The following is a 57671-nucleotide window of genomic DNA, read 5'->3' on the forward strand; positions in this document are numbered from 1 at the left end:
CTTGACAGGATACGGATGTATAAGATATATTTAATGTGCAGTTTTGAAGGAGCAATCCTTTAAATAATGAGTTAAGGAACTCAGGTGTAATCCTCGATAGCTCAATGGTAGAGCACTCGGCTGTTAACCGAGTTGTTGTAGGTTCGAGCCCTACTCGGGGAGCTGTAAGAATGAATTCGTGATAGCTCACACTCATTCTTATTTTTTTTAATAGATATTTCGGCTCCATGGTCAAGCGGTTAAGACACCACCCTTTCACGGTGGTATCAGGGGTTCAAATCCCCTTGGAGTCATTTTTTGTTCTTACTATGAATATAATATGTTATGGCGACATAGCCAAGTGGTAAGGCGTGGGTCTGCAACACCCTGATCACCAGTTCGAATCTGGTTGTCGCCTCTTTAACCATCTCACAATTATGTGAGATGGTTTTTTTGTGTAATAGAAAATTCAGATAGAATTCCCTATTATACTGATGTACGCTCGTGCAAAGATGTAGTTAGTCACTGGTGACCGCACTCTGTGCTAGGATGTGCGTTGCACATTCTTTTTGCAATGTGATGTATTATTTATTTTGAAAGATATTTGAGAAAGATATTTGAGATATATTATTTTACAAAGATTTTTGATATGTTATAATATATTAAATAGGTTTTATAAATAAGTCAGAGGTAATGGTGAATAATGAATACAACTAACATTTTTAAGCAGTTCATTAAGAATACTGTGGGTAAGTTTACAAGAATTAAATTCACAAAGAACGGTACTATAAGAAAGATTACAGGAATTGCCGCTATTATATCAATAATGGCAGGGACGACAGCCTGTGGTAACAGAACAGAAGCAGTTATAACAGATAATAATGAAGATATAACAAGTTATAAGGAATATGCTACAGTGGAAGAAAGCAAGGCTTCCAAGTTCCAATATACAGATTTAACAATTAATTCGCTTAAATATATGATGACAGAAGCGGCAGTTAAGAATATATATGGCACACCGGTATCAGAATATGAGTCTACAGAAAAAGACTCTAATGCCAATGCGGAATATTCGGAAAAGGTATGCTCTTATAATGATTTGACTCTTATATTTGTAAAGTTCACAGATGACGGCAGGACAGCTGGAAAGAATGAAAATGGTACATACAAGCTGACAGCGGCGGCATCAGTAAGCGATAAAGATGTATTTTCAAGAGGACTTAAGGTCGGTATGTCGGTTGACTCAATATTAAGCGTATATTACAGGGATCAAGACTATAAGAATAATTATTATACATCAGATGACAGCACAGCAGTGCTGGGTAAATATCTATATGGAAGCTTTACACTAGATGAGCTTGACAAGGTTAATACTAAAGATGCAATTGCTTATGGATTAATTAATTTTAATGGTTATGACAGTGATGAAACAGCAGATAATTATATAATAGAATTTACATATTTTGCACCTGACTATAAAAATGGAACTGCATCAGTAGATGATGATTTTGCACAGATAGCATTTGATATAGATAACAATGGCGTAATAACAGCTATAAGATGGTACTATTATCCACAGCAGTAGTGGAAATTAAGATAATATGTTAAGAAGGAGAAGGACATGAAGAGATTTTCAAGGTGTGTGCTAATATTAATATTAGTAGCAATTCTTAGTGGAGTAAGCGGATATATGTACGAGAACAAGATGATATATCCAATGTATGAATCGACAACACAGTTATATGTTGTGCCTGGAGAAGAAAATGAGGCTTCAATAAGAGCCAATAATGGTGGGTTGAAGGAAGATTTTACTATTATTTTCAAGAGCAGTGTGGTAATATCTGCGGCACAGAGAGTGGCAGGAACATCAGAGGATATAGCACAGTATTTAACAGTTTCATCTCCTGCTAACAGTAATATAGTAGAGATTAAATGCGTCAATCCAGACCAGAATACAGCAAAGAAATATGTTGATGCGGTAGCTACAACAGCAGTTAAGACAACATCTATAATACCGGTTAAGTCAATTCAGATATTATCAGAGGGTACATCTACAGGTGTAGCATTTAAGCCGGATTTATACAGAAATACAATTATAATTACAGCCATTGCAAGTGCAGTATGTCTTTTTATAGAGATAATTGTATGCCTTTGCATAAGTGCATTTAAGTCAAAGGATGAAGATTTTAACCACGAATTTGAATACGAGAGAAGATTTGGTAATGTGGAGTATATTGACCACAAGCCAGACTTAATTGAAACATCTAAAGATAAGAAAGAAAAGGTTTTGAAACATTCTAATAAGAAGAATAAAGATGAAGATATCCTTATTAATATAGAGGATGAAAAGCAAGTCTATGAAGCTGATGATGAAGAAGATTTGGATGAGGATATTCTTCGCGAGGCTGCTCAGGACGAAGATATATTAAAAGATACAGATACAATAGAAGAAGCAGAGGACGAAGCCGATTATGAGGCACAGGCGGAAGTGGCAGCTACTATAAGTGAGGATAATGCAGGCACACAGCTGGATAATGCCAACAAGAACGTAAAGCCAGCATCAGCCAGTACAGTACAGTCTGCTAGCGTAGAAGCACCAGTCAGCACAGCACAGTCTGCTAGCGTAGAAGCACCGGACAGCACAGTACAGTCTGCTAGTGTAGAAGCACCAGTCAGCACAGTACAGTCTGTTAGTGTAGAAGCACCAGTCGATGCAGAACAATCCTCTAGTGCAGAAGTACCAGCCAGAACGGAGACCTTAGCTAGTGCTGTAGAAGTTGAAAAGCCAGTACAGGAAGTTAAAGCTGCAGAGCCAGTCAATGAGGCAGACCAGTCAGCACAAGAGTCTGATGCAGCCAGCCAGAAAGCTAATGTTGTAAGTGAACCAGTGGTTTCAGCCGTTGGAGCAGAAGTTGACAAGGCTCAGCTTAATAATGCAGGCAATAATACAGATTTGAACAATAATACAGATATAAATGATAGCGAAGAGGTTAATTCTGAAAGCAGAAAGTTCAGAATTTTAGGTACAATAAGAAAGTAGTTAAAAGGGTGAAGTCGTATGTATAGTGTAAATGTTGACAAATTAGTTAAAACATCAGAAACACAAGCAGAAAGTCTTTTAGAAATAACAGATAATATTATAGAGGGACTTGGAAATCACAAAGCATTTGCAGTGCTTGGCGGTAAGGTGGATACATTTAAAATAGCCTATAATATTATGGAAAAAGGCAATAAAGTGCTTTTTGTGGACGGAGATATAAGGACAGATGTATTTCTTGGAAAGTATAAGCTTGGCAAGAGTGCGAAGGGTGTGCTTGATTATATTAAAAGACCTGAGAAGAATGAAGAAATAGTCTGTGTAACTAATCACAAGAATTTGAGCCTTATATTTACAGGTATCAATGAAGATGGTGTTGTGACAGATGATGAGATAATGATATTTAAGTCACTTATAGATAAGTATTCTAAAGAATATGATTATATTGTGGTGGACTCAGATGAGGATGGAACACTTGCTGCATTTTGTGGATATGCGGCAATAATAGCTGAAAAGGAAACTTACGATGAGGACGAGCTTAATAACAGAGTTATACAGTTAGAAGATAAGGAGTGTAATGTATTAGGAGTTATTATAAGAGAATAGGTCTATGATTAAATTAGAATGTGGCGATATTATTAAAATGAAGAAGAAACACCCTTGTGGCAGTGACGAGTGGGAAGTTATTAAAGTGGGTGCGGATATTAAGTTAAAATGCTGTGGTTGTATGCATGAGATAATTTTAAAGCGTTCGCTTGTTGAAAAAAATACAAAAAAAATACAAAAATCAGTCAATAATGACTTGTAAGAATTATAATTATGTGCTATAATCAATCCTCGTGATATTATTAATCCTTGTTCTTTTTATATTTTAATAAAAGGGACCTAAAGACCAGAAGGAGGTGCGACGTAGAATGAATAAGTATGAATTAGCATTAGTTGTTAGCGCAAACGTCGAGGATGAAGTAAGAAACGCTACAGTAGAGCAGGTTAAGGAATTAATCACTCGTTTTGGCGGTACAATTACTGATCCAGGTACTTGCGAGAAGAAGAAGCTTGCATACGAAATCCAGCATATGAGCGAAGGATACTACAACTTCATTAAGTTTGAAGCTGATGCAGCTACACCAGCAGAAGTTGAGTCAAGAATTCGTATTATGGAGAACGTTATTAGATTCTTAATCGTTAAAGATGGAGAATAATTGATTGACGTTTAGGCTTACAACTCTTTATAGAAGAGGAGAATAAGTATGAACAAAGTTATATTAATGGGTAGACTGACAAGAGAACCAGATGTACGCTATTCACAGAATGCAGATGGCTCTATGGCAGTAGCAAGATATACATTAGCAGTAGACAGAAGACGTGCAAGAAACAATAATGATGAGCAGTCAGCTGATTTTATCAGTTGTGTTGCTTTTGGTAGATCTGGAGAATTTGCTGAAAAGTATCTTCATCAGGGAACTAAGATTGTTGTTACAGGACGTATCCAGACAGGTAGTTATACTAATAAGGATGGACAGAGAGTCTACACTACTGATGTTGTTGTTGAAGAACAGGAATTTGCTGAAAGTAAATCCGCTGCGTCAGGTGAGACAGCAGCATATACACCATCAAGACCAGAACCAAGCGCTGCTGCTGGGGATGGATTTATGAATATTCCTGATGGCGTTGAAGACGAGGGTTTACCTTTCAATTAAGATAGGAGGTAACTTGATATGCCAGATAAGAAGGCTGAAAGACCAGAGGGTCAGATGAGAAGAAGACCAATGCGCAGAAGAAAGAAAGTATGTGCATTTTGTGCTGATGCAAACAAGGCATTAGATTATAAGGATGTTGCTTTATTAAAGAAGTATGTATCTGAAAGAGGTAAGATTCTTCCTAGAAGAATTACTGGTAACTGTGCTAAGCACCAGAGAGCACTTACAGTTGCAGTTAAGAGAGCTAGACATGTAGCACTTTTACCTTACACAGTAGAATAATTATAATTGTAGGTTAGTATAATCTGCGGTTTAAAGAGCTTTCACAGACGTATATGTTTGTGAAAGCTTTTTTAATTTTATTATACAGATATGTTTAAATATATTTTGGTTATTAACTTTGCCTGTAGGTAAGGCTTAGAATATGTATCTTAATGAAGATAAGGATAATTGTGTAATTGAGCTTTGGGATAGATAATTATTTAATATAGCTTTTAAGACAGATGAAGTTGTGTTATAATTTGCATATGCGTTTGGGCATAGTAGTGTGCTGTATATAAGCAAGCAGGAATTGAGGAATTAATATGAATAATAAGCAAACAAAGTCATTCAAACCATCTGGCAGGCTTAATTCTATATTTTTATGGCCTGTAGGTCTTGGTATATTACTTGTATTACTTGATATATTATTATGTTTTGTGAGTAGTGTGGCAGCGTCAATTGTTGCAGTATTTATAGTTATATATGCCTTTGTCTGTGCGATGATGATATGCTATTTTCGTCCAAGAATAATAAAGGAGATAGTGGAATTTTCTTCCAATTATTCTCAGGTACAAAGACAGCTGCTGTATGAGTTAAGCATACCTTATTGCCTTTTGGATAATAAAGGTAATATTTTATGGATGAATGCTTCTATGCAGGCAAGTATTAACAGAAAGAATGATCTTAATAAAAATATTTCTACAATCATACCTGAGTTATCAGCCAATGTATTCAGGAATTTTGAGGATTTCAAAGAAATCAGGGTCGCATTTAATGACAGGGACTACCGTGTTGAAATGAAGAGAATAAGTGCTGATATAATCACACAAGGTGTTAATATTCTTGCCAAAGATTATAATTCTTCGCTTGTAGCTATGTATATGTTTGATGAAACGGATATTAACCAGTACATACAGAAGATAAGAGATGAAAGGTTTGTAGTCGGGCTTGTATATATAGATAATTATGAAGATGCACTTGAAAGTGTAGATGATGTGCGTCGTTCTTTATTTGTCGGACTTGTAGATAAGAGAGTTAATAAATATTTCTCAGCTGGTGCGGCTATTATAAGAAAACTGGAGAAAGATAAATATCTTGTTGTATTCAGATATAAGTTCCTTGAGAAGCTTCTCGCAGATAAATTCAGTCTTGTGGAAGATATAAAGAGCGTAAAAGTCGGTAATGAAAAGACACTTACATTAAGTATTGCCATAGGAACTGGTGCGGCTGATTATGCCAGAAATTATGATATTGCCAAGGCGGCTATGGATCTGGCACTTGGACGTGGCGGTGACCAGGCAGTTATCAAAGATGGTGAGAAGATATACTATTATGGTGGAAAGAGTCAGCAGATGGAGAAGAATACACGAGTAAAGGTACGTGTAAAAGCCCACGCTTTAAGACAGATATTAGAGGCTAATGACAATGTGCTTATTATGGGACATAATCTGCCAGATATAGATTCATTTGGTTCTGCACTTGGTATATATATTATTGCCAAGAAGTTCGGCAAGGAAGCTCATATTGTATTTGGCGAGATTTCAAGCAGTGTCAGACCATTTATGAACCGTTTTATAGATAAAGAAGAATATCCAGATGATATGTTTATTAAAAAAGAGGAAGCAGAGAATTATCTTACAGCATCAACGGTAGTTATAGTTGTAGATGTGAACAGACCACAGAGAACAGAGTGTCCGCAGCTTCTTGATAAATGTAAGACTATAATTGTATTTGACCACCACAGACGTTCAAGCGATACAATTACTGGTGCGGTGCTTTCTTATGTAGACCCATATGCTTCATCAGCCTGTGAAATGGTCACAGAGATGATACAGTATGTTGATGATGGAATTAAGCTTAAAGCATTTGAGGCAGATGCACTATATGCGGGAATATCAATAGATACAGATGGATTTAACAGCAAGTCAGGTCCACGTACATTTGAGGCCGCGGCATTCTTAAGACGACACGGTGCAGATGTTACAAGAGTAAGGAAAATGCTTAGGAATGATATGAATGAATATAAGGCGATAGCTTCGGCAGTAAGCAAATCAGAGGTATACAAGTCTGCATTTGCTATTACTGTATTTGACGGAGAAGGTCTTGAAAGCCCGACTATAGGTGGTGCAAAGGCTGCGAACCAGCTTCTTGATATATCAGGAATAAAGGCTTCATTTGTTATTACACAATATGAAGATAAATTATATATAAGTGCAAGATCCATAGACGAGGTAAATGTACAGCTCGTTATGGAAAAGCTTGGCGGTGGCGGACATATGAGTATTGCCGGTGCTCAGCTTACGAATTGTACAATACAGCAGGCAGTTAATACAATTAAACTTACTCTCGACAATATGCTTGCTGAGGGCGAGATATAGTATAAGCTTAAGCACAGATAAAGTGCAGAAAAGAGGTTAATTATGGAAGTTATTTTATTAGAAGATGTAAGAACATTAGGTAAAAAGGGACAGATTGTTAAGATAAATGATGGATATGCCAGAAATTATGTTATATCTAAGAAGCTTGGTATAGAAGCTACACCTAAAAATCTTAATGACCTTAAGCTTCAGAAGAAGAGAGAAGAAAAAGAGGCAGCAGAAGAGCTTGCGATGGCTAAAGAGCTTGCTGCAACTATCGAAGATAAATCCGTTACAGTATATATGAAGACAGGTGAGGGTGGAAGAACATTTGGAACAATATCAACTAAGGAAGTAGCCGCAGCTGTTAAGGAACAGCTTGGACTTGAAGTTGATAAGAAGAAGATGAAGCTTGATGAGCCTATTAAGACTTTAGGTACACATATAATTGCACTTAAGCTTCATAAAGATGTAACAGCTAAATTGACTGTTAAAGTAGTGGAGAAATAATACATTTGTATAAGTGAGGAACTATGGAAGAATTAAATATTACCAGAACTATGCCTAATAGTCTTGAAGCTGAGCAATCGGTAATAGGTTCTATGATATGGGACAGGCAGGCTATTATTACTGCGGGCGAAATGCTTATGCAGGATGATTTCTATTATAAGCAGTACGGGATTATGTTTCAGGCTATGGTGGAGATGAATAATGAAGGCAAGCCTGTAGATGTTGTTACTTTACAGGAGAAGCTTAAAGAAAAAGATGTGCCTCCAGAGGTGTATAGTCTTGAATTTGTCAGGGAATTGCTTTCATCAGTGCCAACCTCTGCTAATATAAGACAGTATGCAACGATAGTTAAAGACAAGTCCATTTTAAGAAATATTATAAAAGTTAATGAAAAGATAGCTAATGACTGTTATGCAGGTAAAGACAGCACAGAGGATATACTTGCAGAGACAGAGAAGCGTATATTCGAGCTTGTAAGAAATAAAGGTGCAAGTGATTATACTCCTATTGATAAGGTTGTTCTTGAAGCACTTGATAAGATATCGACAGCGGCTAAGAACAGAGGTGTCGTAACTGGTGTTCCTACAGGCTTTAAGGATCTGGACAGCTATTTATCCGGATTACAGCCATCAGATTTTGTGCTTGTTGCCGCAAGACCATCTATGGGTAAGACTGCGTTTGTCCTTAATGTGGCGGAAAATGTTGCTATTAAACAGGGCATAACAACAGCCGTATTCAGTCTGGAAATGTCAAATGTACAGCTTGTAAACCGTATGCTTTCGCTTGAGTCATCAGTAGATGCCGACAAGCTTAGAAAAGGCCGTCTTGACTCTAATGACTGGGGCAAGCTTATTGAAGGTGCAGATGGAATAGCAAAGTCCAAGCTTATTATTGATGATACACCGGGTATCACGATATCGGAGTTAAGGTCTAAGTGCAGAAAGTACAAAATGGAAAATAATCTTGGCTTAATAATAATCGATTACCTCCAGTTGATGAGTGGTAATGGAAGGACGGAGTCAAGACAGCAGGAAATATCAGATATATCCCGTTCATTAAAGGCACTTGCCAGAGAGCTTGATGTACCTGTAGTTACACTGTCACAGCTTTCAAGAGCGGTAGAACAAAGACCAGACCACAGACCTATGTTATCGGACCTGCGAGAGTCAGGTGCGATAGAGCAGGATGCCGATGTAGTTATGTTTCTTTATAGAGATGATTATTATAATAAGGACACAGAACTTAAAGGTATTGCAGAGATTATCATAGCTAAGCAAAGAAATGGTCCTATAGGAACTGTTAAGATGGCTTGGATACCAGAACAGACAAGATTTGCAGACCTTGCAAAGAATATGGGTTCATAGAATTGATAATGATAAAGTGTATCAATTAGGAAAAACGCGGTTAATATAACTGTTTAGGAATTAATGATTAAAAGTTAATGGTTAAAATAAAACAGCAGGTGTGATAATTCACACCTGCTGTTGTTAGTTATGTATCTTCAAACTACTGTGGGTTTGGAGCACCAACTGGACATACACCAGCACAAGCACCGCAATCTACACATACATCTGCGTTGATTTCATAATGAGCAGCACCTTCGCTGATAGCTTCAACTGGACATCCAGCAGCACAAGCACCACAACTGATACAATCATCACTAATTACATATGCCATAATAATATTCCTCCTTGGATTTATTGTATCCATATTATACGATAGAGTAAGAAAAAATTCAAGACAAAAAAATTAACACAAATCAGGTATTCTTGACATTTTTATTGGGTAATATTATAGTAGTTGTATGTGTCGGAAATATAGACCACACAACCTGATTATAACAGGAATTAATATATATGGAGGAAACAGGTATGGCAAGAGTTACCAAGGACACAACAATTGGTGAAGTTATACAGATTGATGCAGGAGTAATTCCAATTCTTATGGGTGCAGGTATGCACTGTGTTGGATGTCCTTCATCAGCAGGAGAGACATTAGAAGAAGCTGCTATGGTACACGGTATTGACAGCGATATGCTCGTAGAAGAAATCCAGAGCTACCTTCAGTCATTAGGCTAATATTAAAAAAGCTAAAGGCTGCTTAATATTAAAAAGATATCCCATTGTAGTAACATCTGCAATCAGTTTATAACTGGAGACTGGTGTTACTACAATGGGGTATTTTTTATTTTGGTATATATTGGTATAATTATCCGGATTATAAAGCTGTATGCAGATAATCAAAAATGTGCATATGGTAATGTTAACTCCACCAGCGGTTGTATTAGAGGTTAGCTGCAACATTTATCGCGTGCTTGGCTATAATGCAGTCACCGTGCTCTTTAAAGAAGGCAAATAAAGCTTCGTTTGAAGTTTCTTTAAGGGCATATTCTGATAATATGTTACATACCTTATTAAAATCTACAGATGAGCAGCAGCATCTCTGCATAATAAGGTAATATCTGTCACTGCCTGACTTCTTGTAAAGATAGCTTGGATCATTATAAATATGATTAATGACCTTGGAAGCATCAATAAAATCGTCCATAGATTCAAAAGAATATATTCTTGTCTTAGGAACAGGTGCAGCGGGAGCTTTGTGTTCAGTATTATTATCAGAACTGCTTCTGTCGCTGTTGGCAAATTCCTCAGGGATAGCAGTGGTGTCAGGAGCAGTATGCCTGCTTCCAGTGCTGACTGTATTCTCTTTGGAATTGTTGAGGTAATCTCTTACCTTGCTGAATAAATTCATAAGGTCATCACCGATAATCCCACCCTCTGATGTGGTCTTTGTATCCGCATCAAGCTCATCACCTGCGGTAGGCGGAACAGAAGTATCATTATAGGAATTATCATCAATAGTTTCTATATCTGAATAATCATCGTCATAATCATACTCACCATCATCCAAAGGGGAGAACTTAGAGAAGCGTGTATCTAATTCTTCAGGGTTCTCGACCTTTGTTATAATAAGAACAATACAATCAGATGAAATAGGAATTGCTTCAATCATAAGCGGAATATCGTCAGCCTCAAAACCAACCTCATAGGAAGCCTGCTGCATCATATCCCTGAAAAGTTCTTTTGCTTTTTCACTGCCATACGCAAGTTCGCTTATCTTTAATTGTCTAGAAGCAAGATCAGCCTGATTGAGTGTACAACGTATCTGATTCTCATTAACTCTTTCAATCTTCATAACAATCTCCTTTCTTGCGAAGTGCATAGTTAATTATATCTATGAAAATATAATACTCATTTTTCATAGATATGTAAAGGAGTCTGGATGTTTCATAAAATAAAAAATCTCTAAATTTTAAAAATTTCGACAAGAAGTTGTAAAATTGTATTGATAATATATTAAAAGTATGATATAAACTAATCAGAGTAATTTAATTCTATAAGTCAACGGAGGTGAATAACAGGAATTTAGCGATAAGTATGAGATAATAAAGCAATTGGCCAAGACCAATCATTCTAATGTATATTTAGTAAGGCATACCGCACTTGATACATTGCGAGTTGCCAAGGTTATCAGAAAGGCTGATATGGATAGTGACACTATCTTAAGAGAAGCCCGTCTAATTAAGAATCTTAAACATTCCCACATTCCAGTAATTTACGATATTGAAGAAGATGATATAAGTATCTGCATTATTGAAGAATATATATCTGGTAAATCTTTAAGGTCATATATTAATGATACAGACAATATAAAGACAAGTGAGATTTGTGATATAGCAGTTAAATTATGTGACATATTGGAGTATCTGCATAACTGCGATAATGAAATAATTCATCTTGATATTAAACCTGATAATATCATAATTGATGAGCATAATAATGTTAAACTTATAGATTTTGGGAGTTCGATTCACAAAGCTGGATTAACGCAGGCTGGTATGATAAGTCCAGGTTATGCTGCACCTGAGCAGTACAGCGGAAAGGAGCTTACTTATCAGACTGATATTTACAGTGTTGGAATGGTTCTTAAGTTTATGGCTGACAGCAATAGCACAGTCCATAATAAATTATACCCGGTAATTAATAAATGTACCCGTCATAATCAATACAGACGTTATAAAAATGTTAAAGCGTTAAGGTGGGAACTGGAACAAACTGCAAGGTCTGATATTACATTTTTCCAGAAAATAAAATTTATCAATAAAAATGCAATAAATAAAACCAGCAGTATAGCATTAAATAATACATATGTGTCAGGCAGTGTATTAGAAAATTACAAAATAAACAGCATTTATGGAATTAAGAATTACTCTTATATAATTAAAGTATCAGGTAGCAGGAGAGGAATTGGAGTTACCCATACTGTGCTTAGTATGGCACACTGCCTCGGTGATTATGGCTTGAAATGTCTGGTAATAGAAGGTTCGGGAAGAACGGATATATTACAGACGGCATTGGCAGATAATAGTATATGTTCTACATCAGAAGGCCTTCTTATCTGCAGGGGAATATGGCTGATGCCGTCATATGGCAGAGATGAAACGCAGGGTGTTAATTATGATATACAGGATAATTTTGACATTGTAATTATTGACAGTGGAGTTAATTCATTATTTAAGGATTGTGATAATGAATTAAAAAATATTCATATGGATAGTTGTAACGAAAGAGTAATGATAGATAGTTATGGCTATGAGGCAATAATAAATGATAATAATTCAAAAATAATAAATATATGTGTTGTTGGCGGAAAATATGATGTCAGAAGTGAGAGCAGCCTCATAGATGAAACTGATAAAATATGCCATAACAGCATAATATTTGTTAATCTTGTTAATGAAGTGCAGTTTTATGGGTATTCTAATACTATAGCAGATAAGAAAAGCTGTTATAGAGTGCCGTGTATATATGAGTGGTACGAGAATAACGCTGCGTGGACTTTAATTATGAAGGATTTTATGCAGGATAATCTTACTGCTTTATGGGAGAACATAGATGCAGGACAAAAAAAGGAGTTATATAAAATATTATATGAAAAAATATGGGTTATCATGCAAAAGATTAAGACAAATAAAAGAATTAAAACATATAAAGGGATTGAAGCAGAAAAGAAAGAGCAGGGAATTACTAAATCAGTATAAAAATGTGAGAATATCTGATAATGTAAGGACTATAGGAGTAGCAGGGCTTTGTGACAGTGCAGGTGCAACTTATGTGACTATTATGCTGGCAGTGTTTTTTACAAGTGTATTAAAGAGAAAGACGGCTGTTGCAGGTGACATTAAGACATATGTGCTCATGAAAGAGCAGATGTGTGCAGGAAGAACAGTACGTTGTAAGAAGATGGTATCAAGACATGCCTACAGTATTAATGGGATAGACTTTTACGGGGTTCTGAATGACAATAGTTTTAATATATTAAAAGATAATTATGATATAGTAATAATAGATATAGATTTTGGTGATGCCAAGGATACATTTGCAAGAATGACTGCTACACTGGCAGGGTGTGACAAGAAAATGCTTATAGGGTCAATGCTTCCGTGGAAATTCAAGGAGTGTATTAAAAAGATTGAGAGAATGGGCAGATTTCTTCATATAAAGGGATTAACTATGTATACATTGACCAATGGCACAAAAGAGAATGAGCAGTTATTGCAGGATTATGGAGTGAAGGTGGAATTAACACCGATAGAGCGCAATCCTTTTATGATAAGTGGAGAAAATCTTCACTGGTTTATGAAACTGTTAGTACCTTCCTATAAAGGTTATAATGGGGAAATAAGATAATATCACAAAAATAATATCACGGACAATTTAATAAAATGAGTATATCAATATTATTTATAATAGATTAATTAAAGATATATTCAGAAAAATGTATTAATGAAAAATATGTTAATAAATATAACAGAAAAATACATTAATATAAGTTAAAGGCGTCCCTTCGCCATACAATATACAAGGCGGGGTTAAATACATTTTGACCCTGCCAGTATTAAATGATACAATACTTCTGCAAAGATACTGTATATAGTCAGAATAATAAATATTATTGTTAATGCAATAAAGGCATATATTTAATGTCAGATCGGGCACTTCGTATACTTAATGAAGAAATACAATAAAGTCAATTATTTAGTGTCAGAGCGTGAGCGTAATAAATAACAGTATAGACAGGAATGGAGATAAGAATGAGAAGCAGAAGGAAACACAGATATAGAACCGGACTGATAGCAGTTGTGGCAGTGGTTGTTCTTGCCGCACTGGCAGCAGGTACATTTTTAGTAAAAAGATACGCTCCATCTAAGGAATGGATGGACGGTTATAAATATTTTGAGGTTGATAGTAATACCGATAAGACATTCGTTATAATTGATAATAAAAGTTACAGTGATATCGGAGTTATGAGAGATGATGTGTTGTATCTACCGGTGGATTTTGTGTCTGATTATATAAATGTAAGATTTTATTATGACAAAGAAAGTAACGCTGTTTTGTATACAGATGACAGCAGGACATATATATACGAGCCTGACAGCACAGGGTATAAGGACAGCGATGGTAATACATATGATAGTGAATATAAGATAGCGTGTGAGATAGATGGCACAATGTATATAGCATTTCAGTATGTGGCAGATTATACGAACTGCACATATGCATATGGAAGCAAGCCTTCAAGATTGTCTGTTAATATGATTAACGGAGAGGTCAGCAGGGTTACAGCTAAGAATGATATGTATATACGATACAGAGGCGGCGTTAAAAGTGACATTTTAGAGCAGATTAATAAAGGTGACAGCGTATATTATGTAGAAAGCTTTGACGACTGGATAAAGGTAATAAGTGCTACTGGGTACACGGGTTATGTAAAGAGCAGTGATGTAAGTGAAGTGTATACAGAAGTTCCGGATAATACATATGAGTCAGAGTATGCAGGGCTGTCAATAAGCCAGAAGGTTAAGCTTGGCTGGTTTCAGGTTGCTGGTACGGCTGGCAATGATAACTATACACAGCTTACAGGTCTGTCTAATATAAATGTTATCGCTCCAACCTGGTACAGCATTGCATCAGAAAATGGCAGTATGAGTAATTACTCATCGGCTTCGTGGGTTAATGCTATGCACAACAGAGGGTTACAGGTGTGGCCTTTAGTGGACGATTTTAATAAGTCAGTAGATTTTAAGGCGTTATATTCAAGCAGGACAGCAAGAAAGACAATGATTGATACGCTTATTAAAGATGCGAGGGTATATGGATATGACGGAATTAATCTTGATTTGGAAAATGTTAAGAGTGATTATGCTAAGGATTTCCTGCAATTTGTAAGAGAGTTGTCGGTTGAGTGCCATAAGAATAATATTATATTGTCAACAGATAATTACAAGCCGGAGGCATATAACAGCTGTTATAATCTTAAGGAGCAGTCAGATTATGTGGATTATGCAATTGTTATGGCATATGATGAGCATTATGCAGGTTCTGAGGCCGGTTCAGTTGCTTCACTTCCATTTGTTAAGGAAGCAGTTGAAGATATGACAGCATTAGTACCGGCTGATAAGGTTGTTGTAGGTATACCTTTCTTTACAAGAATATGGAGCGTATCACAGACTTCGACAACAAGCAGTGCAGTTGGTATGCAGGCGGCTATTGATGAGCTTAACAAAGACGGACAGACAGCCATATGGAATGATGATGCAGGACAGTATGTATGCTCATATGATAAAAATGGAGTAATCAGGAAGATATGGTTTGAGGAAGACAAATCAATCGAGGAGAAACTTAAGGTCGTAGTTGATAACAATACGGCAGGAATTGCGGTATGGAAGCTAGGACTAGAGAAAGCTTCTGTGTGGAATGTAATTAACCAGTATATTAATGATTAATTATAAATATTAGTATGTCGGAAATGCTTTAAGTACTTATAATTAATGAATAGTATTAAATAGATTAAAGGAATTGCGATGGCACAAAGCGCATACATTTTAATAAATGTGTAGTTGTGTGATAGTTATGCGTCCTGAATTAAAAATAGTACTGGTAGCAGTTGAGATTATTGTTGTTATAGCCGCGGCTTTAGCATTAGAGCAATGTGGCACAGGTTCTGGAAATTCAGACAAAGGATATATAAGCGGTGAATACTCCGGCGGGGCACAGGAAAATATTGATTATGAGGCAAAGACAGTTGCCATAGACAGCGGACACGGCGGTATTGACCCTGGAAAGATAAGTGCTGATGGCATACTTGAAAAAGATGTCAATCTGGCAATTGCTTCAAAATTGAAAATATTACTTGAACAGTCGGGAATTACTGTTATAATGACTAGGGCAGACGATAACGGATTGTATCAGGAAAGTGACAGTAATAAGAAAGCAGCTGATATGAAGAAACGATGTAGTATTATTAATGGAAGCAAAGCAGATATTGCAGTAAGCATACACCAGAACAGTTATGTAGGAGAAGCCTCTAAGGGTGCACAGGTATTTTATTACAAGCAGTCTGAGGAGGGAAAGAAGCTTGCTGGAATTATTCAGAAGAATATGATTAAAGAGCTTGATAATACTAATAAAAGAGTTGAAAAACCCGATTCTGCTTACTATATGCTGCGCAATACGCAGGTGCCAACGGTTATTGTCGAGTGTGGATTTCTGTCTAACAGGGAAGAAGCGTATAAGCTTAACAATGATGAATACCAGCAGAAGACTGCGTACAGCATATACTGTGGAATAATTGAATATCTAGGACAGAATTAAAGATTATGACGTAAGTTCCAGAATTGAAATCTGCCATTTACATCAGAATATAGTTCATTTAAGAACATTTTAAGAAAAAGAGGTGTGTAACAATGGATACAATTGTTGCGAAAATAACTAATGACAGTCTTACGGATAAGAAAATATATGAACAGGCTGGAAAGATTTTAAGAGAGGGAGGGCTTGTAGCATTTCCTACAGAAACTGTATATGGACTTGGTGCAGATGCACTTGACGAGGAAGCATCAGCAAAGATATATGCTGCCAAAGGACGTCCTTCAGACAATCCGCTTATAGTTCATATTGCAGATATAGAGGCTTTATATAAGCTGTCCTGTGAAGTACCAGACAAGGCATTAAAGCTTGCCGATAAATTCTGGCCTGGACCATTAACTATGATATTGAAGAAATCGGACATAGTTCCAGATTCAATTACAGGTGGTCTTGGAACAGTTGCGATAAGAATGCCAAGCCATAAGGTTGCGGCAGAGCTTATCAGAACATCAGGTGTGTATATAGCAGCTCCAAGTGCTAACACATCAGGAAAGCCAAGCCCTACAAGGGCAAGCCATGTAATAAAGGATTTGTCCGGAAAGATAGATATGATAATTGAAGATGATACTGTTGACATAGGTGTTGAGTCTACAATTATTGATCTTAGTGAAGAGGTTCCCACAATATTAAGACCCGGATATATAACTAAGGAGATGTTTGAAGAGGTTATAGGCGGGGTAAGAATTGACCCTGCGATAACGGAAGGTGTTAAGTCTGGAGTAGTTCCTAAAGCACCGGGTATGAAATATAAGCATTATGCACCTGATGCAGATCTTAAGATTGTTGAGGGTGATGAGGCTAAGGTTGTTGAATATATTAACGATAATGTGAACAGACTTATAAGTCAGGGATACAAAGTCGCTGTAATGACAACAGAAGAAGGAAAGCACAATTATAACAAGGGAATAATTGTTTCGATGGGACATAAAGATGATGAGCTGAGTGCGGCAAGACATCTGTATGCAGTATTAAGAGAGTTTGATAATGAAAATGTAGACTATGTATTTTCAGAGAGCTTCGAGACAGATAATGTTGGACGTGCAGTTATGAACCGATTGATAAAAGCGGCTGGACATACTATAATTAATATTTAAAGATCAATGGTTAATCATATGCCAGCTTAATTATTCATTAACTGGGTGGTGTCAAATTATGAACAGATTTAATAAAGTTATATTTATATGTATGGGTAATACCTGCAGAAGCCCTATGGCGGCTACTATAATGACCAAGCTTATGCCGGATATAAGAGTTGAATCAAGGGGGATGGTTGTGTTATTTCCAGAGCCATACAATCCCAAGGCTGTAGCTGTGGCGGCAAGACACGATATGATTATGCCAAGTAATGTATCGGTTCAGGTTGTTAATGATGATTTTGGCATAGATACGCTTGTTCTTACGATGAATTCGTCAATGAAACAGAAAATATATGATACCTTTGACAAGGCGATTAATGTATTTACGTTAAGTGAGCTTGCGGGTGAGGGTGATGTTGAAGTACCAGACCCATATGGCAAGGGTGTGGAAGAGTATAACAAATGTTTTGAACAGCTCTACAGCTATGTTGAAAAAGTAGTGAAGGTAATATCAGCACCTAAGAATGAAGCTGATTAAAGTTATATAGAAGTTAATAAAATACACAAGGAGATTATAATTATGATAGCAATTGGATGTGATCACGGAGCAATAGACCTTAAGAACCAGTTAATAGAACACCTTAAGAAGAAAGGTTATGAGTGTAATGATGTAGGAACTTATACTACAGAGTCGTGCGATTATCCTGTATACGCACACAAGGTTACAGACCTTATAACAAGTGGTGAGTGTGAGCTTGGTATCCTTTTATGTGGAACAGGAATTGGAATGAGTATGGCTGCTAACAAAGTTAAGGGAATAAGAGCTGCATTATGCAGTGACTGTTTTAGTGCACAGGCAACAAGAGAGCATAATAATGCAAATGTACTCTGTATGGGTGCAAGAGTTATAGGACCAGAGCTTGCATTCAGAATTGCAGATACATTTTTAGAGGCAGGCTTTAGCAATGATGAAAGACATATAAGAAGAATATCAATGCTTGAGGAGTAATATATATGAGCGATAAAAGAAAGGATTATATATCGTGGGATGAGTATTTTATGGGTGTTGCAAAGCTTTCAGCACTTCGTTCCAAAGACCCTAATACACAGGTTGGAGCGTGTATTGTAAGCAGTGACAATAAAATACTTTCTATGGGTTATAATGGACTTCCAAGGGGCTGTTCAGATGATGAGTTTCCATGGTGCAGGGAAGGTGACCCTCTGGATAATAAATATTTCTACACAACTCACAGTGAACTTAATGCTATACTTAATTATCGTGGAGGTACGCTTGATGGGGCAAAGATGTATGTCACATTGTTCCCTTGCAATGAATGTGCCAAGGCTATTATTCAGGCAGGAATAAAGACTGTTGTGTATGACAGTGATAAATATGCAGATACAGCCTCAGTTATTGCCTCTAAGAGAATGCTTAATGCGGCAGGCGTAAGATATTACCGCTATGAGCATACTAACAGGGAGATAACTATAGAATTATAAGAATTAATATGAAGCAGACATACTGTTAGTGTATGCCAGCTTCATATTCGTTAATGGTATTAATATATTCGTTAAATGTTCCGTCATATATTGTCTTAAGAAGCTTATCAAGCTTGTGGAGGGCGTTAACAAGCATAGCATCAGATATAAGCTTAGCACTTGCTGCATCAGCCAGCTCGTCAAGGTCTACAACACGGACAAATCCAGAATTCTCAATAATTACATCAGCCAGAAGATCGGTAAAGACATAGGTATCTGTGCCAGCGTCATAGGCTGTGTCAATTATGTCACAGTATATATAGGCAAGTGAATTATCTTCTTTGTAGAATTTACTTACCTTGAAACCATCATTAATAAGGTAATATGATATTCCGTGAGAGAATTCTGCCTTAGGATGGAAAGTTTTCCAGCTTGTTATAATGTGGCTGTCATCCTGATGAATTATAATGTCGTCCTTAAGACTTACACATTCATCAGGTATCAGGCGTTTGCGGAATAAAGTTGTCATACGCATTTCTCCTTAAAAATATTAAATTTGTATAATTAAAATTTCACATATTAATTATCAAAATTATATCAAGTAAACGTGTGAAATTCAATTTTTTTTGGACATATTTGGACAAGAAAATTTGTAGACAATTTAACAATTAAAGGTTATAATCGAATATATAATTAAAATGAGTGGGTTATAAGAAGAATATATGAACGAGGAAATGCTATGAAGAATATAGTATTAATATCCCAGCTTAGTATATGTGTAATGGTTCCTACGTTTCTCTGTCTTGCTATAGGATTATGGCTTGACGGAAAGTTTGGAACATATTTTACAATTCCTCTGCTTATTATTGGAATTGCTGCAGGTGCAAGAAATGCTTATGTGCTTGCTATGAATTCGATAAAACAGGATGAGCAGGCGAAGAAGCACAAGCAGGATAAAGAAATTGCAGAGAAAGTTGAAAAGTATAATGAAACTCATAAGTAGACGTATCCTTGATAGAATTATTGATATTAATCCCTCAATTCCAGGTATGCTTATTATTAATTTAATATATCTTATACTTGGTGAGATTATAATAATTGCATTGGTTCCGAATACAATGCGGTGTGCCATAGGATTTCTGGCAGGAGTTATATATTCGGTATTTGCAACATTTCATATGAGCAGTGGAATACGAAAGATAGTATATGGTGGTGCAGAGTCAAGAGCAACTATGATTATTGGTTATCTTATCCGTCTTTTGGTTATGCTTATATTATTCGTACTGTTATATTTCCTTAATATTGGAGATCTGCTATGTGCGGTTATTGGAATGTTTTCTATGAAGGTAGCGGCTTATTTACAGCCGTTCACTGATAAATTAATAACTAAAAAAGGAAGGTGAGAAGGTGGGAAGCTCTTATGTTAACACACTTGTAGCGTGTGATTCGAGTTTTATGATTCAAAGCCTGAAGGAATTCCATATTCCAGGCATTGATTATACTTTTAGTATTAACACGACACACGTTGCTATGCTGCTGGTTTCAGTCTTCATAATCATTATGGCCATAGTTGCCAGGGTGAAGATTAATAAGGTCAAGCCTGACGACACACCGGGAATGTTCCAGAATGCTATAGAGATTATAGTGGAGATGCTTGGAACTATGGTTGATGGAATTATGGGTAAGAATGCTAATAAGTTTGTCAATTATATTTCAACATTATTCTTATTTATAATTATATCTAACATATCCGGACTTTTTGGTCTAAGGCCACCTACAGCCGATTATGGTGTGACGTTATGCCTTGGTCTTATAACATTTATACTTGTTCAGTTCAACGGCATAAAGAAGAATAAGGGAGGACACTTTGCTGCTTTATTCCAGCCAATCTGGTTCTTATTTCCAATTAACCTGATTGGTGAGTTTGCAGTTCCGTTGTCACTCTCACTGCGTCTGTTTGGTAATGTTATGTCAGGAACAGTTCTTATGGGACTTATATATGACTTATTAAAGCCATTTACTATAGGATATCCTGCATTATTACATGCTTACTTCGACTTGTTCTCAGGTTGTATTCAGGCGTATGTATTTTGTATGTTAACAATGGTATATGTTAACGATAAGATTGCAGACTAGTATAGCTGGTCATAATAATTTATTTAACGGAGGATTTTAAGATGAATATTAGTGGACAGGAATTTATTCAGGCTATGTCAGCCATTGGTGCAGGTATTGCGATGATCGCAGGTGTTGGTCCTGGTGTTGGACAGGGTATTGCAGCAGGTCATGGTGCAGCAGCAGTTGGACGTAATCCAGGTGCTAAGTCAGATATTACATCAACAATGTTACTTGGACAGGCCGTTGCCGAGACAACAGGTCTTTATGGTTTCGCCGTAGCTATTATCTTAATGTTCGTTCAGCCATTTAAGGGCTAATATAAGACATTTAGTCTTGACGACAAATTTATTAAGATAACGGAAAGGAGGCCAACAATTGAATTTGGGAAGTACATTTGTGGTTCTTGAAACATCAGGAAGATTATTCGGCCTTGATTATCAGCTGCTTTTTGATGCTGCTATAACAGCTATCAACGTATTTATATTATTCCTGCTTTTGTCAGTTATTCTTTTTAATCCTGTACGTAATATGTTAAAGAAAAGACAGGACAAGATAACAAGTGACAGAGAAACTGCTAACCAGAGCAGAGAAGAAGCACTTGCTATGAAGGCAGAGTATGAAGAGAAGCTTAAGGCTGCTAATAAGGAGGCAGAGCTTATATTAAGTGATGCCAGAAAGACAGCAGTTCATAATGAGCAGAAGATTATAGATGAAGCCAAGGAAGAAGCTGCAAGAATTATCGAGAGAGCTAATAAAGAAGCAGAACTTGAGAAGCAGAAGGCAGCAGACGATGTTAAACAGCAGATAGTTGCAGTGTCAGCTATGATAGCTTCAAAGCTTATTGCTAAATCTATCGATGAGAGTGAAAGCAATGCAATTATTGAACAGACTTTAAATGAAATGGGTGAGAACACATGGCGAAATTAGTAGAAACAACTTATGGTGAGGCATTATTTGAACTTGCTGTCCAGGAGTCTAAGGTTGATGAACTATGTGAAGAAGCTCAGGCTGTAATTGATATTTTTAAAGATAATGAAGATTTGGTAAATGTTCTTAAATCTCCAAAGGTTGAGAAGAAAGAAAAGGAACAGCTTATTGAGAATATCTTTAAGAAGTTTGTATCTGAGGATATTACAGGACTTCTTGTGATAATGGTATCTAAGGACAGACAGACTAAGATAGTAAGTACACTTGAATATTTCATAAAGAGAATTTATGAGTATAAGAAGATTGGTGTTGCTTATGTAACTACAGCCAGACCTCTCACGGATAATCAGAAGCTGTCGATTGTAAGCAGATTGCTTTCAACAACTGATTATGTGGATTTCAAGATGAATTATGACATCGATGAATCACTTATAGCAGGTATGGTTATAAGAATCGGTGACAGAGTCGTAGACAGCAGTATAAAACATAAAATTGATGAGCTTACCAGGAATTTAAAGAATATCCAGTTAGCGTAAGCTTTAAGTTAATAGAAAGTAGGTGCATAAGGCTAATGAATTTAAGACCGGAAGAAATCAGTTCAGTTATAAAAGAACAGATAAAAAGATATTCAGCCGAACTTGAAGTATCAGAAGTAGGTACAGTAATTCAGGTAGCAGATGGTATCGCAAGAATTCATGGACTTGAGAAAGCTATGCAGGGAGAACTTCTTGAATTCCCAGGAGAAGTATACGGTATGGTACTTAACCTTGAGGAAGACAATGTAGGTGCAGTTCTGCTTGGTGATTCAAGAAACATCAGCGAAGGTGATACTGTTAAGACAACTGGACGAGTTGTAGAAGTTCCAGTAGGTGATGCGTTAACAGGACGAGTTGTTAATGCACTTGGACAGCCAATAGATGGCAAAGGTCCTATTAATACAGATAAGACAAGACAGATAGAGAGAGTTGCCTCAGGCGTAATCACAAGAAAGTCAGTAAGTGTTCCACTTCAGACAGGTATTAAGGCTATTGATGCTATGGTTCCAATCGGAAGAGGACAACGAGAGCTCATTATTGGTGACCGTCAGACAGGTAAGACAGCTATAGCAATCGATACAATTATCAACCAGAAGGGTCAGGGAGTTCATTGTATCTATGTTGCTATTGGACAGAAGGCATCAACAGTTGCAAGTATCGTTAAGACACTTGAAGAATATGGTGCAATGAGCTATACAACAGTAGTTGCATCAACAGCCAGCGAACTTGCTCCACTTCAGTATATCGCTCCTTATTCAGGATGTGCTATCGGTGAAGAGTGGATGGAGAATGGCGAAGATGTACTTGTTGTATATGATGACCTTAGTAAGCACGCAGCAGCATATAGAACACTTTCACTTCTTTTAAAGAGAGCTCCAGGACGTGAAGCTTATCCAGGTGATGTATTCTATCTTCACTCAAGACTTCTTGAGAGAGCTGCAAGAATGTCAGATGAATACGGCGGAGGATCACTTACAGCCCTTCCAATTATTGAAACACAGGCCGGTGATGTATCTGCATATATTCCAACTAACGTTATATCTATCACAGATGGACAGATATATCTTGAGACAGAGATGTTCAACTCTGGTTTCAGACCAGCTATTAATGCCGGTCTTTCAGTATCACGAGTTGGTGGTTCTGCTCAGATTAAGGCTATTAAGAAGATTGCAGCACCTATCCGTACAGAGCTTGCCCAGTACAGAGAGCTTGCTTCATTCTCACAGTTTGGTTCAGAACTCGATGCTGATACTAAGGAGAAGCTTGCACAGGGCGAACGTATCAGAGAGATGTTAAAGCAGCCACAGTATAAGCCAATGCCTGTAGAATATCAGGTTATTATAATATATGCTGTTACTAAGAAGTTCGTTATAGATATTCCAGTTGATAAGATTCTTGATTTTGAACAGGGCTTATTCGATTTTATAGATACTAAGTATCCACAGATCCCAGAATCTATTAAGGAGACTAAGGAACTTTCAGAAGATACAGAGAAGTTACTTGTAAGTGCTATTGAAGAGTTTAAGAAGACATTTAACTGCTGATTGATCAACGATTAACAGCAATTAATGCTTGGAATGGAGGTAAATTCTATGGCCTCAATGAGAGATATAAAAAGGCGTAGAGATAGTATTCAGAGTACAGGTCAGATTACCAAGGCTATGAAGCTTGTTTCCACTGTTAAACTTCAAAAAGCAAAGGGAAAGGCAGAGAGCACAAAGCCTTATTCAGATCTGATGTACGAAACGATATGCAATATGCTTGCCAGATCAGGTAACATCAATCATAAGTATCTTCAGGCTGGTGAGTCTGAAAGAAAAGCTGTTATAACAATAACGGCCAATCGTGGACTTGCTGGTGGTTACAATACTAATATAACCAAGCTTATTACAGAGAGCGGAATTCCTAAGGAAGATATTGATATAATTGCAATAGGAACTAAGGGAAGAGATTATCTTGCAAGAAGAGGTTACAATATAACAGATGATTGTTCAGATGTTATTAACGAACCACTTTATACGGATGCAAGAGATATATGTGATAAGCTTCTTGAAAGATTTGCGGATGGACAGATAGGTGAAATATACCTTGCTTATACATCATTTAAGAATACAGTTGTTCACGAGCCTAAGCTTATTAAGCTTCTTCCAGTATCAGTTGATACTGAGAGCGTGAGTGCTGATAAGGAAGATACAACACCTATGAATTATGAACCAGCCGAAGATGAAGCTTTGAATCTTATCATACCTAAGTATGTGTGCAGTCTTATATATGGTGCACTTATTGAAGCTGTTGCCAGTGAGAATGGTGCACGTATGCAGGCTATGGATAATGCGACAAGCAATGCCGATGAGATGATTTCTGATTTATCACTTAAGTATAACAGAGCCCGTCAGGCTTCTATTACACAGGAACTTACAGAGATTATTGCTGGTGCAAATGCTATCGGCTAATTAGAGTTTGTTATAACTCTTGGCGGGTCTGTGTATTCAGCCCGTGTACAATTAATTAACAATAGATGGAGGTAACAATGGCAGAGAAGAATATCGGTAAGATTACTCAGATTATCAGTGCTGTAATAGATATTAAATTTGCAGAAGGTAATCTGCCAGAAATCAATTCAGCCATCAATATAAAGACCAAAGACGGCGGCAAGCTCGTTGTAGAGGTTGCTCAGCATCTTGGGGATGATACAGTAAGATGTATAGCCCTTGGACCTACTGATGGTCTTGTTAGAGGTATGGAAGCAGAAGCCACAGGAGCACCTATTTCAGTACCTGTTGGTGAGCAGACACTTGGTAGAATCTTTAATGTATTAGGAGATCCTATCGATAATAAGCCAGCTCCAGAAGTAGAGCATATGCCTATTCACAGAAAGGCACCTACATTTGCTGAGCAGGCTACTAATACAGAAATGTTAGAGACTGGTATTAAGGTTGTAGATTTACTTTGTCCTTACCAGAAGGGTGGTAAGATCGGTCTTTTCGGTGGTGCCGGAGTTGGTAAGACAGTTCTTATTCAGGAGCTTATCAGAAATATTGCTACAGAGCACGGTGGATATTCAGTATTCACAGGTGTTGGTGAGCGTACTCGTGAAGGTAATGACCTTTACCACGAAATGATGGATTCAGGAGTTATCGAGAAGACAACAATGGTATTCGGACAGATGAATGAACCACCTGGAGCTAGAATGAGAGTTGGTCTTACAGGACTTACTATGGCTGAGTATTTCAGAGATAAGGGTGGAAAGGATGTACTTCTTTTCATCGATAACATTTATAGATTTACACAGGCAGGTTCAGAGGTTTCAGCCCTTCTTGGACGTATGCCATCAGCCGTTGGTTATCAGCCAACTCTTCAGACAGAGATGGGTGCTCTTCAGGAACGTATTACATCAACTAAGAATGGTTCTATCACATCAGTTCAGGCTGTATATGTACCAGCGGATGATTTAACTGACCCAGCGCCAGCAACAACATTTGCACATCTTGATGCAACTACAGTTCTTTCACGTTCTATAGTTGAACTTGGTATTTATCCAGCGGTAGATCCACTTGAGTCTACATCAAGAATTCTTGATCCAAGAATCGTTGGTGAAGAACATTATAAGGTTGCCAGAGATGTTCAGGAAATCTTACAGAAGTACAAAGAACTTCAGGATATTATCGCAATCCTTGGTATGGACGAACTTTCAGAAGAAGATAAGATGGTCGTATCAAGAGCAAGAAAGGTACAGAGATTCCTCTCTCAGCCATTCTTCGTTGCAGGACAGTTCACAGGACTTGAAGGACGTTATGTACCAATCAGTGATACAATTCAGGGCTTTAAGGAAATCATCGAAGGTAAGTATGATGATATACCAGAAAGTTATTTCCTTAACTGTGGAAGTATTGATGATGTACTTGCTAAGGTATCTAAATAGGTATCAGACACGGATATTAAAGTATAATTAGATATCTTGATAAGGAGAATAGATATGGCGGATACAGGTACAATGAAGCTTCTGGTTAATACGCCAGAAAGAGTATTTTTTAATGGTGAAGCCACATTTGTTGAATTAGCTACAAGTGAAGGTGAGATAGGTGTGTATCCACAGCATATCCCACTTACTGCAGTGTTAGTTCCATGTGTGCTGACTATTCACCAGAATGACGGAATTAAGAAGGCGGCTGTACACGGCGGTATTGTTGAAGTCCTTAAGGATAAAGTGACAATATTAGCAGAGATAGCTGAATGGCCTGATGAGATTGACGTCAATCGTGCCAATGATGCCAAGATAAGAGCAGAGAGAAGACTTGCCAGCAAGGACAGTAATCTTGATGTTCCTAGAGCTGAGATGGCATTAAAGAGATCACTTGCACGTTTAGGTGCTGCTGATTAATAATTAAAGTATATACCTTCCATTAACTGGTAATAATGTTATTAGTTAATGGGAGGTTTTTTATGTATAAATGCAGAAAATATAAATTACAGCGGATAGCTGTTACAATAGCGGCTATTCTGTGGATTGTTACAGCAGTGAGAAGCTTTATGGAAAGAAGTATATATGCGGTTAATAATACAGGCAGTGATATTGTTAGTATATTCAGCGAAAATGTGGATAACAATGTCCAATCTGACATAAGTGTGGATACAGAGCTGTCAGATAATTACTTATCTGAGCAGGCAATGTGCCTTATACTTGAGAAAATGGCATCAGAGATAGGAATTAACCGCTATAATATACAGTATTCTGGTAATAACTCTTATGAAAATGTGTATAATAACCGTTATATTTCACGGGAATGTGTATTAACGCAGGATTCTTTATATGGAACAGTAGTTATGGGGATAAAAGCGACAGATGAGGATAAGAACTATATAAGTATCCACATAAAGCTAGGCAAAGGAGTAACATCAACAACTGCATACAAGGCGAAGCTTGAAAAAATATGCAATATATACGGAATTGATAGTAATGTTAACGTATGTATAACAGGCCAGTGTGATGGCGATAAAAGCATAGAAGAAAGAAATCAGATAACCGGTAACATCTTAAGCCAGCTTGGTGCAAAAGAAGCAGAAGCAAGCCGAACTAAGGACTTGTATACAATATATGCCTATGACAAAGACACAGATGGCTATATGTACATTGGAAAGAAAAAGACCAATATTAATATATCAATGAATTATGATGAAACAACAGACAAGACCAATATATATCTGGCGACCCCAATTAACAGAGGGGACTATTAATAAAATTGCAGACTATCAGACCACTACATTTATTGAGATAATAGGCTTATATTAATTGCTACTTGTGTATTGTCCGCAAAGATATTAAAATAGTACAGTAAGCCTAAAATGGAGGTTATGATATTGGATATTACACAATTACTTGATATATGTATTAGCGATAAGCTTATAGATATGGTTATAAGCGGACAGAAGAATAAAAGCGAAGATAAGGCAGTAAAGGTAAGAATAAGACCAGTTATTCTTAAGAATGAGATTGAATACCAGGTGTCTGAATTTGTAGGAAGAAAGGTGTTACATTCTAACCATAGTGCTGCTGATGTAAAGAAGAAGATAATTGATTATATGACAGAGGATTTCAAGCAGGCACAGATTAATATGACTGATGCGGCTGCAACAATACTTTCAAGCAAGAGTAAGACATTGACCTGCAAATATAAAAAAGCAGGACAGTTGAAGGCACAGAGAGATCTGAGCCATAACAGAACCAAGAAATATATAATACAAGAAGGAAAGCCTGTGGCATTTATGATAGACCTTGGTGTTATGGGACAAGATGGTAAGATTATAAGAACAAGATATGATAAGTTCAGACAGATTAACCGTTTTCTTGAATATATAGAAGATATACTTCCAAAGCTTGATAAGGAAAGAGAACTTACAATAATTGATTTTGGCTGTGGAAAGTCTTATCTTACATTTGCTATGTATTACTATCTTAAGGAGCTTAAAGGATATAATATACGAATTATAGGACTTGACCTTAAGGCGGACGTGATAGAACATTGTAACGAACTTAGAACAAGGTATGGTTATGATAAGCTTGATTTCTATGTTGGAGATATAGCAACGTACAAAGATGTGGACAAGGTAGATATGGTGGTCACACTGCACGCCTGTGATACAGCAACGGATTATGCACTTGCCAAGGCAGTTAAGTGGGGGGCGGAGGTTATATTATCAGTGCCTTGCTGCCAGCACGAAGCTAACAGGACAATAAAGAGCGATATATTATCGCCGGTTATGGACTATGGCATATTAAAAGAAAGAATGGCGGCTATAGTAACAGATGCGGCAAGAGCCAAGCTTCTTACAGCTAATGGCTATGATACACAGATATTGGAATTCATAGATATGGAGCATACTCCTAAAAATCTTCTTATAAGGGCAGTTAAGAGTAGTAAAGAAGACATCTCTGCCAGAGAAAAGACTAAAGATATGTTAGAGGCATTGAATTTGGAACTGACAATCGACAAGCTTATATAAGAATGGAGATAATATGAGAAAATCTGATAAAAAGGTAAGTTCTAAGTATCTTGTACTTGGAATAATATTTATAGTTACGATGGTGCTCACATTTTTGTCAATGAGTTTTGAGTCAGTTACACCATCGGCAACAACTATGTCTGCGGCGACAATTCCTGTTATAACTATGCAGTCAGAAGAGGGCAATGAGTTCAATTCATTGCACGGTTTTACACAGGAGATTAATCAGGCACTGATTAATGATAATCTTACTCCAGTGGCAAAGACAAGACAGCTTCCTATTATTATTCACAATTATGGAGCTGAGGTGCAGGAGCTTACATATAAGATAAGAAATCTGTCAGATAACGGACTGATAGAGAATACCAAAGTTACAGAGCTTGTTAATAATGGTGAAACAATTACTGCCACACTGAATATCAAGAATCTTATAGATGATAATACGCAGTATGCTCTTGAGATAATATTAGAGACAAGCACACACGAAGAAATTCACTATTATACAAGAATTATTACAGGTGAAGACTATTCAATAGATGATAAGTTTGCATTTGTGGAGGACTTTAATGCCTGTACATTTAATCAGGACAGATTAAGTGAAATACAGAAGTATATAGAAACTTCGTCTGCTGGCAATAATAATAATTTTGGAAAGGTTAATATCAACAGCACATTAAGCCAGATTGGCTGGGGTGATATGGGACCATATGTAGAAAGCCAGCTTATACCGGTTATTAAGGAGATAAGCAAAGACGTGGCTGTAATAACATTTGATTATAAGATAGGTGCTATTAATGAATATGAATCTTATGACTCTTATAATGTGTATGAATATTACCGTATAAGACAGACTACAAGCGGATTTTATCTGCTTAATTATGAAAGAGAAGCTAACCAGATATTTGATGGTAAGAACGACATCTTATCAACAGCTAAGATTAATCTTGGAATACAGTCAGGAACAACAGCTGAATTTAATTCTGACGAGAAGGGAACTTATTCATACTTTGTCAATGAAGGTTCTCTGTGGTGCTACAATATTGATACTAATATGTATACAAGAGTATTCTCATTTAACGCCGATGAAACAGATGGCATAAGAGAGAACTATAACCAGCACGGAATAAAGATACTTAATGTAAGTAACGATGGCAACTGCGATTTTATAGTATATGGATATATGAACAGAGGTGAGCATGAGGGCGAGTCGGGCGTATCTTTGTGCAAGTATTCATATGAAGATAATATAGTAGAAGAAAGATTGTATATTCCAATGGATAAGCCATATGACATATTGTCACAGAATGTTGGCCGAATAGCTTATCTTGCTGATGAGAATACATTTTATATATTAATGGACGATACACTGTATTCGATAGATATTGTAAGTAAGGAAGTTATGACAGTAGTGTCTGGGCTTGTGGACGGAACATATGCTGTATCAGAAAATGGAGATGCCATAGCCTACAGTATGAATGGCAGATTATATAGTACAGACTCAATACGAATATTCAATATGAGTACGGACAGCGAGAAGATAATTAAGGCTGACGACAATGAATATATAAGATGTCTGGGATATATTAATGGAGATTTCGTATATGGCATAGCTGATAAAGCTGATATTCTTATAAAAGAGGATGGAAGCAGGACATTTGCAATGTATAGGCTTGAAATAATGGATTCTGATTACAATGTAATAAAGGAATACGAACAGCCGGGTGTATATGTAAGTGATGCTTCGGTAAGTGATATGCGTATCAATCTTACAAGAGTTGTGAAATCAGGTGATGGTGATTATGAAAGTACAAGTATTGACCAGCTTATTAATAAAGATGAGAATAAACAAGAAGATGGACTTACACTGGAAACTATAGTTACAGATAACAGAAAGCAGGAGCTTGCAATTAAGCTTATGAAAGCACTTCCGGCAGGCAGTGTGGAATTCAGGACATCTTCTGAGGTAAGTTATAAGGATAATGCACTGCTGGAGCTTGATAATGATTTTGCCGGTGATGGACGATATTATGTATATGGGTATGGACGTTTTCAGGATAGTACAACCCAGATATCAAAGGCTATAATACTTGCCAATGACACATATGGTTCAGTTAATGATTATAATGCTAACACAATATGGAAGCGTTACAGGAACACCTCAGCACAGATTAAAGGACTTAGTATAATTGATGCTGGTTCATCTCTTAGAACGGCATTACAGACAGTGGCTTCCTATGCAGGTGCACAGTTTGATATTAATGCTTATATACAGGATAAAACGGCTGACGAGATATTAAGCCTTATTCCAGGTGTTGCAGGACTTAGTGTGAAGTCAGTAACAGTCGATAAAATGCTCAATTTTATTGATAATGGCTGTCCGGTTATAGGCAAGAGCGGAAGTGAGTCATATGTAATAATTACAGGCTATGATTCTAAAAATATAACATATATAGATACTGCTTCTGATTCAATGGTAACAGTTGCATTAACTGATGCCAGCAAGATGTTTAACCAGTGGGAAAATGTATTTATAACTTATTACAAGAATTAAAGAGGATATGCAGATGGCTAAATCAACTAAGAAAAGAAAGAAAAGACAGAGCAAAAAGATAAAGATTATAAAAATTATAATACTATCAATAATACTTATTCTTCTTATAGCGGGCGGCATATATGCAGGACCTAAGATTGTAACAGTAATTCAGCTTGCGAATGATGCTAAGAGAATAGCAGATGAAAGTACAATAGATACATTTAAAGATGGAAAGACGACTATAATATACGATACTAATGGTGAACAGTTATGTACTATGAAAGCTTCTAAGGATATGTACTATATCCAGATGAGTGATATACCAAAGACACTTGCAAATTCATTTGTTGTAATGGAAGACAGGGACTTTTACAACCACTCAGGAATTGATATTAAGGCGATTATAAGGGCGGTTATAATCAACAGCCGTAACGATACAATAGTTCAGGGAGCGAGTACAATTACACAGCAGCTTGCCAAAAATGTATTCTTAAGCCAGGAGGTTACATGGGAGAGAAAGGTTAAGGAGATATTTTTAGCACAACATCTGGAAAAGAAATACAGCAAAGACCAGATTTTGGAATTCTATCTTAACAACATATATTTCAGTAATGGATACTATGGAATAGAAGCTGCGGCAAGAGGATATTTTGACAAATCAGCCTCAGAGCTTTCAGTATCACAGCAGGCATTTATTGCGGCTATACCTAATAACCCTACCAAGTATAATCCGTTGACTAATTATGATGCGACAATTACAAGAAGAAATCTCATTTTAAAAGAACTTCGTGATGCAGATTATATAGATTCAATGACTTATAATACAGCGATTGCTGAGGAGATAACAATAACAGGACAGAAAGCTGCTAATAAGAACAGCTCGGTTGAAACCTATGCAAGGCATTGTGCAACGGAAGAACTTATGAAATATTACGGTTTTACAATGCGTAATAACTTTGATACAGAAGATGAATATAATACATATGAGGAACTGTACCAGCAGTATTACTCATCATGCCAGCAGATGCTTATTAATGGTGGATATACAATATATACAAGCATAGATCCGGATATACAGGCTTCACTTCAGGAGTCCATAGATAATAATCTTTCATCATTTAAGAAGGTGTCAGATGACGGAATATATGAATTACAGGGTGCAGCGACATGCATTGATAATAGCACAGGAAATGTAGTTGCAATTGTAGGTTCAAGGTCACAGGATGATATTGATGGATATACACTTAACAGGGCATACCAGAGCTATAGACAGCCGGGAAGCTGTATTAAGCCGGTAATTGTATATGTGCCATATCTACAGCTTGGCAATAATCCGGATACAATAGTTAATGATGAGAAGATAGATGGTGGCCCATCAAATGCAGATGGTGTATATGCCGGACAGATGACACTTAGAACAGCAGTAAGCAAATCTAAGAATACTGTTGCATGGAAGATATACAGGGACGATATAACACCTAAGGCTGGTATTGGTTTTCTTCTTAATATGGGCTTCCATAAAATATGGATGGATAAATCAACCAATGCTGCGGCACTTGGAGGCTTTACTTATGGCGTATCGACAGAGGAGATGGCTGGTGCATATGCAACAATCGTCAATGATGGTGAATACAGACAGCCAACCTGTGTTGAGAAGATACTTAACACATCAGGAAAAGCGATTGTAGATACCTCTAAGAGAGGTTCAAGAGTATATGATACTAATTCATGCAGAATGATGACAGATATGCTCCGTACTGTGGTAACAAGCGGAACAGGTGTTGGGGCAGAACCATCTAATGCAATTGTAGCTGGTAAGACAGGTACAACCAATTCTAATAAGGATGCGTGGTTCTGTGGATACAGCCAGTATTATACAACAGCTATATGGATGGGATATGATTATCCTAAGACATTAAGCTCAGTTAAGACTCTGGCTATATTTAAGGATTTTATGTATGATATACATAAAGATAAGAAAAAGGTAGAATTCAAGACGGCAAATGGTTCTTATACGAAGAAGAACCAGACTGAAACTGAGACACAGAGCCAGACAGAAGAACAGACAACAACACAGCAGGAAACTACTACTGTAACTCCAACGACAAAGGCGGCAACGACAACACAGCAGGCTACTACTAAAGCACAGACGCCAACGACACAGCAGGCTGCTACTAAGACACAGCAGACAAAGGAACAAAAGACTGGAGAGTGGGAAGCACCTACTAAGGAAGATGCACCTGCACAGAATATAAGTCCGTATTAATTAATCATAAGGTCTAAATAAAAAATCACGGTCAGGTGTGTTATTAACAATACCTGACCGTGATTATTATATTTAATATATTAAATGTTATTAACATTCATTAATATATTAATAATTGCCTTTGTTTAATTTCAGGCTTAATTCTTCTTTAACTTCTTAAATAAGCCTTTCTTAGCTTTCTTTTCTTCAACAACTATCTTGCCACCGCGAACTGACTTAATTCCTGTGATGTAGATACCACTTACCTCAGCCTTAACTTCCGCCTTGATAGGTATCTGGTCGTATACCTTAGGATCAGCCATAAGTGTCATAACCTTAGGACCAATCTTAGCTTTAACTACAGGAACTTTGCTTCTCTGAAGATACTTAGGTGTCTGTTCAAGAACAATCTTAGGAAGTCCTGCTTCTTTAAGTTTCATTTTCTTCTTGTCTATAATCAACATAGACATAATCTGCTTAGCGGCATCAATCTGTGCCTGATTCTCTGTCTGCTTCTTACGAAGCTTGTTACCAACAATAATAAGAGCTATTAAAGCAACAACGAGGATTGCTATAATAACTAATAAAACTATCGACCATACTGGCATATAAGTTCTCCTCCTGTATAATATACAAATAATTCACAATTCAAACTGAATTCACAAAGTTCATTATATCACGGAATATAAATAATGAAAAGAATAATATATTGAAAATGCGTAAGAAAATGTGTAATGCTTACACAAGATTCTGGTTCTTCTCATAAGTAGAAAGTATAATATCGTGTATATATGTTGCTACATTTTTCTTCTCATCAGGTGACATTAATGACATATCTACCGGCGTTCCGAATTCAATAACAGTGTGGGCTTTCTTAAGGAAAGGCTTCTGGTCTTCAAATATTGCAGAAGTATTATTCTGTGTTACAGGAATAATAAGACTGTGTGATTTCTCAGCAAGCTTAAAGCTTCCGGCGTGGAATTCCATAACCCCCTCACCCTTGTTACGTGTTCCCTCAGGGAAAATAACTAAAGAGGTGCCGTCTTTAATATATTCAATTCCCGAAAGTATTGATTTGAGGGCTTCCCTTGTGTTCTGTCTGTCGAGTAAAAGACAGCGGATATTACGCATCCATACACGAAGTATAGGTACTTTTGCCATCTCCTTTTTGGCAACATAAGCCGCTCTTGTCTTTATATAAGTATAAGAAATAATTACATCAAAGAAACCACGATGATTACCTACAAATAATACAGGCTTGTCTGTTGGAATGTTCTCAACACCAATAGCAGTCGTCTTAGTTCCACATACGAACAATATAAGCCTGAACATAAAGCGTGCAACCGCATCAGAAGCTTTCTCCTTAGCAACAGGGTTCTTCTTTCCGATAAGCCATAAGATAGGAAGTGCAATTAAGCTGAATACTGCAAATATAAGCAATAACAGCACTACGATAATAAGTCGAATCATATAATCCTCATTTCTACAGATAATAATCTGTCGTAATAATTAATTAATATACGCTTTCGCGTTGTCTGAATAATATTTAGAACCATCATTAGTCATAAATACAGCCTCAATGCCTTCAAGCGAATTAATGAGTTTCATACCGTCATCAAGTCCTAATACAAAGCAGGTTGTGCTAAGACAGTCGCCAACCGTTGACTCACTTGAAATAATAGTCACATCACATAAGTTGTTGTCATAAGGGTAGCCAGTGGCTGGATTTAATATATGGTGGTAAAATGTACCGTCATCTGAATAGAAGTATCTTTCATATGTTCCAGATGATACAACCGAATAATCATTAATATGAAGTACTTCCATATATTCGCCGGTTTCAGTAAATGGCTTCTTTACCGCAATATTGAAATCTGAGCCGTTACGCTTCTGACCTATACATAATACATTGCCGCCAAGATTAATGATAGCACGTTCGACGCCATTATCAATAAGATAAGCTTTAATCTTATCGGCAATGTAGCCCTTGGCAATCGCACCAAGGTCAAGACAGTATCCGTCAGGTATGGATATGTGATGAGTGCCGTCATTGTCGGTGCTTAATGAAACCTTGGTATAATCGACATATGCAAGTGCATCTGTTATGGCAGAACTGTCAGGTACATCTGGGGTATCAGTATTAAAATCCCATAAACGTGACACGCTTCCTATTGTAATATCAAAAGCACCATAGGATAGCTGGCTGTAGTAAAGCCCAAGTTCAATAAGCTCATAGAGTTCATCACTTATAGCAGTTGTCTGCTGGGTGTTGACTTTATAAAGCTCACTTGTTTCAAGGGTTCTTGAGAAAATGTGTTCGTAATAATCACACAGGCCAAGAGCATCGGATAATACATTTTTATTGACATTAGTATAAGAGTCAATCTGTACATAAGTATTAAGCTTGTAATCAGTTACGCTTATAGGTGAACTCAGAGCAAGCTTCTTACTGTTACAGCCCGTCAGTGCTGACAGCATACAGTTTATAATAACAATACATAGAACTAAAGAAGCTGTCCGATGTCTTAGATGTGCAGGTTTTTGCAAAATTACTAAATTATTCATATTACTCCTTAAATAAGTTATACATATGTATAAAGTATATCAAATATTGAAAAAAATGTGAATTCACTTTTATTTTGTATTGGATTATGTTATAACAAATAAAGTGTCAAAAATAAAGAAATGAGGATATTTTATGAAAAAGAAATTAGTAAGCCTTATGTTAGTGGCAGCTATGACAGCTTCACTTACAGCATGTGGCTCTAAAAAGACAGAAGAACCAACTTCTACAGTACATAAGAGCATAACAGCTGCAGAATATGATGCTGCTATTACATCAGATGCAGCAATTTATAAAAAAGCATTTACAATGCCTGAGTACAAAGGAATTCAGGTAACAGTTGATAAGTCAGTACTCAATGTTGCAGAAAGTGACGTTGACGATTATATCAATAAGAATATAGTATCAGCGGAAGCTACAACAGAGAATGTTACAAGTGGTGTAACAGCTGATGGGGATACAGTTATACTTGATTATTCAGGTAAGCTTGATGGCGAGGCATTCTCAGGTGGTACAGCAACAGATACTACATATACAATAGGTTCAGGTAACTTTATATCAGACCTTGATAAAGGACTTGTAGGACTTACAGTAGGCCAGGAATATGATATTCCTTGTACTTTCCCAGATAATTACACATCAGACCTTGCAGGTAAGAGTGTAATATTCACAGTAAAGGTTACAGCAATCCAGAAGACAACTTACCCAGAGATAACAGATGAATGGGTAGTTAATAACAAAGAAAGTCTTAATCTTTCAGGTGATACAGTTGCAGATTTCAGGGAAGAAGTAAGAAAGATAGTAGAAGCTAATGCTAATGATACTTATCTTAATAACACATTTACATCAGCATACCAGATTATAAGCGAGAATATCGGAGATGTTAATTATCCACAGGATGAAATAGATTCATTGGTAGAAGTACTTAATACTAATATTGAGAGTGAATTTAACACTTATGGTTCATACTATGGCATATCAGATTTAGATACATATAAGAAATCAGTATATGGATTTGATTCAATTGACGCATTTAATGAATATGCTACATCATCTGCACAGCAGTATCTTTTACAGAAAATGATAGTAACCATTATTGCCGCAGATAATGATATTCATGTGTCAGAAGATGAAATTAACTCATATGGTAACGATTTAGCTCAGTATTATGGTTACGATGACTTCAATGCAATTGTAGATGCAGTCGGCAGTGAAGTTGTATCAGAGATAGGTTATGAAATACTTTATCAGAAAGTTGTAGAATTTGAGTGCAGCCAGATTACAGAGGTAGAACAGTAAAATGAATGAATTGGTACCAAAGATATTTGATGTAATGAAGACATATTCCAAGGACCAGTTAGTAAAGGATATAGTGGCAGGGATTATTGTTGCGATAATAGCCCTGCCATTATCCATTGCACTGGCACTTGCATCAGGAGTAAGCCCGGAGCAGGGTATATATACAGCAATATTTGCTGGATTTGTTATTTCCTTCTTAGGAGGAAGCAGGGTTCAGATAGCTGGACCTACAGCAGCATTTGCTACAATAGTAGCTGGTATAGTTGCGAAAAATGGTATGGATGGACTTATAGTTGCTACAATTATGGCAGGTATAATACTTGTTATTATGGGGCTTCTTAAGTTCGGTAACCTTATAAGATTTATTCCTTATACAATAACTACAGGTTTTACATTTGGTATTGCTGTGACTATTGTTATAGGACAGATTAAAGATTTTCTTGGCCTTACTTATCCGGCAGGAACTGCTACAGTTGAAACTATGGATAAGTTAAAGGCGATAATTGCCAATATAGGAACATTTAATATAAAAGCATTAATAGTTGGTGCGGTATCACTTGCAATTCTTATTATATGGCCTAAGTTCAAGTCTCTTGATAAAATTCCACCATCACTTATTGCGGTTATAGTATCAGTTCTTATGGTTAAATTCATCGGACCATTAAAAGATGTCAATACAATCGGAAGTCTGTATACAATAAAGAAAGGACTTCCAGGAGTGTCAGTACCATCAGTTAATATGGATATGATACTTACACTTCTTCCAGATGCTCTTACAATAGCGGTTCTTGCAGGAATAGAGAGTCTGCTTTCGTGTGTAGTATCAGATGGAATGATAGGTTCAAGACATAAGCCTAATATGGAGCTTGTTGCACAGGGAGCAGGTAATATCGTATCCGCACTTTTCGGTGGTATTCCAGCGACAGGCGCTATTGCAAGAACAGCGGCTAATGTCAAGAATGGTGGACGTACACCTATAGCAGGTATGGTTCACTCAGTTACACTTCTTATTGTGCTTGTGGTGCTTATGCCATATGCGGCCTGGATACCAATGCCAGCCATTGCGGCAATTTTATTTATTGTTGCATACAATATGAGTGGCTGGAGAGAGATGGTTAATCTTGTTAAGCACTCACCAAAGTCAGATACATTAGTATTACTTACAACTATGGTGCTTACAGTTGTATTTGACCTTGTTGTGGCTATAGAAGTAGGTATTGTTATGGCTGCACTTCTTTTCCTGAAGAGAATGGCAGACGTAACAGAAGTAAGAAGCTGGAAATATATCGGGGAAAATATTGATGAGAATAACGACCCTGAGAGTATTAATTTAAAGAAAGTTCCTGATAAGACTTTAGTATACGAAATAATCGGACCAATGTTCTTTGCGGCAGCGGATAAGTTTATGGATATACATATGGAGTCAGATGTAAAAGTAGTTATAATCAGAATGCGTGGTGTTCCAGCTATGGATATATCAGCATTGCGTTCGCTTAAGAATATACACAATGTATGTAAGAAGCGTGGTATAACTATGGTATTATCCCACGTCCAGGAACAGCCTAAGTCTATGATGGAGAAGGCTGGATTTGCGGCAGAAGTTGGAGAAGATAACTTCTGTGCTAATATTGATGCGGCGTTGGCATATGCACAGGAGATAGTGGGGTAAGAGCGGCAAGAGCGGAGCTGGCAGACGGACGGATGGACGGCGAAAGGCGGGACAGCCCCCTGCCGTGTGGAACTGCGGATAAGACAATTGGATATTACCGGGTGTTTCCGAGGGAGTGTTGTGGCGGTGGACGCACACGCTCATATTCGGCATCCTGCCTCAGTATTCGCTTGACCAGACCTCGTGTCTGGTCATTGCTGTTTATGGGGGCGGAAACACTGGTAATATCACAATTCTCTTATAATGCAGTGCCACGCGGCAGGGGGCTGTCCTGCTTTTCGCCTGTTCGTTGCCAGTTCGTGCGGGGCGGGGCGGGCAATGCGCTGTGCTGTTGCCCTTGGGGAAGGAGAAAAATGGTTATGGTGTATTTGTCAGGAAACTGCCGAGCAGTGTGGCGGCGTTGCTGCCTTCAATCGCGGTGAGTTCGTCCGGGGTGAGACCGCTTGTCCTTAGGAGGTGGAGGGACTCGGACTGGTCGGACCAGGGGCTGTCTGTTCCAAAGAGAATGTGGTCAGAGCCATGTGTGCGGACCATCTGGACGAATTTCTCTTTGGAGAGGAAGTTGTTGTCCGGAGTGCTTTTTAAGACAAGTGCAGTGTCGAGCCATACATTTGGTGTTCCAATTAGCTGGTCACATACTTCGTCATACATAGACCAGCCACCCATATGGGCTAATACAAGTTTGTGTGGTGGGACTTCTTTTATCATATTGGCAAGGCGTTCAACGCTTGCCTCATCACAGTTAGGAAAGCTTATATCCATACCGCAGTGGATAGATACAATAAGGTCGTTGTCGTTTGCACATTCTATTATTCTAAGACATCTTGGGTCATCTATATTGGTGCGCTGGAATACAGGGTGAAGCTTAATTCCTGGAACACCAGCTTTGGCAAGGTCACTTATTATAGTCTTGTAGTCATCATTATCAGGATGAATTGTACCAAATGATATTATTCCAGTAGATTTAAAGGATTTATTAGTTTCTATGGCTATTTTGTTGATAGTCGTATGCTGTGACGGCTTTGTTGCTATAGGCAGTAAGACAGAGTAATCAATGCCAGCTTTTTTCATAGAAGCTTTGATAGAGTCTACACGTCCATCCAGATAATTAGGTATACCGCCGCTTTGAGCAAGTCGTCCTACGGCACGGTCCGCAATGTCATCAGGAAAGCTGTGAGTATGAAAATCTATAATCATAAATATCCTCATTTCTGCGCCCCAGTTATAAGTATAGCGTGTCGGGTGCGCATAACACTAATTCATATTTTTACCATTTAAGAACGCATTTAAACATTTAATAATTAAATGATAACATAATAAAAGGAGCAGGTCAAAACGCGCAGAACAACCTGCCTATATGGATTTCTTGTTGCATATTATGTGGAAAAACCACAGATAATTATTGTATTATACTAGGTGGTTTATATGCTGGCAATATGGATATAGTCAGTAAAAGAGAAGAATGGTAGAATTTAGATGACTAGCCTTTTTAAAATGTATAATTTTTCACAATTTTCACATACTACCCATACAACGCAATATATGGAAAATAGTTCGATAAACCATTGAATGAGCATAGAGAAACAGCGTGTATGGATTATGTTGAAAATAAGGAGGATTGTATGAAAGCCACTGGAATTGTTCGTCGTATAGATGATTTAGGAAGAATTGTAATACCAAAGGAGATAAGAAGAACATTAAGAATAAGGGAAACTGACCCTATGGAGATATATACAGATATGGATGGGCAGATTGTGTTAAAGAAATATTCTCCGATGGCAGATGTATCGGAATTTGCAGTAGAATATGCGGAGTCCATAGCACAGAATACAGGAATGACAATTGCAATAACTGACAGGGATTGTGTTATTGCGGCAGCAGGAACACAGAAAAAGAATGTACAGGGAAAGCATATTACCAAAGAACTTAATGATATTATGGATAAAAGGCAGAGTGTTGTAGCAAGTGCCAGTGAGAATGATTATGTAAAAGCGGTAACAGACTATGATTGTGAGTCAGAGGTGATAAGTCCGATAATATGTGCCGGAGATGTTCTGGGTATGGTTATTATGTTTGGCAATGACAAGAAACAGAAGCTTGGCGAGAGTGAGAAAAGAATAGTTAAAGTTGCGGCGGATTTTTTGGGCAGACATATGGACAATTAGCAGATAATTTTAATATAATAATATGATGTAAGGCAAAATACCATTTGCCATATACATCTAAATGCCAGAAGTTAGAAATATTGCACGGCTTCAGGCATTTACATATTAATATAAGTTAATTACGATTGGCAGACATTCCGGAGGAAGATTATGAGATTAGATAAATATTTAAAGGTTTCAAGACTTATTAAAAGACGTACAGTAGCTAATGATGCGTGTGATGCAGGCAGGGTAATGATTAATGGTAAAGTGGCTAAGGCATCAGTTGATGTCAAGGCAGGAGATATAATAGAGATATCTTTTGGTAATAAGAATGTTAAGGTAAGGGTTACAGACGTAAAGGACACAGTTAAGAAAGAAGAAGCTAAGGAGATGTTTGAATATATTTAATGATTAAGTATATTTAATGTTTGAGCATATCTAATAGTTTAATGTGTTTAAATAATAGTTATAATTAAGCATTTTTTGGCGTACCGCCTAATATATTAGACAGGTAAGATAAATGTATAATATATGGAGGCAGTTATGGACGATATTAAAAGGGTAAGACATCCTCATGCAGTAAGAATGGAAGATAGAAAGAAGGCTCAGTTTACTGGTATTACTGACGTTGTATCCTTTGAACCGTCAAAGGTAATACTTGAGTCAGATTATGGCGTTATTGTTATAAAAGGGGAGTCACTTCACGTTAATAAGCTGTCAGTTGAGAAGGGGGAGCTTGATGTTGATGGCAGGGTTGACTCACTTGTGTATTCACAGAACAGCATAAGTATGAAAAAAGGCGATTCATTAGTGAACAGGTTATTTAGATAATTGTGAATACATCTTTTAGACATTATAAAGATTATTTAATTATATAAGTCCAGCAGTAGCGGGGAATAATGCTTATGTTAGGTGATATTATATGGGAGAGCGGCACATTTTTATATGCACTTTGGTGGGGAATGGTGCTTGCATTTCAATATGATACGATAAGAATAATAAGAAGAATAATAAGACACCGGCGTGTATTTATGATTGCTGTAGAAGATGTTATATACTGGATATATGTAGGAATACGGATATTTATTATATGTTTCTATGTTAATAGCGGAATTATAAGATCATTTATTGTAGTGGGGCTTGTGTGCGGTGCAGTTCTATATCTTAAGGCGTTAAGTGTGTATTACATAAAATATGGAGTAAGACTTGTAGGAATTTTACTGAAACCATTGAAAATGCTTGTGTCTGTGATTAGAATAGTGTTGCAGTCATTAAGGAAAGACAGACCGAAGAATGGAGAGATATAGATGAGATTTGAGACAAAGAGAGAAAGGGAACAGCGAAGAAAAAGACAGAAACGCTCAGCAATTCTGGGTATGGTATTTGCTATGCTTGTTGTTGTGGGACTTGGTGTGCTTTTATGGAATGGCAAGAAGAATATTGAAGCCAAAAATGTAGAGTACGAAAAGCAGATTAAAGAGCTTCAGGAACAGGTTGATGAAGAAAAACAGCGTACAGAAGAGCTTAATGAATATAAGAAGTATGTGCAGACGAAGAAGTTTGCGGAGGAGATTGCCAAGGATAAATTCGGACTTATATATCCAGATGAGATAATATTTAAAGGGAAGAAGTAACGTAACAGGGTTCGACACATTTTTTATATAACTGCTATTATAATGGTGTTCGGTTTAAGAAAACAGTATATTTAGACCAGAAATGAGGGGCTATGGCAGTTAAGAATGATGGATTGTGTATGACTTATACGATAAACAGATTGTCCGAAACAGCTAAGACGTTTCGCCGTCTGGGAGAAGCATATGAGTGTGCATCAGGTGATGAAGCACAAAGTCCCAGCTTTAAAAGACAGTTGTTTCTTGTTGCAGATATTCTTGAGGACTGCACGCTTATGCAGTTACAGGCAGATAAGCCGTCTAAGGGAATTGCAAGAGATATGGCTTCAAGGGCACTTGTCGCAGGAATAGTTATTAAAGATGTCAATATATTAAAAGACAAGACAGGCAGGAGTGAAGTTGTTATACTTGCAAGAACTCTTGGCAAGGGCTGTGTCGCAGAGAGAAAGATACGGAAAATAGTATGTGATGTTATGGGGATTGGATACTATTCAGACCATAATAACAGGCTTGTCATTAACGACAACTGCCAGCAGTATGTGTTTCATCAGGAGAACCGTTTCCGATTTTTATCAGGAGTTGCAAGAAAATGTAAAGAAAAAAGCGGCTTTAATGGCGATAATTTTATGGTATCAAGCCTGTCGTGTGGTAAAGTTGTGGCGGCAATTGCAGATGGCTGTGGAAGTGGCAAGAGGGCATTTATTGAGAGCAGAATGGTTATAGAACTTATGGAGAACTGTATAGATGCCGGATTTGAGGAGAAGACAGCCATAGATTTTATCAATACGGCATACATTAATTGCAGTGGCAAAGACAGCCCTGTAACTATGGATATGAGTGTTGTTGACTGCCAGTCAGGTATGATGCATTGCATAAAGTTAGGGGCAGTATCTACATTTATTAAAAGGGAGGGCTGGGTTGAGATAATCAAATCGTCCACACTTCCTATTGGTGTGCTTGAAAAGGTAGATTACGACTGCACAGCCAAGAAGTTGTACGATGGTGACTATGTAATTATGGTGAGCGATGGTGTGCTTGATAATCTTCCGTGTCTTAATAAAGAGGAGAAAATGGTAGAGATTATCGAGGAAGTTGTAATGAAAAAGCCTAAAGCGATAGCTGACGAGATACTTAGAAAGTCAATGTCATATAATAATTGTGAAGTATGTGATGACTGCACAGTGCTTGTGTTCGGACTGTTTGACACCTACAACAAATAAATATATAATTGGGCAATATTGCCATATAAAACAACAGGAGAAAGCATTTAATATGGATGTTAATAATATAGAGAAAAAGGTATGGGCATACATAAAGGCTAATAATATGCTTGAGGATTGCAGTAATGCAGTTGTCGGTGTGTCAGGCGGAGCAGATTCTGTCTGTCTTATGATTATGCTTAACGATTATATTATACATAATAATAAAGACGTAAAGCTTCATATTGTACACGTTAATCATGGTATAAGAAAAGAAGCCGCTGATGATGAGCAGTTTACAAGAAAGCTGTGTGAAAGTCTTAAGCTTGATTATCATTGCTACAATATAGAATGTGAAAAAATAGCAAGGGAGAATAATCTTACTGTTGAGGAAGCTGGAAGACTTGAAAGATATGATATATTTGACAAGCTTTCAAAGCAGTATGATAAGACAAGGATATTTGTTGCCCATCATATGAATGACCAGGCAGAAACGGTTATTATGAATATGGCGAGGGGTACATCACTTAAAGGAATAAGAGGAATTGTGCCGGTGAGGGATAACATATGCCGTCCTCTTCTTTGCATAACAAGACAGGACATAGAAAGCTGGCTTGTGCTAAGAAACCAGTCATTTGTGACAGATGTGACTAATTATGATAACGATTATACAAGGAATTCAATAAGAAATGTCCTGTTGCCATATATGGGTGAGCATATTAATAAAAATGTTGTGCAGAATATTGCATTTATGGCGAAAGAAGTAAGGGCGGTTGAGAATTTTGTTGATAAAGAAGCAGACAAGCTGTACAAAAGCTGTGCAATACAGGATGGTGCAGGGATAAGATTATCAGTTGAACAGCTTGGGCAGGCAGATGAGGTGCTTGGAAAAAGAGCTATATATAAGGCGCTTGTTAAGCTTGCAGGAAGGGCTAAGGATATATATTCGGTCAATGTATATGATGTATACAAGCTTATTAATCTTCAGACAGGAAGAAAGGTAGACTCGGTATATGGAATAAAGGCAGTGCGTGAATATGAATATATTGTGCTTGAAAGAAAGAACAGAGCAGAGAATACATTTTCTGACACAGCAAGTAACAGATATAGAGCGGACACAGAGCTAACAGCAGATGCAGGACTTGAAGAGGTTCATCGCATAGATATCACTAAATGTAGTAAAGATAGAGAAGTAATTGTTGATATAGATAAGACAGTATATATACCGGAGTATGATAAAATGTATTCAGCAAGTATCAAAATGTCCGTTTATGACAATAATGATAATGACGAAGAATTGGTGGAGAATGCTTCAAATGGTAAAATTTGCGTAAATAAATTGAATAACAGCTATACGAAGTATTTTGATTATGATAAACTTAATAAGTTACTTGATATCAGATTTAAGAATGTCGAGGATAGGATTGTGGTATCGGAAAGCGGTAATACCAAGAAGCTTAAGAAAGAACTGACAGACCGCAAGATACCTGCTTCACACAGAGATGAAATACTGCTTGTGTGTGATAATAACCGCGTGCTATGGGCGTGTGGTGTGCGCAGATGCGAAGATTGCAGGGTCACAGGCTCTACAAAGAACGTATTTAAAATACAGCTTATATTGAAAGAGAGGAATTAATTATGTCAAATAAGCACAAGATAAGTGTAATGATTTCAGAGGACAAACTTCAAGAGAAGATAGCAGAGATTGGTGCTAAGATTAGCGCTGATTATGAGGGTAAGGAAATTAAGCTTATATGTATTCTTAAGGGAAGCATATTCTTCTGCTGTGAACTTGCCAAGAGAATAACAGTTCCAGTAAAGATAGATTTTATGCAGACTTCAAGCTACGGAAGCGGAACAACTTCAAGTGGTAATATTGTAATTAAGAAGGAACTTGATGAGTCTATAGAAGGCGAACATGTAATAGTTGTAGAAGATATTATCGATTCAGGTAATACTTTATTCAGACTTATGCCTATGTTAGAGGAAAGAAATCCAGCAGACATATGTATATGTACACTTCTTGATAAGCCAGACAGAAGAGAAGTTGATATAGATGTTAAGTATAACGGATTTAATATTCCGGATGAATTCGTTGTAGGATATGGCCTTGACTATGACCAGATGTATAGAAATCTTCCATTTATAGGAGTTGTTCATCTTGATGATGAGAATTGATTATTACCTAATTACGAATATATGTAAGAATGGAGATTGATATGGATAATAAGAAAAATGTAAGATTTTCAGGAATGGGAATCTATATGATTATTGTGATTATAGCAGCGATGTTTATTATGTATGTTGCAAGAATGAATACAGGTACAAGCAATTATACTTATAACGAATTAGTTAACGATATCAGCAAGGGTAAGATAGAGAGCGTATCCATAAGACAGAATGCAGAAGTTCCAACTGGTGTTGTAACTGTTAAGGTGAGCGGTGAGCAGTCAGTTAAGAGTGTATATGTATCAGATGTTAAAGATGTAGAAGAACTTTTACTTGATAAGAATATAGAATATACACTTAAAGATGTTGCAAGACAGAGTGTTATGCTTACAACTATACTTCCATTTGGCTTAAGCCTTCTTGTTATTGTATTCATTATGATGATGTTTACAAGACAGGCTGGTGGCGGTGGCAATGCCAAGATGATGAATTTTGGAAAGAGCAGGGCCAGAATGATAAGCAGTGCTGATAATAAAGTTACATTTAAGGATGTAGCTGGTCTTCAGGAAGAAAAAGAAGAACTTGAGGAGATAGTTGATTTCCTTAAAGACCCAGTAAGATATACTTCTCTTGGTGCAAGAATACCTAAGGGTGTTATTCTTACAGGTGCACCTGGTACAGGTAAGACACTTCTTGCCAAAGCTGTTGCTGGAGAGGCAAGCGTACCATTCTTTAGCATATCAGGTTCGGATTTCGTAGAGATGTTTGTTGGTGTTGGTGCTTCAAGAGTAAGAGATATGTTTGAGGAAGCTAAGAAGAACGCACCTTGTATTATATTCATTGATGAGATTGATGCTGTTGCAAGACGAAGAGGAACAGGTATGGGCGGCGGCCACGATGAGAGAGAACAGACACTTAACCAGATGCTTGTTGAGATGGATGGTTTTGGTGTCAATGAAGGAATTATCGTTATGGCCGCTACTAACAGAATTGATATTCTTGACCCAGCTATATTAAGACCGGGAAGATTTGACAGAAAGATAGTTGTCGGCAGACCAGATGTTGCTGGACGACTTGAAATATTAAAGGTACACGCAGCTAAGAAGCCTCTTGGTGATGATGTTGACCTTGATAAGCTTGCAAGAACATCAGCCGGCTTTACAGGTGCTGATCTTGAAAATGTATTAAATGAAGCTGCTATTAATGCGGCAAGAAAGAAGAACAGATATATAACTAACGCAGATGTTGAAGAAGCATTTATTAAGATAGGAATAGGTGTTGAGAAGAAGAGTAAGATTATATCTGACAAAGAGAAGAAGATTACAGCTTACCACGAATCAGGACACGCTATATTATTCCACCTTTTACCAGATGTTGGACCGGTTCATACAATATCAATCATTCCTACAGGAATGGGTGCGGCAGGTTACACAATGCCGCTTCCTGAAAGAGATGAGATGTTTAACACTAAGGGGAAAATGCTTCAGAATATCGTTGTAAGCCTTGGTGGACGAGTAGCGGAAGAACTCATATTTGATGATATAACAACAGGTGCTTCACAGGATATCAAGCAGGCAACACAGACAGCAAGAGATATGGTTACTAAGTATGGTTTCTCTGACAAGCTTGGTCTTATTAATTATGATACAGACAGTGATGAGGTATTCATCGGAAGAGATCTTGCACATACAAGACCATATGGTGAAGATGTAGCAGCACTCATTGATGAAGAAGTTAAGAGAATTGTAGATGAGTGTTATACCAAGGCTAAGAAGCTTATATCAGAGAATATGGACGTGCTTCATAGAAGTTCAGAACTTCTTCTTGAGAAAGAGAAGATTTCAAGAGAAGAATTTGAAAGTTTGTTTGAAGATAAGCCATATGGAGAGAGTTTATAATTAGGTATTAACAGAGATTTTGCAGTTAAAATGCAGTTAAATAATGGAAATGTATTTATACACAAAAAACATTTGGTAATAATTCACAAAAAAAGTTGCAATTTATTGTAAAGTTTGTGAACACTTATGGGGCTTTGTATGATATTATAATTAACGTAAAAACCCCCAATACATTATATATTTTTTGCTACACCCCATAATAAGTGAAATACCTTCTCCAAAAAGGACAGTCCCCCCAGACTGTCCTTTTTATTTGCACGAGTAACGATGAGAATGGATAATTTAAAGAAATCTTCCATCCTGCTTGCAGGAATGGAAATTTTTTAAATTATCTATTCGAGGAGCACCGCGTCATAGGTAAGAGCGTATTTTATAAAGTAAATAAATTACGAAGCAGAAACGCTCTTACCTATGCCATCGTTACGAGTTAAGAGAAGCCGTAAATTAAAGAAATCTTAATAAATATATCTTACAGTTGAATAAATACCCGTAATGATATAAAATTATATATGATTAATGTCAAGGAGTATTTTCTATGATAATAAGCGCAGGAGTTGAGAACCTTACATCATGGGAAAGAAAGCTTTTGTATATGTGTAATGCAAGGCCAACCATTAATACAAGAGCTTTATTTTCTGATGCGACAAACGATTACAGATGTCCGGCAGAGCCTATGCCGGGTGATACAGTTAAGATACGATTAAGAACAGGTCGTTATAATGTAGACAAGGCGTATATATATGTTAATAATGTAGAATACCCTATGACAAAGATTAAGGCAGTTGGAGTATTTGATTATTACGAGGCTGAGATTAAAGTTAATAATGACAAATTATATTATTATTTCAAGGTAGAGACTGGAAAGGTTGTATGCTATTACAATCAGATAGGAGCTATTAAAGAACTTAATACTTATTATAATTTCCAGATTATGCCGGGATTTAAGACACCTGACTGGGCAAAGGGTGCGGTTATGTACCAGATATTTGCCGATAGATTTTGCGATGGTGATAAATCTAATAACGTGCTTGATGATGAATACAGTTATATAGGCGAACACGTCTGTCAGGTTAAGGATTGGAATAAATATCCAGCCAATATGGGTGTAAGAGAGTTCTATGGTGGCGATTTGCAGGGCGTGCTTGATAAGCTTGATTATCTTAGCGAGCTTGGTGTCGAGGTCATTTATTTTAATCCGTTGTTTGTTTCGCCATCTAATCATAAGTACGATATACAGGACTATGATTATATAGACCCACATTTTGGTGTTATAGTAAAAGATGATGGGGAACTTTTAAAAGAAGGTGACCAGAACAATACTAATGCAACACGATATATTAACAGGGTTACAAGTAAGGAAAATCTTAAAGCGAGTAATGAGTTCTTTGCCAAGGCGGTAGAACAGATACACAGCAGAGGAATGAAAGTCATAATAGACGGAGTGTTTAACCATTGTGGTTCATTTAACAAATGGATGGACAGGGAACACATTTACAGTTCTAGTGATGACGATTATGCCTGCGGTGCATATGAGAAGTATGAAAGCCCATACCACAGCTTCTTTAAATTCTATGGTAATCAGTGGCCGGATAATAGTTCATATGACGGCTGGTGGGGACACGATACACTTCCTAAGCTGAATTATGAAGACTCAGATACACTTGAAAAGTATATTATAGATATTGGAAAGAAATGGGTATCTCCACCGTACAATGTAGATGGCTGGAGGCTTGATGTTGCAGCTGACCTTGGGTATAGCAAGGAATATAACCATACATTCTGGAAAAAGTTCAGACAGGCTGTTAAGGAAGCTAATCCGGAGGCAATAATACTTGCAGAGAATTATGGTGATTCATATGACTGGCTTCAGGGTGATGAATGGGATACAATTATGAATTACGATGCTTTTATGGAGCCTGTAACGTGGTTTCTTACAGGAATGGAGAAGCATAGTGATGAAATGCGCCCTGATTCATTAGGTAATCCTGATTATTTTTTTGGTGCTATGCACCATAATATGGCAAGAATGGGTGGACAAAGTTATTCTATATCTATGAATGAGCTTTCTAACCACGACCATTCAAGATTTCTTACAAGAACTAACCATATTGTTGGCAGGGTTGATAAGCTTGGATCAGAAGTGGCTAATCAGAATGTGAATAAGTTTGTATTTATGGAGGCTGTCATTATTCAGATGACGTGGCCGGGTGCACCAACTGTATATTATGGAGATGAAGCGGGAGTGTGTGGTTTCACAGACCCTGATAACAGAAGAACTTATCCATGGGGACATGAAGATAAGGAGCTTATAGACTTTCATAAGGCAGCAATAAAGATGCACAAGGAGAATGAGGTATTAAGAACCGGCTCGTATAAGCAGCTTTATTCAGCACATAATGTTATTGCATATGGAAGATTTACATCAGATGATGCAGTGATAGTTGTTGTTAATAATGGGGAAGATGAGATAAGAGTTAATATACCTGCCTGGGAGACTGGACTTGCTATGGATGATGATGTCGAGCAGATAATGGTAACATTTGAGGGCGGATATTCAACGGACAGACAAGGTTACAGACTTAAAGACGGAATTCTTAATATAGGCTTAAGAAAGACTTCAGCTACAGTGTTAAGACGTCTTAGATGGTAGATAATGCTGTTAAAATATAATACACAGAAGTAAGAATGAGGAGTAATGTATAATGGCAGTAGATAATAACGAGGAAAAGAATAAAATAGTTCTTAACCGTAAGATGAGATTATGGAACAAGTATAAGAAGCCGGTAATAGGTGTTATTTTGGCTGTAGTAGTTATTGCAGTTGTTGCAATTGTTCTTAAATTATGCAGTATTGGAAAGCCAGTGGAAGATAAGGCGACAACACTTGCCAATAACAATAATAATAACAATGATATAATTATTACACAGTCATCTATAGAGATGTCTAACAATGAAACAACAAGTGCAGCTGATACAGAGAGTACAACATCAGCTGTAACAGAAAGCACAACAAGTAGTACAACATCAGCAGCTCAGGTATCAGGCGGAGTCGCCAGGATTACAACTAAGGCAGAGATACAGGAATACACATCACGTTCTAATTATGATGATGCAGTATTCTTTGGTGATATGATTGTATCAGGTATAGGTGAATATGGTTATCTTGACACATCACGCATATTCTCAGATAATAACCTTACAACAGATAAGGCACTTAATTCAGTGTCAAGTGTTGCGGCGGCTAATCCATCTAAGGTATATGTCCTTGTTGGACTTAACGACCTTAACTATGGAACAAGGTCAGGAGAGAATGTAGCTGAGAGAATAGGTTCAATAGTAGAATCGCTTAAGGAAGCAATTCCATCAGTAAAGGTATATGTAGTGTCACTTCTTCCTATAACACAGAGCTTTGAGGCAAAGTCAAATGTAAAGATAACACAGGCGGCTATTGATGAAGCTAACAGCACACTTGCAGCCAGGGCGACAGAGTATGGAATGACATTTATAGATATAGCAGATGCATTTAAGGATGAGTCTGGATATCTTAATACAGATGTATCAACAGGTGGATATAACCTTAATCATAACTATTACCCATTCTTCCTTAATAATATATCGGGAGCGTCTAACTAATGAAATTTTATGTAATGTCACTATTTCCACAGATGATTTTGGATGGGTTGAATACAAGTATAACAGGCAGGGCTATAGATTCAGGAGTATTGTCTATAGAAGCTGTTGATATAAGGGATTTTTCCAATAATAAGCATATGAAGGTAGATGATTACCCATATGGCGGAGGAGCAGGAATGGTTATGCAGCCGGGACCCGTGTGCGATGCTTATGAGAGCATAGCATTAAGATGTTCAGGCAGACCAAGGGTTGTGTATATGACACCACAGGGGCATACATTTAATCAGCATATGGCAGAAGAATTTGCCAAAGAAGAAGAACTTGTAATTCTGTGTGGACATTATGAGGGAATTGATGAGAGAGCACTTGAAAGCATAGTTACAGACTATGTGTCAATTGGAGATTATGTCCTGACAGGTGGAGAGCTTCCGGCGATGGTTGTTATCGACTCAGTGTCAAGATTAGTTCCGGGAGTACTTAATAATGATGAATCAGCCCAGACAGAGAGCTTCTCGGATGGTTTATTAGAATATCCACAGTACACAAGACCAGCCAATTACAAAGGTATGGAAGTGCCAGAAGTATTATTATCAGGTCACCACGGCAATATAGAGAAGTGGAGGCACGAGAAGTCGTTAGAACGTACTAAGAAGTACAGACCGGACTTATATGAGAAATATATGGCTGAGAACAATAATAACAGTTAAAATAATTGTTGACGGATAAGATATTTATGTGGTAAACTAATCAAGTCTTTTGGTGAATAACTTGATTGTTTACTACAGGATATTATGATGTGAAGTCACAATAAGCCTAGATAGCTCAGTCGGTAGAGCAGAGGACTGAAAATCCTCGTGTCACTGGTTCGATTCCGGTTCTAGGCATTTTATAATTGAATATAATTTAATTATGATGATATGCGGGTGTAGTTCAATGGTAGAACACTAGCCTTCCAAGCTAGATACGTGGGTTCGATTCCCATCACCCGCTCTATTTTTTTACCCAGAAGTGCTATACTAATGAAAGGAACAAAGACAATGATAGACAGCTATGTTGCACTGGATATAGAAACTACAGGGCTTAACCCGGCAGCAGACAGAATAATTGAGATAGGAATGGCAAGGGTATGTAATGGAAACGTGGCAGATACATATTCAACACTTGTCAATCCAGGCATTAAGATAAGCGACAGAATAATAGAGCTTACACATATACATAATGAGGAGCTTACAGATAAGCCAAGAATTAATGAACTGATTGATGATGTAATACAATTTATAGGGGATTATCCTATACTTGGACATAATGTTATATTTGATTACAGCTTTTTAAAGAAGGCGGCGGTTAATAACAATCTTGTATTTCCGTCAGCAGGAATAGATACACTTAAAATGGCAAGAAGAATACTTCCAGAACTGGAGCATAAGAAGCTTGATTATCTGTGTGAGTATTTGAAGATTGACCCTGGTAACTCACACAGAGCTTTAGATGATGCGCTGAGTGCAAGCGGAATATACTGGAAAATGTATACAATAAAACCGGATGATTCAGGCTTTGAAATACCATCTGAGCTTGTATACAGTGTGAAAAAGGATAGTCCGATTACACAGGCACAAAGAAATTATCTTACAGCACTTGTTGTAAAGCATAATGTAAAGCTTGATATCCCGATTGATGAGATGACCAAGAGTATAGCTTCACGAAACATAGATAAGATACTTTCAGAATATGGAAAATAATGGTTAGTTATGAATTAATGTTTATATAGGTAATATATTCATATAATTAATTAAATACCTAGTTAATAGCTGATACTATCAGGTCTTTATTAACAGACTTGATAAGTGAGGCGTATTGTCTTAACTGTCTGATTTTGGAAGCATTTCCTGCTTCTGAATATAATGCGTAAAGGTCAGTATAGGTAAGTCGTATGTCAGAGCCTATCTTTACGGCATATTCAAGAAATGCTGTGGCATCGGATATGTCCTTATGTTCAATAAGGATATGTCCAAGCTCTGAAAGGCTCTTTATAAATGAAGTGTAGTTGTCTTCATATTGTGTTAAAGTATCAAGATTAGCAACACCATATTTTAACTTAAGGTCAGTGTTGGAATACTCTGACAGGTTAAGCATTGGCTCAGTCTTAAGTGTCTGGATATTATTATAAGCCTTAAGGGCTTCTGGTGAATTATTTAATATGTCAGCTAATGTCAGGTTGTTATCTATAGCAGGAAGTGCGTCGTCCCATTTAATATAGTTAAGGGAGCTTATATCCTGCTTTCTTGTTGAATTGGCTTTCTGTTCCCTTTCCCAATATTTTTTTGAGCGTTCTGAGCCAGAACGTGTACTTTTTTTAAGATAAAGTTGAATAACTATTAATATTATTATAAAATAAGGCAATATAAAGTGCATAGTATTCTCCGTTTCCAATATGTTATTAAAATGTATTGTTTAATGTGCTGCTATGTTTAAGGAGGTAATTATGATTAATTTAAAAAAGAGCAAAACTAAAAGAATATTTGCTGCGGTTATAATAGTAATCCTTGTACTTGCTATGATACTTCCTATGGCTGTGTCAGCATTTATTTAAGATTAAGTATAGATTGAAAATGTAATATATGCAAGTTCAAGCTTGCAATTGAATGTAATATGTGAAAAGCATAGAAACGAGGATTTTGTATGAAATTAGGCAAGGTATCAGATACAATTCTTTCAAGGTCTGTATTAAAGCCTCTTAACACTGTAAGAGGCCAGAAGGTTACACGTATGGATATTGGACAGGATGTGTCTGAGGTGGATATTAGAGAGCAGGGCGTGGATAAGACACTGTTAAGTGCGACAGCCTGTGGATATATGCCTCTTATTAAAGCTGTTAATAATATATATGCCGCTGGCGGCACACCCATAGCGGCAAGTGACTGCATAGTTATGCCAGAGCAGGCAAGGGAAATCCGTATAAGGGAAGTAATCGCAGGACTTACAAGACAGGCGGCGGTTACAGAAGTGCCAATAGCTGGAGGGCATACAACAGTCAGTGCTTCGGTCAGTGAGCCTGTAGTAACTGTTACAGTGCAGGGCTTAAGGGAAGACAATAGAAATGTTATTGAGGCAGGACAGCATATAATTGCCGCTGGTTGCATAGGAATAAGTGGAGTAAAGCAGTTAGTTGAAACTGATGAGCAGGCGGTATACGAAAGATACAGTAAAGACTGGGTAAGTAAGGCTGTTGGCGAAGATACAGATATGTATATAGGCGGAATGGTACAGCTTTTAAGGGACAATGGAATTAATTGTTATATGCACGATGTATCAGAGGGAGGAATATTTGGTGCGTTGTGGGATATGTGTGAATATGGCAATGTCGGACTTGATGTTGACATAAGAAGCATACCTGTAAGACAGGAGATTATAGAGATATGCGAATTATTCAATGTTAATCCGTATGAACTGCAATCTTTAGGTTGTTTATTAATGACAGCGGATAATGATTGTGATATTATTAATATACTTAACAGCAATAATATCCCAGCCGCAGTTATAGGAAGAATTGTGAAGGGCAATCAGAGAATTCTTCACAATAAAGATGAAGAAAGATTTCTTACATTGCCTAATCAGGATGAGATATTCCGCTGTATAAAGACAGCACAATAATTTAATTGAAAGGGTATAATGATATGAGAGAGAAAATCCTTAACTTGTTAGAGAATAATGGTAGAATTGACATTCACGATATGTCCGTTATGCTTGGAGTCGCGCAGGAAGAAGTCGCGAATGAGATAGCGGATATGGAAAAGGAACATATTATCTGTGGTTATAATACCCTTATCAATTGGGATAAGACAGGCGATGAGAAGGTTACAGCACTTATTGAGGTAAAGGTTACACCTCAGAGAGGACTTGGTTTTGACAGCATTGCCGAGACAATTTACAAATACGATGAAGTTACATCAGTTTACCTTATGTCTGGTGGCTTTGATTTTACAGTTATAATTGAAGGAAAGACTATGAAGTCTGTTGCACAGTTTGTGGCGGCTAAGCTTGCACCACTGGATTCAGTGCTCAGCACATCAACACATTTTGTATTAAAGAAATACAAAGATTATGGAACTGTAATTGATGAAGAAGACAAGGATGAAAGGATGTTAGTAACACCATGAGAGATGCTTTATCTAAGAAAATAGTAGATATAGAGCCTTCAGGTATAAGAAAGTTCTTTGACGTAGTAAGTGAAATTCCAGATGCAATATCACTTGGCGTTGGTGAACCAGATTTTGATACACCTTGGAATGTAAGGGAAGAAGGTATATACGCATTAGAGAAGGGAAGAACATTTTATACTTCTAATGCAGGACTTAAGGAATTAAGACAAGAAATAAGCAGCTATGTTGCAAGAAAGTATGATACACAGTATGACCCAATGAAGCAGGTGCTTGTAACTGTGGGTGGAAGTGAAGCTATAGATGTAGCGTTAAGATGTATGGTTGACCCAGGTGATGAAGTACTTATACCACAGCCAAGTTATGTATCATATCTTCCTTGTGCAGTTATGGCAGATGCTGTTCCTGTATTTATTAATCTTAAAGAGGAGAATCAGTTTAAGCTTACTAAAGAAGAATTGCTGGAGCATATTACAGATAAGACTAAGATTCTTATAATGCCATTTCCTAACAATCCGACAGGTGCTATCATGACAAGAGAAGAACTTATGGAGTTAGTGCCTGTTATTATAGAGAAGGATTTGTATGTTATATCAGATGAGATATATTCAGAGCTTACATATGGAGATAACAAGCACTGCTCAATAGCAAGCCTTCCTGGTATGAAAGAAAGAACTATTATGATAAATGGTTTCTCCAAAGCATTTGCTATGACAGGCTGGAGATTAGGTTATGCCTGTGGACCTGCTGAGATTATAAAGCAGATGATTAAGCTTCATCAGTATGCGATTATGTGTGCACCAACTAACAGCCAGTTTGCCGCTGTTGAGGCATTAAGGAATTGTGATACAGAGGTAGAGAAGATGGTTACAGCCTACGACCAGAGAAGAAGGTTTCTTCTTCATGAGCTTAAGAGTATGGGAATAGACTGTTTTGAGCCATTTGGGGCATTCTATATATTTCCATCTATCAAGAAGTTTGGTATGACATCAGATGAATTTGCTAGCCGACTTCTAGAAGACCAGAAGCTTGCAGTTGTTCCTGGAACAGCATTTGGCAATAGCGGTGAGGGCTTTGTAAGAATATCGTACGCTTATTCAATTGAGAACCTTAAAGAAGGAATTAAGAGAATAAAGAACTTTATAGAAAAGTTATAAGTACATATTAACTACAATGGAGGAAGAATTATGGCAGGAATGAACGCAGATTTTATCAATCCATTTTTAATGTCAGCGACTAAGATAATGCAGGAAATATGTCAGACAGAGATGAAGATA

General features: G+C 37.1%; 60 protein-coding genes and 5 tRNA genes (1 of these 65 running past the window's edge). 57 read left to right on the plus strand and 8 right to left on the minus strand.

Annotated elements, in window-relative coordinates:
• Positions 1-90: 90 nt before the first annotated feature.
• The 13 genes from BM157_RS07110 to dnaB all read left to right on the plus strand — a co-directional run bounded on the left by BM157_RS07110 (position 91) and on the right by dnaB (position 9208).
• Positions 91-162: transfer RNA gene (locus BM157_RS07110), tRNA-Asn, on the plus strand.
• Positions 163-221: 59 nt separating this feature from the next.
• A tRNA-Glu gene (locus BM157_RS07115) sits at positions 222-293 on the plus strand.
• Positions 294-326: 33 nt separating this feature from the next.
• Positions 327-397 (plus strand) — tRNA-Cys (locus tag BM157_RS07120).
• A 285-nt stretch (positions 398-682) separates the two neighbouring features.
• Positions 683-1564 (plus strand): hypothetical protein, encoded by an 882-nt coding sequence (locus BM157_RS07125; protein WP_090140475.1) that lies wholly within the window; start codon positions 683-685, stop codon positions 1562-1564.
• 36 nt (positions 1565-1600) lie between these two features.
• Positions 1601-3019, plus strand: coding sequence for a YveK family protein (locus tag BM157_RS07130; protein ID WP_090140477.1), 1419 nt, complete (start codon positions 1601-1603; stop codon positions 3017-3019).
• A gap of 18 nt (positions 3020-3037) precedes the next feature.
• Positions 3038-3622: an AAA family ATPase gene (locus BM157_RS07135; RefSeq protein ID WP_022501471.1), complete on the plus strand. Its 585-nt coding sequence runs from the start codon at positions 3038-3040 to the stop codon at positions 3620-3622.
• 4 nt (positions 3623-3626) lie between these two features.
• Positions 3627-3824 carry a DUF951 domain-containing protein gene (locus BM157_RS07140; RefSeq protein ID WP_022501470.1) on the plus strand — a complete coding sequence of 66 codons (198 nt, stop codon included), beginning with the start codon at positions 3627-3629 and terminating at the stop codon, positions 3822-3824.
• Between the two features lie 106 nt (positions 3825-3930).
• The gene (rpsF, locus tag BM157_RS07145; protein ID WP_022501469.1) at positions 3931-4218 is read left to right on the plus strand and encodes a 30S ribosomal protein S6; all 288 of its coding nucleotides are present in this window, start codon (positions 3931-3933) and stop codon (positions 4216-4218) included.
• 48 nt (positions 4219-4266) lie between these two features.
• The gene (locus BM157_RS07150) at positions 4267-4716 is read left to right on the plus strand and encodes a single-stranded DNA-binding protein (RefSeq protein WP_055307073.1); all 450 of its coding nucleotides are present in this window, start codon (positions 4267-4269) and stop codon (positions 4714-4716) included.
• An 18-nt stretch (positions 4717-4734) separates the two neighbouring features.
• Positions 4735-4998 (plus strand): 30S ribosomal protein S18, encoded by a 264-nt coding sequence (rpsR, locus tag BM157_RS07155; RefSeq protein ID WP_022205046.1) that lies wholly within the window; start codon positions 4735-4737, stop codon positions 4996-4998.
• 302 nt (positions 4999-5300) lie between these two features.
• Positions 5301-7355 carry a DHH family phosphoesterase gene (locus tag BM157_RS07160; protein ID WP_090140479.1) on the plus strand — a complete coding sequence of 685 codons (2055 nt, stop codon included), beginning with the start codon at positions 5301-5303 and terminating at the stop codon, positions 7353-7355.
• Positions 7356-7397: 42 nt separating this feature from the next.
• Positions 7398-7844: a 50S ribosomal protein L9 gene (gene rplI, locus BM157_RS07165; RefSeq protein WP_090140481.1), complete on the plus strand. Its 447-nt coding sequence runs from the start codon at positions 7398-7400 to the stop codon at positions 7842-7844.
• 23 nt (positions 7845-7867) lie between these two features.
• Positions 7868-9208, plus strand: a complete 1341-nt coding sequence (dnaB, locus tag BM157_RS07170; protein ID WP_022501465.1) for a replicative DNA helicase — start codon at positions 7868-7870, stop codon at positions 9206-9208.
• A 142-nt stretch (positions 9209-9350) separates the two neighbouring features.
• On the opposite strand, the gene BM157_RS07175 is transcribed toward dnaB, so the two are convergent.
• Entirely contained in the window at positions 9351-9521 is a 171-nt protein-coding gene (locus tag BM157_RS07175) for a DUF362 domain-containing protein (RefSeq protein WP_022501464.1), read from the minus strand.
• A 194-nt stretch (positions 9522-9715) separates the two neighbouring features.
• Between BM157_RS07175 and BM157_RS07180 the strand changes: the two genes are divergently transcribed.
• Positions 9716-9922 (plus strand): DUF1858 domain-containing protein, encoded by a 207-nt coding sequence (locus BM157_RS07180; protein ID WP_022205867.1) that lies wholly within the window; start codon positions 9716-9718, stop codon positions 9920-9922.
• A 205-nt stretch (positions 9923-10127) separates the two neighbouring features.
• On the opposite strand, the gene BM157_RS07185 is transcribed toward BM157_RS07180, so the two are convergent.
• On the minus strand, positions 10128-11039 hold the full coding sequence (locus BM157_RS07185; protein ID WP_022501463.1) for an adaptor protein MecA: 912 nt from the start codon (positions 11037-11039) through the stop codon (positions 10128-10130).
• Positions 11040-11289: 250 nt separating this feature from the next.
• Here BM157_RS07185 and BM157_RS07190 point away from each other — a divergent pair, with 250 nt between their 5' ends.
• The 8 genes from BM157_RS07190 (at position 11290) to BM157_RS07225 (ending at position 19191) form a co-directional block, all read left to right on the plus strand.
• On the plus strand, positions 11290-12945 hold the full coding sequence (locus tag BM157_RS07190; protein ID WP_318255864.1) for a serine/threonine-protein kinase: 1656 nt from the start codon (positions 11290-11292) through the stop codon (positions 12943-12945).
• A 4-nt stretch (positions 12946-12949) separates the two neighbouring features.
• Positions 12950-13594 carry a hypothetical protein gene (locus tag BM157_RS07195; RefSeq protein ID WP_055173806.1) on the plus strand — a complete coding sequence of 215 codons (645 nt, stop codon included), beginning with the start codon at positions 12950-12952 and terminating at the stop codon, positions 13592-13594.
• A 404-nt stretch (positions 13595-13998) separates the two neighbouring features.
• The gene (locus BM157_RS07200; protein ID WP_318255855.1) at positions 13999-15693 is read left to right on the plus strand and encodes a glycosyl hydrolase family 18 protein; all 1695 of its coding nucleotides are present in this window, start codon (positions 13999-14001) and stop codon (positions 15691-15693) included.
• Between the two features lie 127 nt (positions 15694-15820).
• Positions 15821-16561 carry an N-acetylmuramoyl-L-alanine amidase CwlD gene (gene cwlD / locus BM157_RS07205; RefSeq protein ID WP_022501459.1) on the plus strand — a complete coding sequence of 247 codons (741 nt, stop codon included), beginning with the start codon at positions 15821-15823 and terminating at the stop codon, positions 16559-16561.
• Positions 16562-16653: 92 nt separating this feature from the next.
• Entirely contained in the window at positions 16654-17709 is a 1056-nt protein-coding gene (locus tag BM157_RS07210) for an L-threonylcarbamoyladenylate synthase (protein WP_090140489.1), read from the plus strand.
• A gap of 58 nt (positions 17710-17767) precedes the next feature.
• Positions 17768-18229 carry an arsenate reductase/protein-tyrosine-phosphatase family protein gene (locus BM157_RS07215; protein WP_022501457.1) on the plus strand — a complete coding sequence of 154 codons (462 nt, stop codon included), beginning with the start codon at positions 17768-17770 and terminating at the stop codon, positions 18227-18229.
• A gap of 42 nt (positions 18230-18271) precedes the next feature.
• A complete protein-coding gene (gene rpiB / locus BM157_RS07220) occupies positions 18272-18700 on the plus strand; it encodes a ribose 5-phosphate isomerase B (RefSeq protein WP_055173813.1) in 429 nt (142 codons plus the stop codon).
• A gap of 5 nt (positions 18701-18705) precedes the next feature.
• Complete coding sequence (locus tag BM157_RS07225) at positions 18706-19191, plus strand: deoxycytidylate deaminase (protein ID WP_022501455.1); 486 nt, start codon at positions 18706-18708, stop codon at positions 19189-19191.
• 25 nt (positions 19192-19216) lie between these two features.
• Here BM157_RS07225 and BM157_RS07230 read toward each other — a convergent pair whose 3' ends face one another.
• The gene (locus BM157_RS07230) at positions 19217-19699 is read right to left on the minus strand and encodes a DUF402 domain-containing protein (protein WP_022501454.1); all 483 of its coding nucleotides are present in this window, start codon (positions 19697-19699) and stop codon (positions 19217-19219) included.
• 210 nt (positions 19700-19909) lie between these two features.
• On the opposite strand from BM157_RS07230, the gene BM157_RS07235 reads away from it, so the two are divergent.
• The 14 genes from BM157_RS07235 (at position 19910) to BM157_RS07300 (ending at position 34051) form a co-directional block, all read left to right on the plus strand.
• A complete protein-coding gene (locus BM157_RS07235; protein ID WP_022501453.1) occupies positions 19910-20173 on the plus strand; it encodes an AtpZ/AtpI family protein in 264 nt (87 codons plus the stop codon).
• Positions 20157-20573 carry a hypothetical protein gene (locus BM157_RS07240; RefSeq protein WP_055173817.1) on the plus strand — a complete coding sequence of 139 codons (417 nt, stop codon included), beginning with the start codon at positions 20157-20159 and terminating at the stop codon, positions 20571-20573. The genes BM157_RS07235 and BM157_RS07240 overlap by 17 nt, the downstream gene beginning before the upstream one ends.
• A gap of 52 nt (positions 20574-20625) precedes the next feature.
• Positions 20626-21306, plus strand: a complete 681-nt coding sequence (gene atpB, locus BM157_RS07245) for a F0F1 ATP synthase subunit A (RefSeq protein ID WP_090140553.1) — start codon at positions 20626-20628, stop codon at positions 21304-21306.
• Positions 21307-21347: 41 nt separating this feature from the next.
• The gene (gene atpE / locus BM157_RS07250) at positions 21348-21605 is read left to right on the plus strand and encodes an ATP synthase F0 subunit C (RefSeq protein ID WP_022205028.1); all 258 of its coding nucleotides are present in this window, start codon (positions 21348-21350) and stop codon (positions 21603-21605) included.
• A 58-nt stretch (positions 21606-21663) separates the two neighbouring features.
• Entirely contained in the window at positions 21664-22215 is a 552-nt protein-coding gene (gene atpF / locus BM157_RS07255; RefSeq protein WP_318255856.1) for a F0F1 ATP synthase subunit B, read from the plus strand.
• Positions 22203-22751 (plus strand): ATP synthase F1 subunit delta, encoded by a 549-nt coding sequence (gene atpH / locus BM157_RS07260; protein ID WP_022501449.1) that lies wholly within the window; start codon positions 22203-22205, stop codon positions 22749-22751. Before atpF ends, atpH begins: the two co-directional genes overlap by 13 nt.
• Before the next feature lie 35 nt (positions 22752-22786).
• Complete coding sequence (gene atpA, locus BM157_RS07265) at positions 22787-24295, plus strand: F0F1 ATP synthase subunit alpha (RefSeq protein ID WP_022501448.1); 1509 nt, start codon at positions 22787-22789, stop codon at positions 24293-24295.
• A gap of 48 nt (positions 24296-24343) precedes the next feature.
• Entirely contained in the window at positions 24344-25204 is an 861-nt protein-coding gene (atpG, locus tag BM157_RS07270; protein WP_055173821.1) for an ATP synthase F1 subunit gamma, read from the plus strand.
• Positions 25205-25281: 77 nt separating this feature from the next.
• The gene (atpD, locus tag BM157_RS07275; protein ID WP_022501446.1) at positions 25282-26673 is read left to right on the plus strand and encodes a F0F1 ATP synthase subunit beta; all 1392 of its coding nucleotides are present in this window, start codon (positions 25282-25284) and stop codon (positions 26671-26673) included.
• 54 nt (positions 26674-26727) lie between these two features.
• On the plus strand, positions 26728-27132 hold the full coding sequence (atpC, locus tag BM157_RS07280) for an ATP synthase F1 subunit epsilon (protein WP_055173823.1): 405 nt from the start codon (positions 26728-26730) through the stop codon (positions 27130-27132).
• A 62-nt stretch (positions 27133-27194) separates the two neighbouring features.
• A complete protein-coding gene (locus BM157_RS07285) occupies positions 27195-27986 on the plus strand; it encodes a YwmB family TATA-box binding protein (protein WP_022501444.1) in 792 nt (263 codons plus the stop codon).
• Between the two features lie 117 nt (positions 27987-28103).
• On the plus strand, positions 28104-29252 hold the full coding sequence (locus BM157_RS07290; RefSeq protein WP_090140494.1) for a methyltransferase: 1149 nt from the start codon (positions 28104-28106) through the stop codon (positions 29250-29252).
• Positions 29253-29265: 13 nt separating this feature from the next.
• Positions 29266-31803 carry a cysteine peptidase family C39 domain-containing protein gene (locus BM157_RS07295; protein WP_055307079.1) on the plus strand — a complete coding sequence of 846 codons (2538 nt, stop codon included), beginning with the start codon at positions 29266-29268 and terminating at the stop codon, positions 31801-31803.
• A 13-nt stretch (positions 31804-31816) separates the two neighbouring features.
• The gene (locus tag BM157_RS07300; RefSeq protein ID WP_055307080.1) at positions 31817-34051 is read left to right on the plus strand and encodes a transglycosylase domain-containing protein; all 2235 of its coding nucleotides are present in this window, start codon (positions 31817-31819) and stop codon (positions 34049-34051) included.
• 137 nt (positions 34052-34188) lie between these two features.
• Here the strand turns inward: BM157_RS07300 and BM157_RS07305 are convergent, their stop codons facing one another.
• The 3 genes from BM157_RS07305 to BM157_RS07315 all read right to left on the minus strand — a co-directional run bounded on the left by BM157_RS07305 (position 34189) and on the right by BM157_RS07315 (position 36595).
• Positions 34189-34638 carry a hypothetical protein gene (locus tag BM157_RS07305; protein ID WP_022501440.1) on the minus strand — a complete coding sequence of 150 codons (450 nt, stop codon included), beginning with the start codon at positions 34636-34638 and terminating at the stop codon, positions 34189-34191.
• A gap of 130 nt (positions 34639-34768) precedes the next feature.
• Positions 34769-35500, minus strand: a complete 732-nt coding sequence (locus BM157_RS07310) for a lysophospholipid acyltransferase family protein (protein ID WP_090140497.1) — start codon at positions 35498-35500, stop codon at positions 34769-34771.
• A 39-nt stretch (positions 35501-35539) separates the two neighbouring features.
• Positions 35540-36595, minus strand: coding sequence for an FAD:protein FMN transferase (locus tag BM157_RS07315; protein ID WP_070101745.1), 1056 nt, complete (start codon positions 36593-36595; stop codon positions 35540-35542).
• Positions 36596-36728: 133 nt separating this feature from the next.
• Here BM157_RS07315 and BM157_RS07320 point away from each other — a divergent pair, with 133 nt between their 5' ends.
• Both BM157_RS07320 and BM157_RS07325 read left to right on the plus strand, forming a co-directional pair.
• Positions 36729-37892, plus strand: a complete 1164-nt coding sequence (locus tag BM157_RS07320; protein WP_055173834.1) for an FKBP-type peptidyl-prolyl cis-trans isomerase — start codon at positions 36729-36731, stop codon at positions 37890-37892.
• Between the two features lies 1 nt (position 37893).
• The gene (locus BM157_RS07325; RefSeq protein WP_055173836.1) at positions 37894-39561 is read left to right on the plus strand and encodes a SulP family inorganic anion transporter; all 1668 of its coding nucleotides are present in this window, start codon (positions 37894-37896) and stop codon (positions 39559-39561) included.
• Positions 39562-39918: 357 nt separating this feature from the next.
• On the opposite strand, the gene BM157_RS07330 is transcribed toward BM157_RS07325, so the two are convergent.
• Positions 39919-40758: an amidohydrolase family protein gene (locus BM157_RS07330; RefSeq protein ID WP_318255858.1), complete on the minus strand. Its 840-nt coding sequence runs from the start codon at positions 40756-40758 to the stop codon at positions 39919-39921.
• 425 nt (positions 40759-41183) lie between these two features.
• Here BM157_RS07330 and BM157_RS07335 point away from each other — a divergent pair, with 425 nt between their 5' ends.
• The 15 genes from BM157_RS07335 to BM157_RS07405 all read left to right on the plus strand — a co-directional run bounded on the left by BM157_RS07335 (position 41184) and on the right by BM157_RS07405 (position 53976).
• Complete coding sequence (locus BM157_RS07335) at positions 41184-41726, plus strand: stage V sporulation T C-terminal domain-containing protein (protein WP_022501434.1); 543 nt, start codon at positions 41184-41186, stop codon at positions 41724-41726.
• A gap of 150 nt (positions 41727-41876) precedes the next feature.
• Positions 41877-42116 (plus strand): RNA-binding S4 domain-containing protein, encoded by a 240-nt coding sequence (locus BM157_RS07340; protein ID WP_022501433.1) that lies wholly within the window; start codon positions 41877-41879, stop codon positions 42114-42116.
• A gap of 135 nt (positions 42117-42251) precedes the next feature.
• Complete coding sequence (gene yabP / locus BM157_RS07345) at positions 42252-42539, plus strand: sporulation protein YabP (RefSeq protein WP_055173845.1); 288 nt, start codon at positions 42252-42254, stop codon at positions 42537-42539.
• Between the two features lie 68 nt (positions 42540-42607).
• On the plus strand, positions 42608-43015 hold the full coding sequence (gene yabQ, locus BM157_RS07350; protein WP_090140502.1) for a spore cortex biosynthesis protein YabQ: 408 nt from the start codon (positions 42608-42610) through the stop codon (positions 43013-43015).
• Positions 43016-43342: an FtsB family cell division protein gene (locus BM157_RS07355; protein ID WP_055173850.1), complete on the plus strand. Its 327-nt coding sequence runs from the start codon at positions 43016-43018 to the stop codon at positions 43340-43342. It begins immediately after the preceding gene.
• A gap of 92 nt (positions 43343-43434) precedes the next feature.
• Positions 43435-44559 (plus strand): SpoIIE family protein phosphatase, encoded by a 1125-nt coding sequence (locus BM157_RS07360; RefSeq protein ID WP_022501429.1) that lies wholly within the window; start codon positions 43435-43437, stop codon positions 44557-44559.
• Positions 44560-44611: 52 nt separating this feature from the next.
• Positions 44612-46174 carry a tRNA lysidine(34) synthetase TilS gene (gene tilS / locus BM157_RS07365; RefSeq protein ID WP_318255859.1) on the plus strand — a complete coding sequence of 521 codons (1563 nt, stop codon included), beginning with the start codon at positions 44612-44614 and terminating at the stop codon, positions 46172-46174.
• Positions 46175-46176: 2 nt separating this feature from the next.
• Positions 46177-46716: a hypoxanthine phosphoribosyltransferase gene (hpt, locus tag BM157_RS07370; RefSeq protein ID WP_242854075.1), complete on the plus strand. Its 540-nt coding sequence runs from the start codon at positions 46177-46179 to the stop codon at positions 46714-46716.
• A 41-nt stretch (positions 46717-46757) separates the two neighbouring features.
• Entirely contained in the window at positions 46758-48605 is a 1848-nt protein-coding gene (gene ftsH / locus BM157_RS07375; RefSeq protein WP_055173856.1) for an ATP-dependent zinc metalloprotease FtsH, read from the plus strand.
• A 592-nt stretch (positions 48606-49197) separates the two neighbouring features.
• On the plus strand, positions 49198-51255 hold the full coding sequence (locus tag BM157_RS07380) for a glycoside hydrolase family 13 protein (RefSeq protein ID WP_456361689.1): 2058 nt from the start codon (positions 49198-49200) through the stop codon (positions 51253-51255).
• 52 nt (positions 51256-51307) lie between these two features.
• A complete protein-coding gene (locus BM157_RS07385; protein WP_022501424.1) occupies positions 51308-52237 on the plus strand; it encodes a GDSL-type esterase/lipase family protein in 930 nt (309 codons plus the stop codon).
• Positions 52237-52944 carry a tRNA (guanosine(37)-N1)-methyltransferase TrmD gene (trmD, locus tag BM157_RS07390; protein ID WP_090140509.1) on the plus strand — a complete coding sequence of 236 codons (708 nt, stop codon included), beginning with the start codon at positions 52237-52239 and terminating at the stop codon, positions 52942-52944. Before BM157_RS07385 ends, trmD begins: the two co-directional genes overlap by 1 nt.
• A gap of 104 nt (positions 52945-53048) precedes the next feature.
• Positions 53049-53121 (plus strand) — tRNA-Phe (locus BM157_RS07395).
• 35 nt (positions 53122-53156) lie between these two features.
• Positions 53157-53227 (plus strand) — tRNA-Gly (locus BM157_RS07400).
• Between the two features lie 29 nt (positions 53228-53256).
• Complete coding sequence (locus BM157_RS07405) at positions 53257-53976, plus strand: 3'-5' exonuclease (protein ID WP_318255860.1); 720 nt, start codon at positions 53257-53259, stop codon at positions 53974-53976.
• 58 nt (positions 53977-54034) lie between these two features.
• Here BM157_RS07405 and BM157_RS07410 read toward each other — a convergent pair whose 3' ends face one another.
• Positions 54035-54649 (minus strand): hypothetical protein, encoded by a 615-nt coding sequence (locus tag BM157_RS07410; protein ID WP_022501622.1) that lies wholly within the window; start codon positions 54647-54649, stop codon positions 54035-54037.
• A gap of 267 nt (positions 54650-54916) precedes the next feature.
• Here BM157_RS07410 and BM157_RS07415 point away from each other — a divergent pair, with 267 nt between their 5' ends.
• The 4 genes in view from BM157_RS07415 to BM157_RS07430 are tightly spaced (at most 30 nt apart) and all read left to right on the plus strand, a layout consistent with a single transcriptional unit that may run on beyond the window.
• Positions 54917-55888, plus strand: a complete 972-nt coding sequence (locus BM157_RS07415; RefSeq protein ID WP_090140511.1) for an AIR synthase related protein — start codon at positions 54917-54919, stop codon at positions 55886-55888.
• A 23-nt stretch (positions 55889-55911) separates the two neighbouring features.
• Positions 55912-56394, plus strand: a complete 483-nt coding sequence (locus tag BM157_RS07420; protein ID WP_055173863.1) for an Lrp/AsnC family transcriptional regulator — start codon at positions 55912-55914, stop codon at positions 56392-56394.
• Positions 56391-57551, plus strand: a complete 1161-nt coding sequence (locus BM157_RS07425) for a pyridoxal phosphate-dependent aminotransferase (RefSeq protein WP_022501626.1) — start codon at positions 56391-56393, stop codon at positions 57549-57551. Before BM157_RS07420 ends, BM157_RS07425 begins: the two co-directional genes overlap by 4 nt.
• A 30-nt stretch (positions 57552-57581) precedes the next feature.
• On the plus strand, positions 57582-57671 hold the 5' portion of the coding sequence (locus tag BM157_RS07430; protein ID WP_090140512.1) for a chemotaxis protein CheX. 387 nt of this gene lie beyond the right edge of the window; only the first 90 of its 477 coding nucleotides appear in the window; the start codon lies at positions 57582-57584; its stop codon lies off the right edge, out of view.

Origin of the sequence: [Lactobacillus] rogosae, assembly GCA_900112995.1 — a bacterium.
Lineage (GTDB): Bacteria > Bacillota > Clostridia > Lachnospirales > Lachnospiraceae > Lachnospira > Lachnospira rogosae.

Excerpts from the sequence above, each read along its gene's own strand:
- BM157_RS07125 (WP_090140475.1), top strand. The coding sequence starts at position 683 with ATGAATACAACTAACATTTTTAAGCAGTTCATTAAGAATACTGTGGGT.
- BM157_RS07130 (WP_090140477.1), top strand. The coding sequence starts at position 1,601 with ATGAAGAGATTTTCAAGGTGTGTGCTAATATTAATATTAGTAGCAATT.
- BM157_RS07135 (WP_022501471.1), top strand. The coding sequence starts at position 3,038 with ATGTATAGTGTAAATGTTGACAAATTAGTTAAAACATCAGAAACACAA.
- BM157_RS07140 (WP_022501470.1), top strand. The coding sequence starts at position 3,627 with ATGATTAAATTAGAATGTGGCGATATTATTAAAATGAAGAAGAAACAC.
- rpsF (WP_022501469.1), top strand. The coding sequence starts at position 3,931 with ATGAATAAGTATGAATTAGCATTAGTTGTTAGCGCAAACGTCGAGGAT.
- BM157_RS07150 (WP_055307073.1), top strand. The coding sequence starts at position 4,267 with ATGAACAAAGTTATATTAATGGGTAGACTGACAAGAGAACCAGATGTA.
- rpsR (WP_022205046.1), top strand. The coding sequence starts at position 4,735 with ATGCCAGATAAGAAGGCTGAAAGACCAGAGGGTCAGATGAGAAGAAGA.
- BM157_RS07160 (WP_090140479.1), top strand. The coding sequence starts at position 5,301 with ATGAATAATAAGCAAACAAAGTCATTCAAACCATCTGGCAGGCTTAAT.
- rplI (WP_090140481.1), top strand. The coding sequence starts at position 7,398 with ATGGAAGTTATTTTATTAGAAGATGTAAGAACATTAGGTAAAAAGGGA.
- dnaB (WP_022501465.1), top strand. The coding sequence starts at position 7,868 with ATGGAAGAATTAAATATTACCAGAACTATGCCTAATAGTCTTGAAGCT.
- BM157_RS07175 (WP_022501464.1), bottom strand. The coding sequence starts at position 9,521 with ATGGCATATGTAATTAGTGATGATTGTATCAGTTGTGGTGCTTGTGCT.
- BM157_RS07180 (WP_022205867.1), top strand. The coding sequence starts at position 9,716 with ATGGCAAGAGTTACCAAGGACACAACAATTGGTGAAGTTATACAGATT.
- BM157_RS07185 (WP_022501463.1), bottom strand. The coding sequence starts at position 11,039 with ATGAAGATTGAAAGAGTTAATGAGAATCAGATACGTTGTACACTCAAT.
- BM157_RS07200 (WP_318255855.1), top strand. The coding sequence starts at position 13,999 with ATGAGAAGCAGAAGGAAACACAGATATAGAACCGGACTGATAGCAGTT.
- cwlD (WP_022501459.1), top strand. The coding sequence starts at position 15,821 with ATGCGTCCTGAATTAAAAATAGTACTGGTAGCAGTTGAGATTATTGTT.
- BM157_RS07210 (WP_090140489.1), top strand. The coding sequence starts at position 16,654 with ATGGATACAATTGTTGCGAAAATAACTAATGACAGTCTTACGGATAAG.
- BM157_RS07215 (WP_022501457.1), top strand. The coding sequence starts at position 17,768 with ATGAACAGATTTAATAAAGTTATATTTATATGTATGGGTAATACCTGC.
- rpiB (WP_055173813.1), top strand. The coding sequence starts at position 18,272 with ATGATAGCAATTGGATGTGATCACGGAGCAATAGACCTTAAGAACCAG.
- BM157_RS07225 (WP_022501455.1), top strand. The coding sequence starts at position 18,706 with ATGAGCGATAAAAGAAAGGATTATATATCGTGGGATGAGTATTTTATG.
- BM157_RS07230 (WP_022501454.1), bottom strand. The coding sequence starts at position 19,699 with ATGACAACTTTATTCCGCAAACGCCTGATACCTGATGAATGTGTAAGT.
- BM157_RS07235 (WP_022501453.1), top strand. The coding sequence starts at position 19,910 with ATGAAGAATATAGTATTAATATCCCAGCTTAGTATATGTGTAATGGTT.
- BM157_RS07240 (WP_055173817.1), top strand. The coding sequence starts at position 20,157 with ATGAAACTCATAAGTAGACGTATCCTTGATAGAATTATTGATATTAAT.
- atpB (WP_090140553.1), top strand. The coding sequence starts at position 20,626 with ATGATTCAAAGCCTGAAGGAATTCCATATTCCAGGCATTGATTATACT.
- atpE (WP_022205028.1), top strand. The coding sequence starts at position 21,348 with ATGAATATTAGTGGACAGGAATTTATTCAGGCTATGTCAGCCATTGGT.
- atpH (WP_022501449.1), top strand. The coding sequence starts at position 22,203 with ATGGCGAAATTAGTAGAAACAACTTATGGTGAGGCATTATTTGAACTT.
- atpA (WP_022501448.1), top strand. The coding sequence starts at position 22,787 with ATGAATTTAAGACCGGAAGAAATCAGTTCAGTTATAAAAGAACAGATA.
- atpG (WP_055173821.1), top strand. The coding sequence starts at position 24,344 with ATGGCCTCAATGAGAGATATAAAAAGGCGTAGAGATAGTATTCAGAGT.
- atpD (WP_022501446.1), top strand. The coding sequence starts at position 25,282 with ATGGCAGAGAAGAATATCGGTAAGATTACTCAGATTATCAGTGCTGTA.
- atpC (WP_055173823.1), top strand. The coding sequence starts at position 26,728 with ATGGCGGATACAGGTACAATGAAGCTTCTGGTTAATACGCCAGAAAGA.
- BM157_RS07285 (WP_022501444.1), top strand. The coding sequence starts at position 27,195 with ATGTATAAATGCAGAAAATATAAATTACAGCGGATAGCTGTTACAATA.
- BM157_RS07290 (WP_090140494.1), top strand. The coding sequence starts at position 28,104 with ATGATATTGGATATTACACAATTACTTGATATATGTATTAGCGATAAG.
- BM157_RS07295 (WP_055307079.1), top strand. The coding sequence starts at position 29,266 with ATGAGAAAATCTGATAAAAAGGTAAGTTCTAAGTATCTTGTACTTGGA.
- BM157_RS07300 (WP_055307080.1), top strand. The coding sequence starts at position 31,817 with ATGGCTAAATCAACTAAGAAAAGAAAGAAAAGACAGAGCAAAAAGATA.
- BM157_RS07305 (WP_022501440.1), bottom strand. The coding sequence starts at position 34,638 with ATGCCAGTATGGTCGATAGTTTTATTAGTTATTATAGCAATCCTCGTT.
- BM157_RS07310 (WP_090140497.1), bottom strand. The coding sequence starts at position 35,500 with ATGATTCGACTTATTATCGTAGTGCTGTTATTGCTTATATTTGCAGTA.
- BM157_RS07315 (WP_070101745.1), bottom strand. The coding sequence starts at position 36,595 with ATGAATAATTTAGTAATTTTGCAAAAACCTGCACATCTAAGACATCGG.
- BM157_RS07320 (WP_055173834.1), top strand. The coding sequence starts at position 36,729 with ATGAAAAAGAAATTAGTAAGCCTTATGTTAGTGGCAGCTATGACAGCT.
- BM157_RS07325 (WP_055173836.1), top strand. The coding sequence starts at position 37,894 with ATGAATGAATTGGTACCAAAGATATTTGATGTAATGAAGACATATTCC.
- BM157_RS07330 (WP_318255858.1), bottom strand. The coding sequence starts at position 40,758 with ATGATTATAGATTTTCATACTCACAGCTTTCCTGATGACATTGCGGAC.
- BM157_RS07335 (WP_022501434.1), top strand. The coding sequence starts at position 41,184 with ATGAAAGCCACTGGAATTGTTCGTCGTATAGATGATTTAGGAAGAATT.
- BM157_RS07340 (WP_022501433.1), top strand. The coding sequence starts at position 41,877 with ATGAGATTAGATAAATATTTAAAGGTTTCAAGACTTATTAAAAGACGT.
- yabP (WP_055173845.1), top strand. The coding sequence starts at position 42,252 with ATGGACGATATTAAAAGGGTAAGACATCCTCATGCAGTAAGAATGGAA.
- yabQ (WP_090140502.1), top strand. The coding sequence starts at position 42,608 with ATGCTTATGTTAGGTGATATTATATGGGAGAGCGGCACATTTTTATAT.
- BM157_RS07355 (WP_055173850.1), top strand. The coding sequence starts at position 43,016 with ATGAGATTTGAGACAAAGAGAGAAAGGGAACAGCGAAGAAAAAGACAG.
- BM157_RS07360 (WP_022501429.1), top strand. The coding sequence starts at position 43,435 with ATGGCAGTTAAGAATGATGGATTGTGTATGACTTATACGATAAACAGA.
- tilS (WP_318255859.1), top strand. The coding sequence starts at position 44,612 with ATGGATGTTAATAATATAGAGAAAAAGGTATGGGCATACATAAAGGCT.
- hpt (WP_242854075.1), top strand. The coding sequence starts at position 46,177 with ATGTCAAATAAGCACAAGATAAGTGTAATGATTTCAGAGGACAAACTT.
- ftsH (WP_055173856.1), top strand. The coding sequence starts at position 46,758 with ATGGATAATAAGAAAAATGTAAGATTTTCAGGAATGGGAATCTATATG.
- BM157_RS07380 (WP_456361689.1), top strand. The coding sequence starts at position 49,198 with ATGTGTAATGCAAGGCCAACCATTAATACAAGAGCTTTATTTTCTGAT.
- BM157_RS07385 (WP_022501424.1), top strand. The coding sequence starts at position 51,308 with ATGGCAGTAGATAATAACGAGGAAAAGAATAAAATAGTTCTTAACCGT.
- trmD (WP_090140509.1), top strand. The coding sequence starts at position 52,237 with ATGAAATTTTATGTAATGTCACTATTTCCACAGATGATTTTGGATGGG.
- BM157_RS07405 (WP_318255860.1), top strand. The coding sequence starts at position 53,257 with ATGAAAGGAACAAAGACAATGATAGACAGCTATGTTGCACTGGATATA.
- BM157_RS07410 (WP_022501622.1), bottom strand. The coding sequence starts at position 54,649 with ATGCACTTTATATTGCCTTATTTTATAATAATATTAATAGTTATTCAA.
- BM157_RS07415 (WP_090140511.1), top strand. The coding sequence starts at position 54,917 with ATGAAATTAGGCAAGGTATCAGATACAATTCTTTCAAGGTCTGTATTA.
- BM157_RS07420 (WP_055173863.1), top strand. The coding sequence starts at position 55,912 with ATGAGAGAGAAAATCCTTAACTTGTTAGAGAATAATGGTAGAATTGAC.
- BM157_RS07425 (WP_022501626.1), top strand. The coding sequence starts at position 56,391 with ATGAGAGATGCTTTATCTAAGAAAATAGTAGATATAGAGCCTTCAGGT.